Here is a 57,671-nt window from a genome sequence, read left to right as displayed (position 1 = left end):
GGCTACACCCCCGACATGATCATCGGCGACATGGATTCGGTCACCGACGACGTGCTGCGCTGCGGCGCCGAGGTGATCGTGCACGCGTACCCGGACGGGCGTGCGCCCGGCCTGCCCCGGGTCAACGGCCTCGGTGTGCCGGCGATCACCTTCCCGGCCGCGGCGACCAGCGAGGACCTGGCCATGCTGCTCGCCGACGAGAAGGGCGCCTCGCTGCTGGTCGCGGTCGGCACCCACGCCACTCTCGTCGAGTTCCTCGACAAGGGCCGTGGCGGGATGGCCTCGACGTTCCTGACCCGGCTGAAGGTCGGCGGCAAGCTGGTCGACGCCAAGGGGGTGAGCCGGCTCTACCGGCAGAGCATCTCCGGCTCGTCGCTGTTGCTGCTGGTGCTGTCGGCGATCGCGGCGATGGCGTCCGCGGTGGCCGTGTCGACCGTCGGGAAGGCGTACCTGGGCGTGGTCGCCGAGTGGTGGGACAATTTCGTGTTCCAGCTGTACCGGCTTTTCTAGTTCCCGACCGATCAAGAGGCTGCAAGCGTGATCAACTTCCGCTACCACGTGGTGTCCCTCACCGCGGTCTTCCTGGCTCTGGCGATCGGCCTGGTGGTCGGCACAGCCGCCCTCAACGGCCCGGTCGCCGACTCGCTCGAGGGGCAGGTCACCGGGCTCCGCAAGGACAACCAGCATTGGCGTCAGACGGTCAGCAACATGGAGAAGCAACTCGCGCTGGAAGAGGAGTTCGCCGAGGAGACCTCCCAGCTCCTCCTGCCCGACACCCTCACCGCGCGTCGGGTCGTGGTGCTCAGCCTGCCCAACGGGCGCGACCACACCGAGAGCGTGCTCAAGAAGCTCCAGCTCGCCGGAGCCACCATCACCGGCCAGGTCGACCTCCAGGACAAGTTCATCAACCCGGACAACAACTCCAACCTGCTGGAGTTGGCCGTCACCGCCGCCCGCCCGACCGCGCAGACCACCGGCCTGCCGGGCAACGGGCACGGCGTGGAGACCTCCAGCGCGCTGCTGGCCAGCGTCCTGCTGGACCGGCCCCAGGGCATCGCGCCGGTCAGTGACGCCGACCGGCGGGCGGTGCTCGCCGCCTACAACAACGCCGGCTACCTGACCACCGACAGCAACAAGGTCACCGCCTCGGCGGAGGCGGTCGTCGTGGTCAGTGGTCAGCCGTACGTCGACAAGGACTCCGACAAGCGGGACGAGTCGGTCGTCAACGTCGCCGAGCAGTTCGACCGCACCGGGGCGATCGTGGTGGCCGGCAACGGTTCCGTCGGCGGCAACCTGGTCGGTGTGGTGCGGGGCGACCCGGTGCTCGCCCAGACCATCTCCACGGTCGACAACGCCAACACGGTGCAGGGCCAGGTGGTCACGGCCCTCGCCCTGGTGCAGCAACTCACCGAGAAGAAGGCCGGGCAGTACGGCGTCGGCGACAACGCCGCGTCGCTGCTGCCTAGACTGCCCCAGTGAGCGAACGACGTACCCCCGTGTCCGGATCCGACCAGGTGGCGCGTGACCGAGCCAGCGAGGTGACGGCGTGAGCGCCCTGGGCCGGCTGTTGATCGCCGGCGCGGGCGCCGCGGCGGCCCGCTACGCGCTGCGTGAGGCGCGCACCTCGCCGGCCGGGCCCGCGTTGGAGCGCACCAACTTCCGTGGCCGCACGGTGAGCCTGGCCGCCGGGCCGGCGCTCGCCGCCGGCGCGGCCGCCGCCGGCGCGTTCGGTGCCACCGGCGGCGCCGCCGGTGGGGCCGCCCTGGTCGCCGGTCTCGGCGCGGGCGGCGTCGGGCTGTACGACGACGTGGTCGGCGCGCGGCCGGAGCAGAAGGCGGCCAAGGGCTTCGCCGGGCACCTCGCCGCCCTGCGCCAGGGGCGGGTCACCGCCGGTCTGGTCAAGGTCGTCGGGGTGGGCGCCGCCGGGCTGGGCGCCGCCGCGCTGCTCGCCGCCGACCCCCGGGTCGCCGCGCACCCGCGCCGGCAGCGGCACGGTGCGTTCGGCCGGGGTGTCGACGTGCTGCTCGGCGCCGGCGTGATCGCCGGCACGGCCAACCTGCTCAACCTGCTCGACCTGCGGCCGGGCCGCGCCCTCAAGTCCGGGCTGCTGCTCGCGACGCCGCTGACCGGCGGCCCGCAGGGCGGGATCGCCGCGGGCGCGGCCGGCGCCGCCGCCGGCCTGCTCCGCGACGACCTGGCCGAGGACGTGATGCTCGGCGACAGTGGCGCGAACGCGCTCGGGGCGGTGCTCGGCGTCGCGCTCGCCGCCCGTACCGGCCCGCTCGGCCGGGCCGGTCTGCTCGCCGTCCTCGCCGGGCTCACCGCCGCCAGCGAGAAGGTCAGCTTCACCGCGGTGATCCAGCGGACCCCGGGGCTACGCGAACTCGACGCACTGGGCCGACGCGCCGACTGACGTGACCAGACCGGCACCCCTCGCCGGCGCCGGCCGGCTGGCCGGGGCAGCCGCGCTCATCGCCGTCCTCACAGTGGCCAGCCGACTCGCCGGCTTCGGCCGCACCGCCGTGTTCACGTGGGTGGTCGAGCAGAGCGACCTGGGCGGCATGTACGTCATCGCCAACACGGTGCCGAACATCGTCTTCGAGATCGTCGCCGGCGGGGCGTTGGCCAGCCTGGTCGTGCCACTGCTGGCCGGGGCGGTTGCGGCGGAGGACCGGCGGACGGTGGCGGCGACCACCGGCGCCCTGCTCACCTGGACGGTGAGCCTGCTGGTTCCCCTCGCCGTGCTCGTCGCCCTGTTCGCCGACCCGATCATCTCGGTGATCAGCGAGGGACGTTCGGCGTCGGAACTCGCCGCCGGTGCCCGGATGCTGCGCGTGTTCGCCCCGCAGTTGCCGCTCTACGGGATCGGCATCGTGCTCACCGGCGTCCTCCAGGCACACCGACGCTTCGCCTGGCCCGTCATCGCGCCGCTGCTGTCCAGCCTCACAGTGGTCGTCGTCTACGTGGCCTTCGGCGCCGCCCAGGGTCGGGGCGTGTCCGTGGCCCAGGTCGGCCGCAGCGGCGAACTGCTCCTCTCCGGCGGCACCACCCTGGGCGTGGTCGTGTTGTCGCTCTCGCTGCTGATCCCGCTGCGGCGGTTGCGGCTACGGCCCCGGTTCGGCTACTCCTTCACCGCTGACGCGCGGGCCCGTATCGGTGGGCTCGCCACGGCCGGCGCGGTGACGGTGGCGGCACAGCAGGTCGCGCTCCTGGTGGTGCTGAACCGGGTCTCCGGTGGCCCCACCGGGTCCCCACAGGTGTTCAACCTGGCCCAGGCGATCTACCTGTTGCCGTGGGCGGTCCTCGCCGTGCCGCTGGCGGTGGCGTCCTACCCCACCCTGGCCACCGCCAGCGCCGCCGGTGACGAGGACGGTTACCGACGGACCCTCTCCAGCGCGGTGCGTGGTGTGCTGCTCTTCAGCTGCCTGGGCGCCGCGGCGTTGATCGGTACCGCGCAGCCGATCGCTGCGCTCTTCTACCCGGACAATCCGGCGTCCACCGCGGCGGCCATCAGCGGATTCGCGCCAGGTCTGCTCGGCTACGGCTTGTTCGCGATCCTGTCCCGCGCGTTGTACGCGCGCGGCGACACCCGGTCGGCGACCGTGGCGATCACCCTCGGCTGGCTGGTTGTTCCGGCCGCGGCGCTGCCGTTGACGGCGCTGCTCCCCACCGCCGACCGGGTGCTCGCGGTGACGTCCGCGAACTCGGTGGGGATGCTGGTGCTCGGCGCCCTGCTGCTCGTGGCGGTGCTGCGCAGCGCCGGCCGTCCCGCCCTCGCGGGAGCGGCACGGGCCGGAGCGGCCGGTGGCCTCGCCGGTGTGCTCGCCGGGCTCGCCGGGCTGGGCCTCAGCCGTTGGCTCGACCAGTCGGACGGCGGCACCCCGACGACGGCGGCGGCGTTCGGTCAGGGCATGCTGTCCGGGGTTCTGGTTGGGGTTGTGTTCCTCGCCGTGGTCTGGTTCGTCGACCGGCGGGACGTACAGCCACTGCTCGCCGGGGTGCTGCGGCGTCTGGGCCGGCGGGGGCCGTCCGGCGGTGCGCCGACACCGGGCGCGGGCTCTGCGGAGCGGGGCGACGGGAAGGAGACGGCGAGGCGATGACTGAGCCAGCTCAGCCTGCCAACTGGTCGGGCACCGTCGCGTTGGTGCTCGCGTCCAGCACCGGTGGGGTCGGCCAGCACGTCCGTTCGGTGGCCCGGGGCCTCGTCGCGGGCGGCACGACCGTCCTGGTCTGCGGGCCCGCCGCCACTGAGGAGCAGTTCGACTTCACCGGTGTCGGTGCGCGGTTCGAGCCGGTGGAGATCCCGGCCAGCCCGACTCCGGCCGACGCGCGGGCGGTGCTCGCGCTGCGCCGGGCGCTCGCCGCCGCTCACGTCGACGTGGTGCACGCGCACGGCCTGCGGGCCGGGTTGGTGGCCGTGCTGGCCCGTCCGGCCGCCCCGCTGATCGTCACCTGGCACAACGCGGTGCTCGCGGGGGGACTGCGGGGCGGTGTGTCCCGGCTCGTCGAACGGGTGGTGGCCCGGGGCGTCCGGGTGGCGCTCGGCGCCTCCGAGGACCTGGTGCGACGGGCCGCCGCTGTGGGTGCCGCCGACGCCCGGCTCGCCCCGGTGGCCGCGCCGACGCTGCCCGCGCCGCGTCGACGCCCAGCGGCGGTACGCGCCGAGTTCGGCGTCCGTCCGGACCAGCCGTTGATCGTCTCGGTCGGTCGGTTGCACCCGCAGAAGCGCTACGACGTGCTGATCGACGCGGCGGCCCGCTGGCGGACGCGTACCCCGCCGCCGGTCGTGGTGATCGCGGGCAGCGGGCCGGCGTATCTGCCGCTCGCCGCGCGGACCTCGGCCGCCCGCGCCCCGGTGACCCTGCTGGGGCACCGCACCGACGTGGCCGACCTCCTCGCCGGCGCCGACCTGGCGGTGGTGACCAGCGACTGGGAGGCGCGACAGCTCTTCGCCCAGGAGGCGCTGCGCGCCGGCGTGCCGCTGGTGGCCACCGCTGTCGGTGGGCTGCCGGACCTGGTCGGTGACGCCGCCACGCTGGTTCCCGCCGGTGACGTGGACGCGGTCGACGCGGCCGTACGCGCGTTGCTGGACGACCCGGCGGCGCGGGCGGAGTTGGGCCGGCGTGGCGCCGAACGGGCGGCGACGTGGCCGACCGAGGCGGACACCGTCGCCACGCTTGCCGCCCTCTACGCCGAGCTGGCCGGGAATCCCGGCGGTCCGGCGGCCGCCCCGGGCTCCGACGCCCCGAGAACGGGACACCGGTGATGCTGCGCCGAATCGCCCCCGCCCTGTTGACAGTGCTCGTGGTGGCGCTGGGCGTCACCGCGCTCGCCGCCCGCCCGCCCCAGGGCACCCCGCAACGCACCGCCGACTTCGTGGTGCTCGCCGGGATCGCCGGGCTGCGCTGGGAGGACGTGGATCCGCAGAGCACCCCGACGCTGTGGCGGATGGCTCAGGACGGCTCGATTGGCTCACTGTCGGTGCGTTCCGCGCACCGGCCCACCTGCCCGGTGGACGGCTGGCTGACCCTCGGCGCGGGCAGCTTCGCCGCGTGGAACGGCAGCCGGTCGGTCGACGGTTGCCCGTCGGCGGGGGTGACAGTGGAACAACCGGACGGCATCGGCGCGAACCTGCCCGACCAGGAGGGCGTGGTCCAGTACAACCAGCAGCGGCTGCCCTGGGGCGCCCTGCCCGGCTCGTTGTCCGAGTCGGTGCGGTGCTCCGTCGCCGTCGGCCCGGGCGCGGCAGTGGCCGCCGCCCGACCGTTCGGCCGCGTCGACCGGTACGCCTCGGGGCTGCCGGCCGACCCGCGGCCGCTGCTCGGCTCGTGTGTGCTGAGCATCGTCGACCTCGGCACTGTCGAGGGGGCCGACCCGGCCACCCGCGCCGAGGAGGCCCGCGCGGCGGACGCCGAGCTGGCCCGGGTGCTGGCGGCACGACCCCCACGGTCGTTGGTGATGGTCGCGGGGATCTCCGACACCACCCAGCCGGCCCGGCTGCACGTGGCGGTCGCCGACGGGCCGGGCTGGGAACGGGGGTGGCTCACCTCGGCCAGCACCGGCCGGGACGGGTACCTGCAACTTGTCGACCTCGCGCCGACCGCCCTCGCCGCGTTGGGCCGGCCCATGCCGGAGCGGCTCTTCCTCGGCCGCCCGGCGATCAGCACCGGCGGCCGCCCCGCCGACCTGACCGAGGCCATCAACGCGCCGGCGAACGCCGACCGGGAGGCGGCCGCCCAGCGCTCCGTCTCCGGGGCGTTCTTCGCGCTGCTCGCCGGGGCGCAGGTGCTGCTGGCGATCGCGATCCTGCCGCTGCTGCGCCGGGCCCGTCCGCACGCCGGCCCGGCAGGCCCGACGCCCGTCTCCGGGCGGATCGTGGCGGTGATGGAGCTGCTGCTGGTCGCCGTGGCGTTGACAGTGCCGGCGGCGCTGCTGGCCGACGCGGTGCCCTGGTGGCGCGGCGAGCACCCCGGGTGGATCTTCGCCGGGGTGACGGCGCTGCTGGTGGCCGCCGGCACCGCGGCGGTGCGGTTCGCCCCCGGGTACGCGAACACCCTCGGGCCGCTCGGAGCGGTGGCCGGCCTCACCACGCTCGTGGTCGGGCTGGACGTGCTCACCGGGGCCCGCCTCCAGCTCAACAGCGTGGTCGGCTACTCCGCGTTGCAGGGCGGCCGGTACGCCGGGCTGAGCACTGTGGGGTTGGGAGTGTTCCTCGCCGGTGCGCTGGTCACCGGCGGCTGGTTCGCCCAACGGGTGCACCGGGGCTGGCGGCCGGCGGTGATGGTGGCGGTGGGTGGCCTCGCGGTGGTGGTGGTCGGCAGCCCGTACCTGGGCGCCGACCCGGTCGGCGCGATCGCGCTCACCGCCGGGGTGAGCGTCGCCGCCGTGATCAGCGCCGGCGGCTGGTTGACGATCAGCCGGCTGGCCTGGGCCACCATGGCAGCGCTGGCGGTCGGTATCGGGTTCGCTGTGGTGGACCTGCGGCGTCCGCCGGGGGAGCGGGGCAGCCTGGGCCGGTTCCTCTCCGCGCTCGGCGACGGCACCGGCGGGTTCGCGGTGCACCGGTCCAGCACGGAGAACTTCGAGACGTTGGTCAACAGCCCGCTGACGGTGCTGGCGCTGGCCGGCGGGTTGCTGGTGTGGTTCGCCCTGTTGCAGCCGTGGGGTGGGCTGATGCGGCTGTTCGGCATCTACCCGGCGGTCCGGGCCGCGCTGGCCGGCACCGTGGTCGCTGCGGTGCTCGGTGGTGTGCTCGACGGCGCGGCCCTGGACGTGATGGGCGCTGCCGCCGCCCTGGTGGTGCCGATGGCGGCCCTGGCGTCGCTACGGGTGCTCGGGCACGCCGCGGACCGGACCCGCCCGGCAGCGGGCCGCTCCCGCGCCAACGGCGCCGACGACGACTCGGGGTCCGGCGGCGTCGGCCCGGTCGGTGGGGGTGACGGTCCGACCGGCGGCGGTGGGCCACTGGGCGCCGTGCACCCCCGCCCGATCACCGGCCCGTCCCCGAGCGCACCGGCGAAGGTCGCCCAACCGGCGTCGGACACTGCGGGCGAGCGCCACGGGGACGCCGACGAACCGGCCGAGCCGACCGCGAGCGGGTCGACGCCGGACGCCGATCCGACGGTGCCCGTAGCGCCCCGGCAGGTCTCCCGGTCATCGACGGAGGTTGCCGCGTCCTGAGCGCCGGGCCTCGCCCGGATGGCCCGGAGGTGTCGCAGCCGGGGTGCGGCCTGCGGGTACCCGCCCGGGAGGTGTTACCGTCGAATCCCGTGGATCGCGTGATCACTTTGCTGATCAAGCACGGCGGTCTGCATGACCGCGACAGACGACACGGGAGCAGGCCTTGGCCCCATCAGCACGGACGACCAGGCACATTTTCGTCACCGGGGGCGTCGCCTCCTCGCTGGGTAAGGGCCTCACCGCCTCCAGCCTCGGCAACCTGCTGACCGCGCGCGGGCTGCGCGTGGTGATGCAGAAGCTCGACCCCTACCTGAACGTCGACCCGGGGACGATGAACCCGTTCCAGCACGGTGAGGTCTTCGTCACCGAGGACGGCGCCGAGACCGACCTCGACGTCGGGCACTACGAGCGGTTCCTCGACCGGGCGCTGTCCGGCAAGGCGAACGTCACCACCGGGCAGATCTACTCCGACGTGATCGCCAAGGAACGGCGCGGCGAGTACCTGGGCGACACCGTCCAGGTCATCCCGCACATCACCAACGAGATCAAGTCGCGGATCCTGGCGATGGCCGACCCGGACGAGGACGGCCAGGTCCCCGACGTGGTGATCACCGAGGTCGGTGGCACGGTCGGCGACATCGAGTCGCTGCCGTTCCTGGAGGCGATCCGTCAGGTTCGCCACGACCTGGGCCGCGACAACTGCTTCTACCTGCACGTGTCGCTGGTGCCGTACCTGGCGCCCTCGGGTGAGCTGAAGACCAAGCCGACCCAGCACTCGGTGGCGCAGCTGCGCAACATCGGTATCCAGCCGGACGCGATCGTGCTGCGCTGCGACCGGGAGATCCCGGTGAAGCTCAAGGAGAAGCTGTCGCTCTACTGCGACGTGGACGCCGAGGCGGTCGTCGCCGCCCCGGACGCCCCGAGCATCTACGACATCCCGAAGGTGCTGCACCGGGAGGGGCTCGACGCGTACGTGGTGCGCCGGCTCGGCCTCTCCTTCCGGGACGTGGACTGGGCCAGCTGGGACGACCTGCTGGAGCGGGTGCACCGCCCCCGGCACACCGTCACCGTCGCTGTGGTCGGCAAGTACGTCGACCTGCCCGACGCGTACCTGTCGGTGAGTGAGGCGATCCGGGCGGCGGGCTTCGGCCACCGGGCCCGGGTGCAGCTGCGCTGGGTGCCCAGCGACGAGTGCGTCACCCCGGCCGGCGCCGCCGCGGCGTTGGCCGGCGTGGACGGCATCCTCATTCCCGGCGGCTTCGGCGTACGCGGCATCGAGGGCAAGATCGGCACCGCCCGGTACGCCCGCGAGGCCGGCATCCCGCTGCTCGGCCTCTGCCTCGGCCTGCAGTGCATGACCATCGAGGTGGCCCGGCACCTGGCCGACCTGGACGGCGCCAACTCGTTGGAGTTCGACGAGCAGGCGGCCCACCCGGTCATCGCCACGATGGCCGACCAGGAGGACATCGTCGCCGGTCGGGGCGACCTGGGCGGCACCATGCGGCTGGGCGCGTACCCGGCGACGTTGACCGAGGGCTCGATCGTCGCCGAGGCGTACGGCAGCACCGAGATCAGCGAGCGGCACCGGCACCGGTACGAGGTGAACAACGCCTACCGGGACGCGCTGACGAAGGCGGGCCTGCACATCTCCGGCACCTCGCCGGACGGCCGGCTGGTCGAGTTCATCGAACTGGACCGGAGCCTGCACCCGTTCTTCGTGGCCACCCAGGCGCACCCCGAGTTGAAGAGCCGCCCGACCCGTCCGCACCCGCTGTTCGCCTCGTTCGTCAAGGCCGCGGTGGCGTACTCGCAGGCCGACCAGCTGCCGGTCGACCTGGACGCGGCGGCGGAGGCCCCGACGACGCGCAAGGCCGCCCGCAACGGCGCCGCGACGAAGGCGTCGTCGGCCTCGTGAGCGAGCTGGAGCATCGCTACGAGGTGCGTTCCCGGGAGGAGCGGTACCGGGGGCGGATCTTCGACGTGGTCACCGAGGAGGTGACCATGCCGGGCGGTGGGACCGGGCTGCGGGACCTCGTCCGGCACGTCGGTGCGGTGGCCGTGGTGGCGCTCGACGACGCCGGCCAGGTGGTGCTGATCCGGCAGTACCGGCACCCGGTCGGTCGGCACCTGTGGGAGCTGCCCGCCGGTCTGATGGACGTCTCCGGCGAGGAGTTGCCGGCGGCCGCGCTGCGGGAGCTGGCCGAGGAAGCCGACCTCACCGCCGGGCGGGTCGACGTGCTTGTCGACCTGCACAGCTCGCCGGGGTTCACCAACGAGATCGTCCGGGTCTTCCTGGCCCGCGACCTCGGCGACGTGCCAGCCGACGAGCGGCACGAGCGCCACGACGAGGAGGCCGACCTCCAGGTCGTCCGGATCGACCTGGACGAGGCGGTCGCCATGGTCCTGGCCGGTGAGATCACCAACGCGTCCGCGGTGGCCGGGCTGCTGGCCGCGGCCCGCGCCCGGGACACCGGCTTCACGCAGCTGCGCCGGGCGGACGCGCCGCTGCCGCGCTGAGCGTCGCCGCCGGTCCAGCCCGGTGGGGAGTACGCGCCAAAGGGGCCCCGCGGTCAGCCGCGGGGCCCCTTTCACTGGTTGGTCTAGGAGTCGCGCAACGGACGGCCCTGCGCGTCCGTGCCGCCGTTGACCAGGATGAGGATGCCGTCGACGACGCCCCAGAGAGCGCCGACGCCGCAGGTCACCAGGCTCACGACGAGCTGGAGAACGGCGATCTTGGTGTGTCCGGTGTAGAACCGACCGGCACCGAAGGTGCCGAGCAGGATGCCGAGGATGCCCGCGACGATCTTGCTCTTGTCGGAGACGCCCTGGGGATACCCCGGCTGGGGGTACCCGGGCTGGTAAGGAGGAGTGGTCATGGGCGGACACATTAGTGATCCACTCGCCGGCTGTCCGCACCGGCGCCCGGCAGATGGGACGATAATAGTGAAACACTGTCCTGTTGGCTGAGGTGACGGTCGACCGCCGAATCCCGGCGGTGCCCTGACACTTCGTCAGGACACCCGGGCACCGGGTGTCACTGTGCTGGCTCGCGGCGGCACCGGGCGCGCCTAGACTGCCGCCGCAGGACCGGTGTACCGCGATGGCAAAGGGGCCGTCGTGGCACCGAGCAGTCGGGGGAGAGCAGCCCCGAAGAGAGGTGTCTGCATCGTGAAGGTCGGAATCCCACGCGAGGTCAAGAACCACGAGTACCGCGTGGCGATCACGCCAGCGGGTGTCAACGAGTTCACCCGCAGCGGCCACCAGGTCTTCGTCGAGTCCGGCGCCGGGGTTGGCTCCAGCATCACCGACGAGGAATTCGCCGCCGCCGGCGCGAAGATCCTCGCCACCGCCGACGAGGTGTGGGAGACCGCCGAGCTGGTGCTCAAGGTCAAGGAGCCGATCGCCGAGGAGTACCACCGGATGCGCGAGGGGCAGGTGCTCTTCACCTACCTGCACCTGGCCGCCTCCAAGGAGTGCACCGACGCGCTGATCGACCGCCGGGTCACCGGCATCGCGTACGAGACCGTCGAGCTGCCCGACCGGTCGCTGCCGCTGCTCGCCCCGATGTCCGAGGTGGCCGGCCGGCTCGCCCCGCAGGTGGGCGCCTTCTACATGATGCGTACCGGTGGTGGGCGCGGTGTGCTGCCCGGCGGTGTCTCCGGCGTGTACGCGGCCAAGACCGTGGTCATCGGCGCCGGCGTCTCCGGCATGAACGCCGCAGCGATCGCCCTGGGTCTGCAGTCCGAGGTGCTGCTGCTGGACAAGAACGTCGCCCGGCTGCGGCAGGCCGACGCCATCTACCGGGGCCACCTGCAGACCGTCGCCTCCAACGCCTACGAGGTCGAGCGCGCCGTGCTCGACGCCGACCTGGTCATCGGCGCGGTGCTGGTGCCCGGCGCGAAGGCCCCGACGCTGATCTCCAACGAGCTGGTCTCCCGGATGAAGCCGGGCAGCGTGCTGGTCGACATCGCCATCGACCAGGGCGGCTGCTTCGAGGACTCGCGCCCCACCACACACGCCGACCCGGTCTACAAGGTGCACGAGTCGATCTTCTACTGCGTCGCGAACATGCCCGGCGCGGTGCCGAACACCAGCACCTACGCCCTGACCAACGTCACCCTGCCGTACGCCCTGGAGCTGGCCAACCAGGGCTGGCGCGAGGCGCTGCGCAACGACCCGGCGCTGGCGCTGGGCCTCAACACCCACGCCGGTCAGGTCACCTACGGCCCGGTCGCCGAGGCGCACGGCATGGACGTGCTCCCGCTGGCCGACGCCCTGGCCTGAACGGTGGCGGGCTGACCGGCGGCACGGACTCCGCCGGCGTGGGCACACCACCCACGCCGGCGCTGCGCCGTGCCGTTCGCGGTTACCTCGACCACCTGACCGTCGAACGTGGCCTCTCCGCGAACACGCTCGCCTCGTACCGTCGGGATCTGGACCGCTATCTCGCCACCCTGGCCGATGCCGGCGTCACCGACCTCGCGTCGGTCGGCGCCGGCCTCGTCGAGTCGCACCTGGCGCGGCTGCGCGCCGGCGACGACGCGCACCCGCCCCTCGCCGTCTCCTCCGCCGCCCGCGCCGCCAGCGCGGTACGCGGCCTGCACCGCTTCGCGCTGCGCGAGGGCCTGGCCGGCGCCGACCCGAGCCGCGACGTCCGCCCGCCCACGCCGCCCCGCCGGCTGCCCCGGGCGCTACCTGTCGACGACGTGGTCCGGCTGCTGGAGACCGCCGGCCCGATCACCGCGACTGGCGACGACGCGCCCCTCGCGCTGCGCGACAGGGCGCTGCTGGAGTTCCTGTACGGCACCGGGGCGCGCATCTCCGAAGCGGTCGGCGCCGCCGTGGACGACCTCGACACCGACGACGGCACGGTGCTGCTGCGCGGCAAGGGCGGCCGGGTGCGGCTGGTGCCCATCGGCGGGTACGCCGTCGACGCCGTCCGCGCCTACCTGGTCCGGGCCCGCCCCGGGCTGGCCGCCGCCGGCCGGGGCACCCCGGCGGTGTTCCTCAACGCCCGCGGCGGCGCGCTGTCCCGCCAGGGCGCCTGGGGCATCCTGCGCCGCGCCGCCGACCGGGCCGGGCTGCCCGTCGACGGGCCGGCCGCGGTCTCCCCGCACACCCTGCGCCACTCCTACGCCACCCATCTGCTCGACGGCGGCGCCGACGTCCGGGTGGTCCAGGAGCTGCTCGGCCACGCCTCGGTGACCACCACCCAGGTCTACACGTTGGTCACCGTGGAGCGGCTGCGCGAGGTGTACGCCACCGCCCACCCGCGCGCCCAGGGCTGAACCGGTCGCTGTCGACGCCGACACGCCGGGCCGGTGCCGAACCCCCTGCTGGTCGGTGGCGTACAGTCGGCATCGGCGCGGACCTCCTGGAGCGACACGACCGGGGTGCGCAGCGGCGCCGCGAAGGACGTCGGACGGCTCCGACGCCGGGTGGGTCGTCGGGAGGGGGCAACGAGCACATGGCTGGCAACGGTGACCGTGCCGAGACCTGGACGTCGGAGCTCCGCGAGCAGCAGGCGACGCTCGGCGCGGACCTGGGTCCTGCGGACCCGGCTGCCTACACGATGCGCAAGCCCATTCCCGAGCCGATGCCCACCGACCGGCACGGCCCCGCGCGCATCATCGCGATGGCCAACCAGAAGGGTGGCGTCGGCAAGACCACGACCACCATCAACCTGGGCGCCGCCCTCGCCGAGTACGGCCGCAAGGTGCTGCTCGTCGACTTCGACCCCCAGGGCGCCCTCTCGGTGGGCCTGGGCGTCAACCCGCACAACCTCGACCTGTCCATCTACAACCTGCTCATGCAGGACGACATCATCGCCGAGGACGTCGTCATCAAGACCGACGTGGCGGGCCTGCACCTGCTGCCGGCCAACATCGACCTCTCCGCCGCCGAGATCCAGCTCGTCAACGAGGTCGCCCGGGAGATGGCCCTGGCCCGGGTCCTGCGCACGGTCCGCAAGGAGTACGACTACATCCTGATCGACTGCCAGCCGTCACTCGGCCTGCTGGCGATCAACGCGTTGACCGTCGCGCACGGCGTGCTCATCCCGTTGGAGTGCGAGTTCTTCAGCCTGCGCGGTGTGGCACTGCTGCTGGACACGATCGACAAGGTGCGCGAGCGACTCAACTTCGACCTGGAGCTCGAAGGCATCCTCGCCACCATGTACGACAGCCGCACCACGCACTGCCGCCAGGTCCTGCAGCGGGTGGTGGAGGCGTTCGGCGACAAGGTCTACCAGACGGTCATCACCAAGACGGTGAAGTTCCCGGAGTCCACCGTGGCCGGTGCCCCCATCACGACGATGGACCCGGCCTCCTCCGGGGCACGTAACTACCGTCAGCTGGCCCGCGAGGTGATCGCCGCCCAGTCGGAGCGGTAGCCGGAACGCCCGGTGCCCGCCTCGTGGACTACGGTCGTCCGGTGACCGCGCCACCCCTCGACCCGCCCGAGACCGCTGCTGCGGCCGTGGTCGACGGTGTGCAGCCCGCCGGGTTCACGGTTCGGCTGGCCAACTTCACCGGCCCGTTCGACCTGCTGCTGCAACTGATCGGCAAGCACAAACTCGACGTCACCGAGGTGGCCCTGCACACGGTCACCGACGAGTTCATCGCCTACATCAGGGCGATGGGCGACAACTGGGACCTGGACGAGGCCAGCGAGTTCCTGCTGATCGCCGCGACCCTGCTCGATCTGAAGGCGGCCCGGCTGCTGCCCGCCGCTGAGGTGGAGGACGAAGCCGACCTCGCCCTGTTGGAGGCCCGGGACCTGCTCTTTGCCCGGCTGTTGCAGTACAAGGCGTACAAGGAGGCGGCGGCGCACATCGCCGAGCTGGAGGCCGTCGGCGGCCGACGCTATCCGCGGGCCGTCAGCCTGGAGCCCCGCTACGCCGAGGCGCTGCCCGACCTGGTGCTCGGCATCGGCCCCCAGCGGCTGCTGAAGCTGGCCGTGAAGGCGATGACCCCGAAGCCGGTGCCGGAGGTCTCCATCGCCCACGTGCACATGGTCCGGGTCAGTGTCCGCGAGCACGCGGCGATCCTCGCGGCCCGGCTGCGCCGGGCCGGCACTGCCACGTTCTCGCTGCTCTGCGCGGACTGCGAGGTCACCCTGGAGGTGGTGGCCCGGTTCCTCGCGCTGCTGGAGCTGTACCGGGAGGGCCTGGTGTCGTTTGTGCAGGAGCAGGCCCTGGAGGAGCTGACAGTGCGCTGGACCGGCCCGACCGACGGCGACACTGAGCTGCACGTCGACGAGTACGCCGGCACCCCGGCCGAGCCGGAGTCGCCGGAGCTTGAACTGGCTGGGTCTGTGCCTGAGCTGGCGGGGACTGAGCTTGAGCCGGTGGGGTCTGAGCTTGAGCCGGCGGGGGCAGAACCTGCGGGGTCTGGGCCTGAGCTGGCGGGGCCTGAGCCGGCGGGGGCTGTCCCTGTGCCGACGGCTGAGGCCGGCGGGCCGGACGGGACGGGAACGACGGAGGGTGCGCGGGATGAGTGACGAGCAACGTCGGGACTCGCTGGCCGACCAGGCCGCCGCCTGGGTTCCCCCGTGGGACCGCCCCCGCCCGCCCGCCGCCGACACCCCCACCCCGCCGGACGACTCCGCCGCACCACCGGACACCGAAGAGCTGGCCGAGCCGACCACCGATCGGGCCGCGTTGGACGAGGCGTCGCCCGAAGCGCCGGCACGCCGACCGGAACCCGACGCCGCCGCCGATTCCGCCGAGTCGGACGTGGCCGCGTCGGGCTCCGCGCAGGTTGACCCGGATGGGCCGAGCCCGGTCGACGTGGGCCCGGGTGGATCGGGCCCTGTTGAGGCTTCGGGTTGGGCAGGCCCTGTCGGGGGTGGGCCCGATCCCCTTGAGGTGGCCTCGGACGAGGCGGGCCCGGGTGAGCCAGATCCCGTTGAGGCGGCTGCGGACGAGGTGGGCTCGGCGGGACCGGACCTCGGTGCGGTGACGCAGGCCACGGCGGGGGAGTCGGGTGGCGCTGGGGACGTACCCCGGCGGCAGCTGGCAGGGCGGCGGCGGGCGACGGTCGCCCCGGAGCCCGCGCCCGAGCTGTCCGACGCCGAGCTGCGCGGCGCGTTGGAAGCGATCCTGCTGGTCGTCGACGAGCCGGTCAGCGAGCTGGTGCTGGCCCAGGTGCTGGAGCAGCCCGCCGAACGGGTCGGGCCGATGCTCGACCAGATCGCCGCCGGTTACACGGCGGCCGGGCACGGGTTCGAGCTGCGCCGGGCGGCCGGCGGGTGGCGGCTGTACACCCGCCCGGAATACGCTACGTACGTTGAGCGGTTCGTGTTGGACGGGCAGTCCGTGCGGCTGACCCAGGCGGCGCTGGAGACGCTCGCCGTGGTCGCCTACAAGCAGCCGGTGACCCGTTCACGAATCTCAGCCATCCGGGGTGTGAACTGCGACGGGGTCATCCGTACGCTGGTCACCCGCGGCCTCATCGAGGAGTGCGGCACCGAAACGGACAGCGGGGCGTTCCTCTACCGGACCACCACGTTGTTCCTGGAGAAGCTCGGGCTGAACACCGTCGACGAGCTGCCGCCCCTCGCACCCTTCCTGCCCGACGACGTAGAAGAGCTTGCTGATGCGACCCGATAACCGTTCCCCGAAACCCGACGCGCCCGTCTACGAGGGGGCTGAGCGCCTGCAGAAGGTGCTCGCCGCCGCCGGCGTGGGTTCCCGGCGTGCCTGCGAAGACCTGATCTTCCGCCGCCGGGTCACGGTGGACGGGCGGGTCGCCAAGCTCGGCGACAAGGTCGACCCGGCCACCTCCGTGATCCACGTGGACGGGGAGCGCCTCCAGGTCGACATTCGCCTGGTCTACGTGGCGATGAACAAGCCGCGTGGGGTGGTTACCACCATGGCGGACGAAAAGGGACGCAACGAGCTGGCCGACTTCATCGGCGCCCGGCTGGAGCAGCGGGTCTACCACGTCGGGCGGCTCGACGCGGACAGCGAGGGCCTGCTGCTGCTCACCAACGACGGCACCCTCGCGCACAAGCTCATGCACCCCTCGTACCAGGTGCTGAAGACCTACCTCGCCGAGGTGGTCGGGCCGATCCCGCGCAACCTGAGCAAGCGGCTGCTGGCCGGTGTCGAGCTGGAGGACGGGCCAGTCAAGGTCGACTCGTTCAAGGTGGTGGACACTCTCGGCAAATCCGCCCAGGTGGAGCTGAGCCTGCACGAGGGCCGCAAGCACATCGTCCGGCGGCTGATGGATGAGGTCGGTCACCCGGTCACCCGGCTGGTGCGTACCTCGATCGGGCCGATCCGCCTCGGTGACCTGCGGACCGGGCGTATCCGGCGGTTGACCAACGCCGAGGTCGCCGCCCTGTTCAACGTGGTGGGTGACTGACCCCCGAGTTCGGGGTACGGCAGCCGGTAGGCTCCACCGATGGCCGGGACGCGGTCGCCCGGGTGGTGGCGTGGGTCGCCTCCGGCGGCGTCGCGCGCGGGTTCGTTAACGCACCCGGGCATGATTGATGACGATTGACAACCGCTTGCGGCGCCAGATCACCGGGCGATCCGTGAGGTACGGGCTGAGGAGGACACGGTGGAGGAAAACGTACGGACCGGGCGATGTGTGGTCGCTGTGGACGGGCCGTCCGGTTCGGGTAAGTCCACCGTGTCGCGGCGGCTCGCCGCGAGCATCGGTGCGCGCTACCTGGACACCGGGGCGATGTACCGGGCGATCACGTGGGCCGTGCTGCGCTCCGGCGTGGATCTCACCGACACCGCGTCGGTGGCCAAGGTCGCCGGCGAGGTCAACCTGCGCATCGGCACCCACCCGCAGGGGTACGCCGTGACCATCGACGGGGTAGGCGTGGACGCCGACATCCGGGGCGCCGAGGTGACCGGCGCGGTTTCCGCCGTCGCCGCCGTGCCGGCTGTCCGTGAGCTGCTCGTCGCCCGGCAGCGCGAGATGATCGCCAACGCTGGTCGGATGGTGGTCGAGGGTCGCGACATCGGCTCGGTCGTGGCGCCGGACGCCGACCTGAAGGTCTTCCTGACCGCTTCCGAGGCGGCCCGTGCCGCCCGGCGCAGCGCCGAGGACGCCGCCGACGTGGCGGCCACGGCCGCGGATCTGGCCCGGCGGGACCGTCTCGACTCGACCCGCAAGGTCAACCCGCTGGCCCAGGCGCCCGACGCGGTGGTGCTGGACACCACCGAGCTGGGCATCGACGAGGTCGTGGCGCGGATGCGCGACCTGCTCACCGAGCGAGGTGTGGCATGAGTAGCGATGGTGGTGGCTGGGTCGAGCTGCGTGAGCCCGACGTCGCCGTCGAGGAACCGACCGGCCCGCAGCCGGTGGTGGCCGTGGTCGGCCGCCCCAACGTGGGCAAGTCGACGCTGGTCAACCGGATCATCGGCCGCCGGCAGGCGGTCGTCGAGGACGTCCCTGGCGTGACCCGCGACCGGGTCCCGTACGACGCGCAGTGGAACGGCCGGGCGTTCACAGTGGTGGACACCGGCGGTTGGGAACCGGACGCGAAGGACCGGGCCGCGGCCATCGCGGCGCAGGCCGAGACGGCGGTCGTCACCGCCGACGTGGTGCTCTTCGTGGTCGACGCGATGGTGGGCTCCACCGACGTGGACGAGGCCGCGGTGAAGATGCTGCGGCGCAGCGCCAAGCCGGTGATCCTGGTGGCCAACAAGGCCGACAACAACTCCATCGAGATGGAGGCCACCTCGCTGTGGTCACTCGGCCTCGGTGAGCCGTTCCCGGTGTCCGCGCTGCACGGACGCGGCTCCGGCGACCTGCTGGACGCCATCCTCGCCGCGCTGCCGGAGGCACCGGCGATCGTGGAGAACCGCCCGCGCGGACCGCGCCGGGTGGCGCTGGTCGGCCGGCCGAACGTCGGCAAGTCCAGCCTGCTCAACCGGTTCTCCGGCGAGGAGCGGGCGGTCGTCGACTCGGTGGCGGGCACCACTGTGGACCCGGTGGACAGCCTGGTCGAGATCGGTGGTCAGACCTGGCAGCTGGTCGACACGGCCGGGCTGCGCAAGCGGGTCGGCAAGGCCAGCGGCACCGAGTACTACGCGAGCCTGCGTACCGCCGGCGCGATCGAGGCCGCCGAGGTGGCCGTGGTGCTGCTGGACTCCAGCGAACCGATCAGCGAGCAGGACCAGCGGATCCTGTCGATGGTGACCGAGTCGGGTCGGGCGTTGGTCATCGCGTTCAACAAGTGGGACATGGTCGACGCCGACCGCCGGTACTACCTGGACAAGGAGATCGACCGGGAGCTGCGCCGCATCCCCTGGGCGATCCGGCTGAACCTGTCGGCGATGACCGGCCGTGCCGTGGACAAGCTGGCCCCGGCCCTGAACAAGGCGCTGGCCAGCTGGGAAACCCGTGTGCCGACCGCGCACCTCAACCAGTGGCTGACCGCGCTGGTGCAGGCGACCCCGCACCCGGTGCGTGGTGGGCGCGCGCCGCGGATCCTGTTCGCGACGCAGGCCGGTGTGGCACCGCCACGGTTCGTGCTCTTCACCACCGGCCCGCTCGACGCCGGCTACCAGCGCTTCGTCGAGCGCAAGCTCCGCGAGGAATTCGGGTACGAGGGCAGCCCGATCGAGATCTCGGTCCGCCCGCGCAAGAAGCTCGGCCCCGGCGGCCGAGGCAAGGCGCACGGCTGACGCGGTCCAGTTCTGCCGAAATGCCGGATGGGCACCTGTGCCCATCCGGCATTTCCCTATCCGACGCCACCCTCCTAGGACGCTTTACGGGTTGTGCGGTGGCTCCGTGTGGGGTGGTTCGGTTGCGTCGCGACGCCGGTGGGGTCTGTGCGGACGACTCGGAGCTGCTGCGCTAAGCTGTACCGGCTGCCGCGGGGGAAACCCACGCGGGGGCGGGACGTGGCGCAGCTTGGTAGCGCACTTGACTGGGGGTCAAGGGGTCGTCGGTTCGAATCCGGCCGTCCCGACAGCGAGAGGGTTTCCACAGGTCAGAGCCTGTGGGAACCCTCTTTTTTGTGTTCACGGTGGTTCGTCGAGGTCGAGTACGCCGCTTTTCGACCCCTTGACTCGACGGGTGACCGACATGGCTCTACTGGACCTGACCAAGCTCACGACCGACCTGTCCTCGACGTGGGCGGGGTACCTGCGGGACTGGGACCGGACGCTGCGGGCGGGCAACTATCCGGAGACGACCCGGTACAACTACCTGCTCGCCGCGGCGCAGTTGGCTCGCTACCTGGCGGAGCATTCGCCCGACCCCGATGCCGCCGACGCCGCGGAGGACCCCACCGAGGTGACCCGGGGGCATGCGGAGGCGTTTCAGGCGTGGATGATCGAGACCCGGTCCGCGTCGACCGCGTTGAACAAGCTCAAAGGTCTGCAGCAGTTCTTCAAGTGGCTGTTGGTCGAGGAGGACATCGACCGCTCTCCAATGGATCGGGTCCGGCAGCCCAAGACGCCCCAGAAGCTGATCCCGATCATCCGGGACGAGGACACGAAGAAGCTCCTCGACGCCTGTAAGGGCAAGACCTTTCCGCACCTGCGCGACGAGGCGATCATTCGCCTGTACTACAACACCGGAGCGAGGCTGTCGGAGGTCGGCAACCTCCTGCTCGATGACGTCGACCTGAACACGGAGTCGGTGCACTACCACGGCAAGGGTGCCAAGGACCGCCGGGTGCGATTCGGGCCGAAGACAGCACGGGCCATCAGCCGCTACCTGCGCGCGCGGCAGGCACAAGGGTTCGAAACTGCCGGATCTGTGGCTCGCCGACCGTGGCGGCCGGAGGTTGGCGGCCAACGCATCAAGATTCGTCTGAAGCGGTTCGGCCTCGCCGCTGGTGTGGCGAACGTGCACGCCCACCGCTGGCGGCACAACTTCGCCCACGAGCGGAAGCGTGCCGGCGGGAACACGGGCGACCTGATGCTGCTGTTGGGCTGGACCTCCGAGGACATGCCCCGGCACTACGGCGCGAGCGCGGCGGCCGAACGGGCCCAGGAGATCCAGGTGCAACTGGGCATCGGGGATGGGGTGTAGACGCGGGCATCACGGTCGGTTGATCCGAGTACCGACTTGGCCGACCGCGTTGCCCGCGTCGTCGATCGGCGAGCCCGAGTCGAGTCAGGCTGGGTTCGGCATGCAGACTCCGTACGACTTGTCGTACAGAGCTGCATCGGATTAGCCGACCTCCCGCTGATCAGCGGACCGACATTCGTGACACCTATAGGGTCGGTCGACGTTCTGCTTGGTGACGCTGCGTAACGGTGGCCGACCAGCGGCGCGCGGTTCGGCGTTCGGATCTGCCGAAGAGAGTGCGTTATCCCGGCCAATTCGCGCAACAATAGTGGTCAGTTCACGCGGAAAGGTCGGGATCTCCGCCGAGAATTTGCAGGGCCTCTGCCAAGGCCACATCGACGATTGGCGGAAAGGACAAGGGAGTGGGCGATCCGGCGTCGTTTGCTCGAACCGCAATCCTAGGTTTCCTGATGCTGGCCCGTTGCCGTGGGAGAACGAGATATGCCGGCCACGGCATCATAGGTGGACGCAGCAGCATGTCCCAGCAATTGCGCACTATCGCTTGGTTCACAAGGGCGGTCTGCTCAATGGTCAAGTCAGTCGGTGTGGCGGCCAGCGGCTGGATGGGGGTGATTGTGAGCAACCGCGAGGGCGTGATAGGGACGTGCACTTCGTGTAGATCCGGGAGGAGTGCCGGGCTAGAGAAGTCGAGTTCACCGGTTGCGCTGACCGTGACCACGGGAGCGTCACCTGTAACCAGCACCGGATCCGGCGAGGAGGTCAGCAGCCAGTGCATGTTGAGCAGGAGGCGCTTGATCCTGTCTGCCTCCCGAACCATGGTCCGGAGCATCGACGGAGTGTCAGTCCTGCGCATGACCTCCGGGGTGCGCTTCGCAATGTCGTGATGCATGGCAGTGAGATCCCCCCTCGTCTTCACTGCGGGATCCATCTCGATGGCACGTTGAAGCACCATGCTCGCGAAGATCAACGGGCCCATGTGGGAGTTCACGTCTTGCATCGTGCGGCGGACAGCCACCGTGCGGACCATCTGGGTCGCGACGAAAGTGGCAAGCGTGGCCCGGTCTGGGCCCGGAGGTGGAAGGACTCCGTCTCGAAGTGCGTACATGACGTCCCCGACTGGACTCTCGATCGAGCGCGAGAACCATTCCTCTAGGGAATCATCAGGTTGACCGAGTTCGCCGACATCGTAGAAATCTACTTCGACGGTTGCCTTTTTGATAGGCATACGCTCTTCCGTGCCGTTTCGATGCCGCGCCAGCAGAATGTCTTTGTCGAGCTTCTTTCTTCCGCAAAAGCCACGCAGATATAGCTTCGGCACGGTGTGGTGGTCGCGGCTAATCTGCTCAGGCATTCCCCAATTATGGCAGACGTCTTCGAGTCACGGCGGCTTGCCGCCTCTGTGGGTGAACGAGTCCGTGAGCTCTCTCTCATGCCGCTGTCATCGCACGTCGTTCCGGTGCCGAGGTCACTGTCCGTCTACGTCTTAAACGCGGCGCCCTGCCGGGCAAGCCGACGCGATTGTGAGGCTGCCGGGGGTGGAGAGCGGTCTGTCCCGGGTGGGTCCGTATCAGTTGGACAGCAACCCGTTCACATCAGCGGTGAGGAAGCCCCAGCTGAGGGCCAGATCATTGAGGCTGTCGACCACCAGGCGCTGGCGGGCTGCGCGGTCCGGCTCGAACGGACCGACAATGCGTAGGCCTGTCTGCGTCCGGGAAACATCGTGTGGGCCGTCGCCGAGCGGGGTGAGATCGAGGACGTCCGGGAGATTCAGCTGGCGGGCGACGCCCTCGTCCCCGGCGTCGCGCGCGGCCATTCCGGCGTGGATGTAGAAGACGACGAACGGGGGCGCCGCGTACGGCAGCCTCATGAAGTCGGGCTCCAGCGCCTCGGGCAGCGAGACTATGGCCTCCCACATCGCGACCAGAGAGTCAACGAGGTCGACGATCGACAGGCGAGAACGCATCGCTTGCATACTGTCCGGGTTCAACGGACGGTGCAGCTTCGGGAGCAGTCGAAGATTAGTGCCCAGGTCAACGGTGGCCAGGACCGACGACGGAGAACGCCAATTGCCGGTTTGTAGCACCGAGTTCGCGGTCACCACCGGCGGGCCGTCAGGCGGGGTGATCTGTGCCCGGACGTGGGAACTGATGGCCGAGTGATTGCTGTCGGAGCCGCTGGCCAGGTTCCACGCCGGCGCAACGACTTCCTCTGTGTGGCGGTGCACGAGCCTGGACATGTGCGCGGCGAGGCCGGACTCAGTGAGCAGGTCGCGGTGCCTTTGCCGGACCGCGACCGGTAGCGACTGCGGCCTGTACTTCCAGCTTCGCCAAGTGACGTCGAGGACCGCACGCAGGTACAGCTCGGTGAGTTCGCCGGTCGCGAAGTTGTTGTGGTGCATCTCGAAGTCACGGCTGGTGTGCGGCCGCCACAGCAGCCGCCCGCCCGGCGACACCTGGGCCAGCCGGCCGGGTCCCCACCGGCCGCCCTCCAGTTCGACCGTCTGCGCGTCGGCGCGGATCAGCAGAGAGGTGGTGGCCGGGGCCGAGGGAAGGCCGACGTTGCTGATGGTCGTCTCCGTGTCGGCGACGTTGTCCGCCTCGCACAGGTCTTCCCAGATGTCGCCCGGAACAACCGCGCCCCCTCGGTCAGGCAACACGGTCATTACTGGGCCGGGCGCGCCGTCGCGGCCGGCGAGCGGTTGAATCAGGCCGGGGCCAACCGCGGCGACCGGCTGCGTCGGATACCCGAGGGCAGTCTGTCCGCCTCCGGCGGCGTACGCGGTGGTGAAGCTCCGGCGCTGACGTCCGGCGCCTTCGCCCACCTCGGGATGGGCAGGCCTCGGGAACGCGGGAACTGCGGCGGCGACGGCCTTGTTCAACGCGTCGATGATGTCCGCTCGTGGGCCGCCCACGGCGTTCCAGCCGGTCGAGAGCAGCCGCTGAAGACCATCATGAGACAGCCAATGGGTCGCGTCCGCTTCCCGGATCGGGACACCGACCGCCGTGGGCGTCTTCCTGCCGTCGGGTCCAGGGACGACGAACGGCTTGGCCGTTTCGGGTTGCGAGGGAATGTCGATGACCAGCACACCGCGCTCGTCATCGACGGGATAGAAGTCGACGCTGAGATCACGAACGAGAGGTCGAACGCGGTCGCGGACGAGTTTGCGATACCGATCGACATCGACCAGGCGCGCCGGGACGGGCTTCAGCTCATCGATGATCTCGCGACCGTTCTCGACCCGTGTGCCGAATCCGACGAGCAGCAGCCCGCCCCGGCTGTTCGCGAACGCGGCCACGTCCTTGATCAGCTCGCCGGCGCCGGCGGGATCGTCGAGCGGGTAGACGCCGGACTTCACGTCCAGGACTGCGGACTCCGGGCTTCCGACAAACCGGTCCCAGCTGCGGGACGCCACCCATTCTCGCGCGGTCGCCGCTGGGCTGCTGCTCATGTGACCAGTGTGATCGCACCGCGTGAACTTCGACGTTTCGGGGTCAGCGCGAGAGCATGGCCCTGCCCTCGCGTAGCGCATGAGGTCGGCCTGCGGGAAGCTACGTCCCCTCGTGCCGGTCTCTGCTCCAGCCAGGTAGCAGAGCGAAAAGGTGAGCATGCTTCGTGCTTAGGGCCGTTGGATCCCCCGGATGTCGAGTCCTCGGCCGTTGACCCGGAAATTGTGAGTGAGGTCCGTGATCGCTCTTCTACTATCGGCGGGCACGGCACCGGCGATGGGGGCGGGCATGGTTCAAGGCGACGACGCGATGCGACGGGCGTTGACGGCGCAGCAGGCCGACATCTATCGGCGTTTGACGCGTCTGGTCAGCGCTGGAGCGGCAGAGTTCTGGCGGGAAGCGTGCGACCAGATGACGGAGATGCCCGTGCGCCCGACGACAAGCCATATGGTCGGTCATGCCTTGCGGGAGGTCGACAGCGCGATCCGAGCCGTTCTGGAACAACGCGCCATGACGCAGGTCGACCAGGACGAGATCAAGAAAGCCAGCAAGGACAAGAGCAGCGGAAACCTGAAGATCTCGGCGATCTGCGACGACCTTCAGATTCCCGCGAGGCACCCGCTGAGGGCATTCTGGCTCGGCCAGAACCCGGAGATACCGATAGGTCTGCACCGACGCGCTCACCGCAACGGCCTTGACTACCCCCGCCCTGTGGATGCCGACTTCCGGGCCTTCTTCCTTCAGATGGAGGCCTTGTTCGACCTGATTCTCGAGCGCTTCGAGCGGCGCTATCGCGCGGTCTTCGACGACCTCGACCTTCTACTCGCCGAGCAGCACCCGACCGAAGACCACGCTGAGCGGCTCGCGCAGAACTTCCCTGCCAACGAGACGGCACGGCGATACTTTTTCACCCGCGCCCCGGCCGCGTGGCTCAGCATTCTGCGGGCGAAGGACTTCTTCCGCAACCCACCGCAGCCGGTCACCGATGCGGACGGCCAGGTTCTGGCCCTGAACCGATGGCCCGAGTCGGACTACCTGATTCGGATGGCATCCATCGATCCGGCTGCGACGACCGAGGCAGCGCTCGACGTCCCGCCGACGGACAACAGCTACGTGAGCTGGGACCTGGTCAACATCGGGCTGGCCCTGCCGCCCCCCTACGCCATGCAACTCGTGCCGACAATCGTCACGTCCGTGCCCGGCCCATACGGCGTGATCGCACCCGACCAGATCGGTGAACTCGCCCTGCACCTAGCCCGTGACGGCTACGCCGACGCCGCCGACCAACTTGTCCGTGGCGTCCTCAAAGACGTGCCCGGACGCGGGAAGGAACCTGTCCGCGTCTACGACTATGTCAGCGTGGTCCGTGGGGTACTGCCCGAAGTTGCGGCCCTGGTCGGGCTGCCCACTCTGGCGTTCGCCGTCGGACTGCTCGACACCGCGGTCACCACCTACGGCGACGACGGGGATGACCAGTCGCGAATCTGGCGGCCGTCGCTGTTGACCAACGAGAGCGAGCCGTACGGACCCGCTGCCCGCAATGCGCTCGTGGACGCCATTCTCTTGATAGCCAACACGCTGCTGACCTCCGGCACAGCGACCCTCGAACAAGTCCTCGGCCTGCTGGAGCAGCCCCGGGCACTAATCTTCCGCCGCATGGCGCTGCACCTGGTGCGTGAACATGGCCCCGGCGAGCGCGAGGCCGTCCGCCGGTACGTCTTCGGGCGGAGCCTGCTCGCGGACGACGGTGCCGCCTACGAGTTTCAGCTACTGCTCGCCGACGCTCACAGCTGGCTGGACGCGCACGAGGTGCAACAGCTCGCCAGCGACATCCTCGCCGGCCCGGACCTAGAAAGGTGGCGGGCCCGTTATACCCGAGCGGGTGATACTCCGGACGTCGAGGTCAGAGCCCACGAACACGCCGACCTGTGGATTCGTGATCGGCTGGCACCGCTTGCACCCGTCCTTGATGCCGCCGCCCGCGGCCGATATGAGCACCTGATCGCCGAGTATGGCCCAGCGCCCGACCTGGCGGTCGCGCCGCTGCGGATCACCTTCGGATGGAGCAGCGGGGATTCCCCGGTCGACGCGGCCACGCTGGAGCCGTTGTCGTCGACGGAGCTTGTCGGCTTCCTCGCGAGCTGGCAACCGCCGCAGGACTGGCGAGAATTCGATCGGACAGCCATCAACCCGGCCCTGAGCGCGTCCATCGCCGCGGCCGCCGAGCAGCGCTCGCAGGACGCCGCCGTGTTCATCGGCGTCGAGCCGGCTAGCGCCTCTGCGATCCTCGAAGGCTTCGCCGTAGCGGCTAAGGCTCGTCGAGCGCTTGACTGGCCCGCGCTGATCGGCCTTCTCACCTGGGTCGACGCCCAGGCCGTCGCGGAACTTTCCGTAGGCCATCTCGGCCGCGCCGACCGGCAGTGGCGGCTGGCACGCTACAACGTCCTGCATCTACTGTCGCTCGGGCTGGGATACGACGAGGGCGGCATCCCCGCCGAACGTGAGCCCGCGATCATGGCGATCGTTCGCTCCGCCGCCACCGATCCTGATCCCGATTCTCAGACCGAAGGGGAAGACTCGTCGGCCGCGCTCGACGCCGTACGTCCGGCGGCCCTGCACACCGCCCTGCGCCTCGGTGTGTGGAAGCGCCAAACCGACTCGAACGCCACGCCGAACGACGTCCTGGGCCTCGTCGAGCAGCACTGCGGCGCCACCGACGAGTCCGCTGTCGTTCAGGAGACGCTGGGCCGGGCGCTGCCGATGATGTACTACCTCGACGCTGGCTGGACCCGGGAGCACTTGGCAGACATCCTGCCCACCGTGTCCGGGCGGGAGAAGGCGTGGACGGCGGCGTGGCGCGGCTACATCGCCAGCCAGCCGCCACATAACGACCTGTGGGACATGCTCCTGCCCCACTACGACCGAGCCGTCGCCGAGCTTTCCCCACTCGGGGACGAGTGGGCTAACTTCCGGGCCAGCCAGCTCGCCGCCCACCTCGGGCAACGGTATTGGTTCGGGCGCATCGGCCTCGACGACGCCGACCAGCTCCTGCGCCGCTTCTACCGGCAGGCGCCCCCAAGCGCGGCGATGGTCATCGCCGAAAGCATCGGGAGGACGCTTGCCGCGGCCGTACCCCTGGATCCCGACCGCCGCGAACGCCTAATGACACTGTGGGAGTACCGGCTCTCTAGTGTCGACCCGGCCGCTGCTCCCGACGAGCTGGGAAGTTTCGACGCCTGGTACCTCAGCGACGCGTTCGACCAAGCCTGGGCGCTTGACCAGCTGCGCGCCGTGATGTCCAAGGACAAGAACGTCGACCCAAGCACCCGCGTGCTGCGCAAGATGGCTGACAACGCCGCGCAGCACGCCGTGGCATGCCTCGACGTCTTCGAGCAGTGGCTCGACAACGACCCGGACTACTGGGATTACGCCAGAAGCCTCGACGACATGACGGCCATTCTCCGGACCGCCGCCGGTGTCGGCCAACCGGAGCGCGTCCGGGTGGAGCATATCGTCAGCCGGTTCGCGGCCCGGGGCACCGTCCAGCTGCGGTCCGCGCTGTAACCCGACTTGGCTTAGTTCAAGCGGCGATGTGCTCCGACGCCACGCTATCGGCCGCTGAGGCATTGGTCGCGAAGAGCTCGTGAAGCATGCGGAGCCGCACGGGTATCCGAGCCGCATCCTCGGGGCGACCAAACCCATAGGGACACCCTCCCTGACCGGCGCTCACCGGCAGGCAGGTCAGTGAGCGGATGCGTTACGGGGCTGGATGGCTACGCGGAACTTTTCACTTTGAATCCTTCACGTTATCCCGGCCTTAACGACCCCGGACTCTGTCCGATGGCAGGTGTTGATGCTCTCTGTGCCAGTCTCGGCTGGTGGATGTGGCTCGCTACCCGCCGTCGATCACAGCGGTCCAGGGCGCCTACCGTAGCCGCGTTGGCTGCATCCGTTTGCATGGTCAGGCGCACTGATTTAGCCGACGAGAGGGCACTCGATCATGCTGACTTGCGATGGTATCGAGCTGAGTCTGAATCTCTTTGGCAGTCGGCCCCGCCAGCGCCACTTCGCTGGGATGACTCCGATCCCCACAACCTGATCGTTGAAGGATGGGTGACTAAATGTGATCCTACTCATTTGTCCGCCCGTATATCTAAGGACTACTCTCCGTGATGTGGTGGACGTGACTCTTTGAGGGATGTCCACATCGGTTGGTGACTGCTTACGCTTTCGCCATGACAATCGAGCAGCGCTTCCACTCGCTGGAGGATTTCCTTGCCTCCGCGATGAACCATGTCGACGGTGTCCTGGATGACGGCTGGGGCTTCGAGTTCCCGGTAAAGGGACGTGAGATTGAGGCGACCGTCTTGTTCGCCGACATCACCAGCTTTTCGACCCGCACCATGGACATGAGCCCGGCGGCGACGTTGGTGTACGTCCAGAACTTCTTCGCGTGGATCACCGCTGAGGCTCTCCGCGGGCGTCCAGGCATCGTCGACAAGTACATCGGTGACGAGGTCATGGTGGTGTTCTCGGATGAGTTCGGGTCGAAGGATCCCTTAGAAGACGCGGTCCAGGCAGCGGCGGCGATGAGCCGCCATGACGTGCATGGCTACGGCCCTCACATCGGCATCGCGTCAGGTCGAGTCATCGTGGGCTACGCGGGCACCTCGCTGCGGTACAACGTGTCGGTCTTCGGCGCTCCGGTCGCGCTGGCAGCTCGATGTGCAGGAGTAAAGCCCGCGGACACCGAGAAGGTGATTTCGTCGACGATTGTCATGCCGGCGGCCGACTGGGGCGACCGCGAGCTCGACGAGGTACTGCCCCCAAAGATGGTGGAACAGCCCGATGGTTCCCTAAAACCTGACTGGCAGCGCTTCGAATTAGTGGATCAGCGTGAAGTGCCGATGAAGGGTCTCGGCGAGGTCGCTATTCGCGAAATCTACAATACTGGCATGTGGTTTCCGACCCACTCGATCGAGAACCGCGCCCTCGACTCTCTGCACGCGCTCTACGCCAACAACCGGTACTGGCCGCGCTGGGAAGAGCCTAAGACGAGCGGAGGCCCGTTCTCTCACCTGACACTGGTCGAGCCAGAGGAACTACCGGAATAACCCAGCTGCGGCGGTCGGGTCTGCTGCACCGATAGGTGACATCTGAGATGGCTTGCCCTGGTGGCGGGCTGGAAGGATGTTGCTGTGCCCAAGCCCTACCCCCGTGAGTTCCGCGATGACGTCGTGCGGGTCGCTCGTGATCGTGACCCAGGCGTGACGGTCGAGCAGATCGCGAAGGACTTCGGAGTTCATCCGATGACGTTGTTCAAGTGGTTGCGCCAGGCCGACATCGACGCTGGGACCAAGCCTGGCGTCAGTGGCAGTGACTTGGCCGAGCTGCGGGAGGCCCGTAAGCGGATCAAGTTGCTGGAGCAGGAGAACGAGGTCCTGCGCCGGGCCGCGGCGTACTTGTCGCAGGCGAATCTGCCGGGAAAAGGCTCTACCCGCTCGTGAGCGAGCTGGCCGCCGACGGGGTCCCCGTGGCGGTGACGTGCCGGGTATTGGACATCGCTCGTCAGCCTTACTACCGGTGGCTTGCCCGCCGTGTCACCGACGCCGAACTGTCGCAGGCGTATCGGGCGGACGCGTTGTTCGACGCCCATCGCGATGACCCGGAGTTCGGATATCGGTTCCTGGCCGACGAGGCCCGCGCTGCCGGCCAGCCGATGGTCGAGCGCACCGCCTGGAAAATCTGCTCCGGCATGAGCTGGTTCAGCGCGTTCAGCAAGAAGAAGCGTCGGGGCAAGGGCGGCAAGGTCGGTCCGCCCGTGCACGACGATCTGGTGCGCCGCGACTTCACCGCGGACGGCCCGAATCGGTTGTGGCTGGCCGACATCACCGAACACCGCACCGGTGAGGGCAAACTGTATCTGTGCGCGATCAAGGACGTGTGGTCCAACCGGATCGTCGGCTACTCCATCGACTCACGCATGAAATCGAGGCTGGCCGTCAACGCCCTACACAACGCCGTAGCCCGCCGTGGTGACGTGCCCGGCTGCGTGCTGCACACCGACCACGGGTCGCAGTTTCGAAGCCGTAAATTCGTCCGCGCCCTCAACCAGCACCACCTGATCGGGTCGATGGGCAGAGTCGGCGCCGCCGGCGACAACGCCGCCATGGAATCGTTCTTCGGCCTGCTACAGAACAACGTCCTCGACCGCAGAACCTGGACCACCCGCCAACAGCTCAGGACCGCGATCGTGACCTGGATCGAACGGACCTACCACCGCCGTCGACGCCAACGAACCCTGTCCCGGTTGACCCCTATCGAGTACGAGACCATCATGACCCCACCGGCCAGTCAGGCCGCGTGACTGGAACTGTCACCTATCGGTGCAGCAGACCAGTTGTCGCTGCTGGATGCATGGGTGTGGACGAGGAATAGGTGGTCGTCGTCGACAAAGGGCGGGTTCGGTCGCTCGTGGGTGGTGGCGTGAGTGCGGCTCGTTCGTAGGCGAGTAGTTCGCCGGTCGTGGGGTTGAGGATCAGCAGGAAGCGGATGCCGTCCAAAGTGGCGCTGACGCCGACGCCGGTTCGGCCCGCCCTGTCGGTCACCGAGCCGTGGTACGCAACGCCCGGGGTGTCGCGCAGGACGGTGATAACCGCGGTGCGGGCGGCTTGGTTGGGAGTACGCCAGCCGAGCAGGCTGACGAGGCCGCGAATGACGGCGGTGGGTCCGAGGAACCGGGGCTGGGTGGCGTCGATGTGCGCGCTGAGCGCTACCGGGTCGGTGGCGATCGGTCCGATGGGTCCGTCCAGCTCGCCGGGCTTGTAGGTGCTGTCGTCGGTGGGCTGCTGACCCCTGGGGTAGCGGCTGCGGATGACGCGTCCGGAGGCATCGTCGGCAGGCCAGCGCTGCTCTTCGAACAGCACGATCCGCGTGGTGGCGTTGTTGCCCGCGACCGTGGTGTCCGAGGCCCATTGCAGCAGGTGGACGTAGGCGAACCGGCCCGGGATGGCATCGCAGCCGGACGGCCCAACCGTCACCGCTTCCAGAGCCTGCCGCGCCGAGGTCGACTCCGGCAGATGCGTCGGCGACGGGTCGAGTTTCTGCTGTGCGCGTGCCTTGAGCTGTGCCGCGGTGAGGGCGGCTGGTGACGGACACGGCGACACGGCCCGCCGGGACGCGGCGGTGCTGGAAGGCGAGGGTGGGGATTGGGCTGGCCCGGTGCCGCCAGTCCAGTTTGGGATGGCTGTGGCGGTGGCGAGGAGGCCGAGCGCGCAGGCGGCGGCAGTGACCTTTACGGCTCGGCGGCCCACAGGTTGGGGCGTCTCGGTCGCGGGTCGCACATGGGGCAGGTTGTTCACGGTCAGCTTTCTCGAGGGGAGAGGTGGCTAAGGGCTAGCGGTAGGTGGCGGTGGCGAGGTCACCGACGGCGGCGTCCACGGCGGCGGTGATGTCGCGTACCGGCTGGTAGTGCTGTGCGGCGATGGCCTTCAAGCGAGTGGTCAGGGTGGTGATGTCGTCGTCGAGGTAGAGGTGGCTGGTGAGGGCGAGGTCGGCGACGAGCCCGGCGAGGGCGGCGGTGTGGTTGTCGGGTTGTTCACGGCCGGCGGCGAGGTAGCGCAGGCGGGAACGGGCGATGACCGACCATCTGGTGTCGGTGGGCAGGTAGGTGTCGGTGCGCATGAGGCCGCCGAGGCGCCGTCGGGTGTGCTGGCGCAGGATCCCGCCGGCGACGAGTCCGGCGCGGGTGCGGTCGTACAGGTCGTCGGAGAACATCCGCAGCCACCCCCGCAGCGGTGGGTGGGCGTGGCGGATGGTCGCGGTCGCGGCGTCGGCGATCAGGTCCCCGACCGGCCGGTCGGCGTGCGGGTGTATCCGTGGGTGGCTGGGCGGGCGGGTGTCGTCGTTCGGGTCCACGGTCACCCGCCCGGCCAGGTACAGGTCGATCAGGACCGCGCCCGCGAGGCCCAGAGCGAGGGCCTGCCGATGCACGTGGAGGTGTCCGGTGTCGTCGTCATGGCCGAGGAGGAACAGCTCATCGCGCAGCAGCAGGCGCGGGATCGACGCGGTCATCGCTGGGCTCCTACCGCAGCCCAGCGGTGAGCCGCCGCAGCCGCTCGTGCGTCCCGCCGTAGGCGGGTCCGGGGGTCGGGAGCAGGGTTTTGTCGATGGCGGCGAGGACCGTGTAGTTGGGGTCGCACACGTTGCCGATCGGCGCCCGCCCCGCCTGCGACACAAGCTGGTACGCGTCCAGGGCTTCCAGGCCGGTCAGGGCGCTGACCCAGCCGACAAGGTCATGCTGAGCGATGCGGTAGGCATCCTCCAACGGACGGGCGCACCCGATCGTCAGGATGTCCCGGTCGGTCTCCAACCGCGGCCACCGTGTGCTCACGCCTTTGATGACCTCGATGGCGAGGGTGGTGGTCGTGGCGATCTCCACGCCGACACCGCAGGCCTCGCCCTCGCCCTGGCGGGCGTGCCCGTCGCCGAGCGCGAGCATCGCCCCATGGACGTTCACCCCCAGGTAGAGGGTGGTGCCTGCGCGCAGGTGCGGGGTGTCGAGGTTCCCGCCGTGGGTGTCGGGCACGAGTGTGGAGCGGGCCTCGAACGCGCCGGGGGCGACACCGATCGTGCCGATCATCGGGTCCAGTGGCAGGTCCACGCTGTGGTCGCTGCGCGTTGCCTGATACCGGATGGTCCCGGCCCGCCGGTCGATGCCGTACACCCACACCCGCTCCTGAAGCGGCGGCTGCAGCGTGGCGGTGTGGGAGGTGGAGGTCAGCGCCCCAAAGTGCGGGAACGTCGACGAGACACCCCAGTCCCGCGCCGGGGTGATGGCCGCGAGGTGGACGGCGAGGGTGTCGCCGGGCTCGGCGTCCTCGACGAAGAACGGCCCGGACACCGGGTTGAGGTACGGCATGCGGCACACCTGCGACGGCAGGTCCGCCGGCCCCCTCACGAGACCACCGAAGCAGTCCTCCGTCGCAACGGTGAACACGTCCCCGCCGCGCACGTGCGCCACCGGCATCCGACCGCCGAACGTGTACGCCAGCTCGTCCCGAGCCGGCCGGTAGGTGAACGGGTCCATGCCGGTCACACCCGCTCCACGTGACGCGCCTGCGGCTGCGCCGGCGCCAACCCCGACAGGGCAGGTCGGCCGCCGGACAGGTACAAGCCAGCCAGAACGACCATCCCGAGGGCGAGCCAGGCCAGGCCGAGACGCTGCGCGGCGATGTTGGCGTTGACCACCACCCACACCAAGATGGCGAAGCCGATAGCGGGCATGACCAGGTGCGCCCACCACCTCCCGCTGCGCTCCCGGATGAGGTGATGCACCACGACCGAGACGTGCAGGACCAGGAACGCGACCATCGCCCCGAAATTGATCAACGACGACAGCAGCGTGATCCCATCCGCACGGGTCGCCATGTACAGGCCCAGCGCCAGGGACACCCCGCCGGTGAGCAGCGTCGCGTTGATCGGCACGTTGCGCCGGATCGACACCTTCGCCAGGAACGCCGGCAACTGCCGGTCCCGGGCCATCGCGTACAGCAGCCGAGACGTCGCGACCTGCGCGACCATCGAGTTCGGCAACCCCCACGCAATCGCCGTCGCCACCGCGCACACCGTCGCCAACCAACCCCCACCGGCCACGGCCGCGGCGTCGTAGAAGGCAGTGCCGGTTGGATCACCCTCGGCGAGAAGCACGCCGGGGTCGGGGACGAGCATCGCAGCCAGCCACGTCTGCGCAATGAACAGCACCCCCGCCAGAACCAGGACGGCCGCCATCGCGCGGCCGATCTGACGGGAGCCGCCCTTGGTCTCCTCCGCCAGCATGGAGATGCCGTCGAAGCCGAGGAAGGACAGCACCGCGAGCGACACCGCCCCCGCCACCACCGACCAGGTGAACGTGTCGGAGTTGTAGAAGGCGTCCCAGCTGAACCGGCCCCTGCCCGAGGCGAGTGCCCAGCCGGCGACGGTCAGGAACACCGTCAAGACGATCAGCTCGCCGACGAGCATCACCCGGGTGACGGCCGCCGTCATGCGGATGCCCACCGAGTTGACGATCGTGTTCACTGCGACGAACCCGAGCAGCCACAGCCACACCGGGACCGCCGGGACCGTGGCGTGCATCGCCACCGACGCCACCAGATACAGCAGCCCCGGCACGAGGACGTAGTCGAGGAGGATCACCCAGCCGGCCAGGAACCCAACCGGCGGGCTAATGCCGCGCCCTGCGTAGTTGTAGACGCTGCCTGACATCGGGAACGCCTTCACCATCTGCGCGTACGAGAACGCCGTGAACACCAACGCCATCGCGCCGATCACGTACGCCAGAGCGACCATTCCACCGGAGCCGGCGTACACACTGCCGAAGATCGCCATCGGCGCGATCGGCACCATGTACACCAGCCCGTAGGCCAACAGGTCTCGGAACCTCAGTTGGCGGCTCAACTCCTGCCGATATCCGTAACGCGACAGGTCATTCTGGAGACTCATTAGACTCCTCAGGTATTTGAGTCCTGGTTCGCAACTGGTCTGTCAGCCATGACAACTACTCCTTGGCCCGAAAACCGCTGCTGATGATTTGCCTGGCATGCCGGGGTATTTCAACGACGAGAATTGCGTACCGAGCCAGATGAGTCGATAGCGATGATGCGGACATGCGGTGTTGTCCGCATGCGACTGTCCGCGTAGCGTTCGAGCACGTACGGTCAGGCCCGTCTGACTGCGGCAGCGGCGGGCGAACGGCATCCAGGAGTACCGGTGGCCCAGGTTCCGCGACGGCTGACCCCGCATCGATCAGTGCTTCATGGGTATGGCGCCGCTCTGCGAAAGTGGCGCGAGTGCCGCGGGCTGTCCCAGCGCGCTCTAGGCAGGCTGGTGCACGTCAGCGGGGACCTCATCGGCAAGGTGGAAAAGGCCGAACGTTGGCCGTCCGCCCGCCTCATCGAGTCGTGCGAGGCCGCACTGCAGACGGGTGGCGAGCTGGTCGCTTTCCTGTCGGACCTTGAACGTGAGCGTCGACTGACCGGCGTCGGCTACCGCCTCGCCGGCGGTGCGGACGGCCAGCTCGGGGTCGTCATGAATCATTCCGAGGAGACTGACCTGCTCCGCTCGTGGCACGAGCAGCTCGCCAGTCTCGCCACAGCCGGAAACCGCACCGGATATGCGGGGATGGCGTCCACCGCCCATGCGCAGATCAGTGCCGCAGCCACCATCGGGCGACGGAGCAGCTCAGCCGACCGTCGAAACGTGCTCATCGCCCAGGCCATGTGGGCCGAGTTCCTCAGTTGGATCGACGAGCAGAGCGACGCCGCCGAGGCGGACGCATGGCTGCGACGCGCCCAGCAGCACGCCGTCGAAGCCAACGCGCCGGCGCTGGCAAGCTACGTCCTGATGAGGCAGAGCCAACGCGCTCTCGAGAGATTCGACCCGCGTCAAGCCGCTGCCTTGGCGCAGCAGGCTCTGGACGAGGTCCGGTTACCGGGCCGCATTCGCGCTCTGCTGCTGGTTCGTCAGGCTCAGGCCTTCGCGATGGGCGGCGACCAAAACTCCTGCGTTGCCAGCATTGACGAGGCGCACAGAGTCGCCGGCAGCGCCGACTGGGACTCGGAACTGCCGATCGATGTTGGCGTCCACTGCAACCCGGTGTACGTGACTGCCCACGAAGCGCAGTGCCGTCTACTCCTCGGCCAACCGGCGGCGGCAGCCGATCTCTACGAGCAGCTTCTTCAGGACTGGCCAAGTCAGTGGCGTGTCGACGAGGCCCTCTGGCGATCGGCCCTGTCCACCGCCTACGTCAACAGTGGCAACGTCGAACGCGCCGCGACCGAGGCCACCAACGCCCTGACCTTGGCCGCTGGTACCTCCTCCGGGCGGGCCCTGCGCTGGTTGAACCCCACGGCGGTTGCCCTTCGACAGCAGCCGGGCGTTCCTGAGGCGGTGGCCTTCGTGCTCGCCTATCGGCAGGCGACTCTCGAAGCGTGTAACCATTAGCCCGTGGACCTGATCACCACGGCAACGAGCACCGACGAGTCCGAGCGGGCGGCGTCCGTCGCGGTCCTCCCAGTCGGGAGTTTCGAACAGCACGGCGCCCACCTGCCGTTGCTGACGGACACCATCGTGGCATGCGCGATTGCGAAGGCGGTCGCTGAGCGCTACGACCTCTTTCTGCTACCGCCCGTGACGATCTCCTGCTCCCACGAGCACGCGGCGTGGCGTGGAACGGTCAGTATCAGCGCCACCACCCTCGCCGCCGTAGTCGTCGACATCGCCACCTCCCTGCGTGAATCGGGCATCGATCAGCTCGCCGTGATCAACGGACACGGCGGGAACTATGCGCTTGCCAACGTCGTTCAGGAAGCCAACGTCGCCGGACCGCGGATGACTCTGTTCCCCGCTCGGGCCGACTGGGACGACGCTCGACTGGCCGCCGGCCTGCACAGCACCGCCCACCAGGACATGCACGCTGGCGAGATTGAGGTTTCACTCCTCCTGCACGTCGCGCCGGAGGTCGTGCGTGATGGCTTCCAGCATGCCGACCACGTCGCGGACGACCGACGTCACCTCCTCACCCGGGGCATGGGTGGCTACACCACCAGCGGCGTCATCGGTCTGCCGTCTCACGCCACCGCCGCCAAGGGCAAAGCCGTACTCGAGGACCTTGTCCGCTCCTTCGCCGATCACTACGGCCTCCTGCCGGGGCCCAAGGCATGACCAGGAATTGACGCTGGCGGTCCGGGCGCTGCGTTTCCGGATCACTGACCGGACGACGGCTGGCATCGTCATTCCGATCGAGGCCGTCATGCGGACAAGTGCTGTTGTCCGCATCCGGGTCACATCAATGGTGACGTCGATGGCTGTCTAATGGTCGACGGGAGGCGCTGACGACAGATCCATCGTCGTTCGAGCGGGCAGATGGTGCCTCGCATCAGCGCTGTAGGGCGCGGACCGATATCGAGGTTCGGCGTCGAGCGAAAGGTCGTCATGCCCGAAAAGGTCGTCACACACAAGGCGCTCTGCTACATCGTGCGGAATAGGCAGCTGCTCGTCTTCCGGCACACGAATTTCAGCTACGAAGAGGTGGGCATCCAGGTGCCGGGTGGCACCATCCGCCCCGGTGAGGCTCCGGAGGATGCCGCGCTGCGCGAAGCCCGCGAGGAGACCGGGCTCACGGACCTCACGGTCGTCCGCAAGCTGGGTGAGTCCGAGTACGACATCAGTCCGCTGCGGTTCGAGATCCAGCACCGACACATCTTCCTCCTGGAGCTCTTCGAGCCCACGCCCATGCGCTGGTCGAGCCAGGAAGACCACGACGGCACCCAGCTGCCGACCCGGTTCGAGTGCTTCTGGGTGCCGTTGACGGCGGGGCACATCCTGCAATCCGGCCAGGGCGCGCTCCTGGGCCGGATCTTCGACTGACGGATCTGCCTCGGCGCTCGGAGTGCCTGCCGACTCCGAGCAGGGCGCCGTGGTCCCTGCCTCGATTCAAAGAGCGTCAGCTTCGAGCCGGCGCAGCACGCCTCGAATGTGAACCCGTTTGGACTCCGCAGCGCTGGGGCGCTCGGACCTTCACAAAGGAGTTGGCATGACGGTGATCGAAACACGACCCTCTGTGCCCGTTCAGATGGCGAGGGCAGACGTCGCCGCGGCGGTAGCCGCCGCTGAGCGGATGCTGGCCGCGCTCGGCGTCGACACACAGGTTGAGCACCTTCGGCGCACCGCGGAACGGATGGTGCTGTCGTACGGCGAGGTCCTGACGCCGGCGCCGTTCGAGGCGACGGACTTCGTCAACGACGCGAAGCATCAGGGCTTCGTGATCGTGCGGGACGTGGCGTTCGCCGCGATCTGCGCCCATCACCTGCTGCCGTTCGTCGGCTCGGCGACCGTGGGATATCTCCCGGGTGCGCGGTTGTTGGGGCTGTCGAAGCTGACGCGGCTGGTCGAGCACGCCACGCGAGGGTTGCAGGTCCAGGAGAACGTCACGCAACAGATCGCCGACGGACTGCAACAGGTTGTCCCGGATAACGGCGGCATGGGGGTGATCGTCGAGGCGGAGCACCTGTGCATGACGCTGCGGGGAGCGAAGGCACGCGGCGCCTCGACGGTGACCTCGGCGTGGCGCGGCGCGCTGGAACGCGATGTCTCGGTGCGGTCGGAGTTCCTCAGCCTGGCGGGGCGGGGGTGGCGGCCGTGACCGCTGCCGTGTTGCCGCTGGTCACTCCGGTGCCCGCGCACGTCGTCGTCATCGTCTCCGGTGGCATGGATAGCACCGTGTTGGCGTACGCCCTGCAGCAGGGCGGGTCGACGGTGACGCTGCTGTCCTGCGACTACGGGCAGCGGCACCGCCGTGAGTTGGACTATGCAGCACGGACCGCCGAGGCCTTGCACGTGCCTCACGTGGTGGTCGACCTGACCGGCATAGTCGGTGTGCTGACGGGCTCGGCTCTCACCGACGCCCAGGTTGATGTGCCGGACGGGCACTACACCGATGCTTCGATGCGCGCCACGGTCGTACCGAACCGCAACGCGATCATGCTCGATGTGGCCGTGGCCCGCGCGGTCTCCGCTGGTGCGGACGCGGTGGCGTTCGGTGCCCACGCCGGTGACCACCCGATCTACCCGGACTGCCGACCAGCCTTCCTTGCCGCGTACGAGTCGGCTGTCCGGCTGGCGAATGAGGGCTTCCTGCCCGCTGGCTTTCGGGTCGTCGCGCCGTTCATTGACTGCTCGAAGGCCGACATCGCCCGGCTCGGGGACACCATCGGCGTGCGGTTCGCCGACACCTGGTCCTGCTACAAGGGCGGCGAGCGGCATTGCGGGACCTGCGGCACGTGCGTCGAGCGGCGCGAGGCGTTCGCGATGGCGGGCGTGACGGACCCGACCGAGTACGCCACCGCCTCGGGGGTGATCTAGGTGTTCCGCATCGGCAAGCAATTCCGGTTCGAGGCCGCGCACTCGCTGCCCGAGCTGCCCGAAGGCCACCAGTGCGCGCGCGTCCATGGCCACAGCTACACCGTCGAGGTGCACCTCGTCTCTGACGGCGAGCTGACCCGACCCGGGTTCGTCGTGGACTTCGCCGAACTCGGCCCGTTCAGCGCGCATGTCCGCGACCACTTCGACCACCGCGACCTCAACACCGTGCTGGACGCACCACCGACGAGCGAGCACCTCGCCGCCTACTTCTACCAGTGGTGCCGCCACCATCTGCGGCTACCGGAACCGGTGCGGGTGGAGAAGGTCCGGGTGTCCGAAACGGCGTCCACCTTCGCCGAGTACGGGCCGGACCTGCAATGACAGCCCCGTCCATGCCCGCGGTACCGCCATGTCCAGCCCGCTCGCCTGCGGTGCCGGTGCGGCCGTTGCTGGTCGCGGAGACATTCGGCCCGACCCTGCAGGGCGAAGGACCGAGCACCGGCCAGCAGGCATTGTTCCTACGGCTGTCGCGGTGCAACCTCTCCTGCCCACGCTGCGACACCCCATACACCTGGGATACCTCCCGATTTGATCTCCGCGCGCACACGACCCACCGCCCGGCCGAGGAGGTCATCCGGTGGGTGGTGACACAGCAGACACGGCTGCTGGTCATCACCGGCGGTGAGCCGCTGTTGCAGCAGGATCGGCTGCTGCCCGTGGTCAAGGCGGTCACCGAGGCGGGGCGACGGGTAGAGATCGAAACCAACGGCACGGTCATTCCCCTGCCGGCACTGGTCGCATCGATGGGCGCGTTCAACGTGTCTCCGAAGCTGTCCGGCTTCGCCGGGCCGAGGGACGGTCGGCGGCGTATCAACCCGGCCGCGCTGTCGGCACTGGCCGGCTCGGGGCGGGCCGTGTTCAAGTTCGTGGCCACCGACGCAGCGGAGTTGGACGAAATCGCCCGGCTTCAGGAGCAGTTCGGGCTGGACCCGGTCTGGGTGATGCCCGAAGGCGCCACCAGCGATGCGGTCCTGACCGGAATGCGGGACCTCGCGGACGCGGTCCTAGCCAGAGGCTGGCACCTGAGCAGCCGCCTGCACGTGTTGCTGTGGGAGGACACCCGTGGCCGCTGAATCATCGGGCTCACGCAGTTCGGGTGGGCTTGGACGGGGCCGTCGTTCCCGCCGTGACGGGCCGCGCGTGTGGGGGAGCGGCCCTGCGATCGTCGGCAGCGGGATCGTTCCTGCCGTCCAAGCGAAGCCCACGATAGCCCAACAAGCCCCACCTGTGCAGTCCCCGGCGCACTCCCTCATGTCGTACCTGGTGGACCTGGCGCATCTGGTGGCGGCGTCTCGGCTGTGCATGCGCCGTGCCGGCGCACCGGGTGCTGACGGCGTTACCTGGGCCGGCTACCGCAACGGGCTGCGGGCGCGTCTCGGTGAGCTGTCCGACCGGCTGCGGACGGGGACGTGGGAGCCGGGCCCGTTGCGGCACGTGGAGATCACCTCCTACACGGGCAAGGTGTTCCCGGCAGTGATTCCGACGGTGGAGGACCGCATCGTGCACCGGGCGATGCGTCGCGCAGTCGAGCCGATCATCGAGCACCACGTCCTGGCGGACTGGGTGTCGGCGTACCGGCCGCGCCGCAACCGGATCACCGCCCTGCGCCAAGCAGAGCATCACCTGGCAGTGGGCCGGCAGTGGGTCGCCGATGTCGACGTGGCCGGTGCCTCAGCAGGCGGCAGCACCGATCAACTCGTGGATCGGCTCGCCGTCCATGTGGCCGACGGCTCGTTCCTGCGGCTGTTCCGCCGCGTCGTCGAGGCGTTGCCGACGCCGCTCGTCCCGGGCAGCGGCCTGTGGCCGGTGTTGTTTCACCTGCGCCTGTCCCAGATTGACGCCATGCTCACCGGCTGGCCGGTCGTGCGGTTCGCGGACAACTACCTGATCTTCGCGGCGGACGAGCCCGGCGCGGTCGCCGCGTTCGACGCCCTCACCGCGGCCCTCGCCAGTGGGCAGATGCAGCCGCATCCGCGCAAGAGTCGCGTCCGACCGCCGCACCAGGCCAACACCGAGGACCTGTTCCTCATCGACGGATGAAAGGAGCCGACCGATGACCATCACGCACACCGGACCGCTCGTACGCCCCCGTACCGTGCGCTGGGTACACGTCCCTGCCGGCACCTGCCTCTACGGCGACGCCCGCAAACCCCGTCCCGTGCCTGACCTCCTCGTCGCGGAGACGCCGCTGACCGCCGCGCAATGCGGTGTCGGCGACACCGACCTGCCGATCACCGGCATCAGCTACGACGACGCCGTCCACCTCGCCGCCGAAGCAGGCGGGCGCCTGCCCACATCGGTGGAGTGGGAATGGATCGCCGCCGGACCGAGTCGCCGCCTCTACCCGTGGGGCGACGAACCATGGACCCCTGACCGCGCCCTGCTCACGGCGGCCGGACAGTCCCCACGTGCCGCACAGCCGGTCGGCCGGTACCCGGCGGGTGCCACGCCGCACGGCGTGCTGGACCTGGCCGGCAACGTCTGGGAATGGACCAGCAGCACCGCCATGGGCCTGGGGAAGATCATCCGGGGCGGCTCGTACGCCTCCCCGCCGCTGTACGCGCACACCACCTTCCTCAACGCTGCCCCCGTCGAACGCCGCAGCCCCGGCATCTCCGTCAGGCCGGTGCGCACCCCATGAACCTCCGACGCGTACAACTGGCCCACACCGCCCACGCCGACCGGGCAGAGCTGGTCATCGTCGGCTGCTCGGCGGAGAAAACGCCCACGGCCACGCCGCTGCCTGCTCTCGACCTCTACGACGGCGGCTGTGTGCCGCACCTGCGTGCCCGGCTCGGTCACCTGCCGCACCAGCGCAGCCGGGTCCGGTTCCTGTCTGCCGAGTACGGCCTTGTCACCGCCGACACCCGCCTGCGCACCTACGACCGGCCCCTCGACCCGGCCCGCGCCATCGCGCTGCGCCCGCGCGTCAAGGCACAGCTGCAGCCCGACCTCCCCACCGGCCACATCCCCGGCACCATCCTCGTCATAGCCGAGCCGCTCTATCTGGTGCTCCTGGCGGACCTCCTCGCGGACCCCCACCGGCCGCGTATCCATTGGATCCCTGACCACGCGGCCGGCTGGCCCGAGGCAGCCAAGATCCTCGACGCGTGGGGGTGGTGAGCGTGCCCGCCACCCTCAACGAGGTGCTTGCCGCTACCGCCAACGACCACCGCCACATCACCACGACGTTCACCCGCCGCACCGGCCTGGGCTGGCACGCCCCGACTTCGCCGCAGCTCGGCGCCGACGCCCGGCTCAGCGTCGTCATTCCCGCCTGCGATACCGCCCATAGTCTGCCGGCGGTCCTCGACGCGCTCGCGAGGCAGTACACCGCGGCCACCATTGAGGTGATCGCGGTCGACGACGCGTCCACCGACGCCACCGCCGGGCTGCTCGCGGCGCACCCACGCGTCGACCGGGCCGTCCGACTCCACGCCCGATCGGGCGCGGGAGCGGCCCGCAACGTCGGAGTCCACCTCGCCACCGGCGACACGATCGTGTTCCTCGACGCCGACATGGTCCTGCCAGACCACGTCCTGGCCGACATCGCCGCCCGCGCCCGACACGACACCGTCCTCGTCGGCTTCCGCAACAACATCCCCTACCTGCCCGACGCCGACGGCTACCCGGTCGTGCCGCCCGGCGAACCTGACCTCGACGCGGACCACCGAGTGCGCTGGACCCCACCGGCAGGTGTGCCGATGTTCTACACCGGCCAGGTCTACCCGACGCCGCCCATCGGGAGGCCACTACAGGACACCCGCGAATTCATCGACCTCGGCAACGGCCGCACCTACTACGACTGGGACCTGCCCCGCATGGCCGTGACCGCGCTCGTCGCCGCACCTCGCCGGGCGGTGCTGGACGTCGGTGGCTTCCACCCCGCGTTCGGTGCCCCGGGCTGGGGTGCCGAAGACACCTTCCTCGGTGCAGCCCTCATCAGCCACGGCTGCCTCGTCATCCCGCTGCGGCAAGCCCGAGGCTGGCACATCGACCCACCCGATCCCACCGCCGCGTGGAAAGCCAAGCTCAGCGGTGTCGCACCTCGAATCGCCCTCTACCGGCAGCTCTGCGCGCAGCCGGCGCCCACCGGCCGCGCCACGGACCTGGCCGAGCGCGCCGACGATCTGCTGCGGAAGGCAGAGACCCTCCGATGATGCGCACCTTCGCCGCCAATGACGACCTCGTCCACGACCCCGCATCCGGGATGACACACCGCGCGCCCACCCCCATCGGCAACGGCCGGACCACCCTGGCCCAGGCCACAGTGACTGGCTGGCCCGTCGTCGCACCACATGACCTCGGCCGATCCACCCCGGACAGCATCTGCTGGTCGCCGATCGTTCGGTGCAATCTGCACTGCCCGCAATGCCTCGACGACACCACCGTGCGAGAGGCGGACACCGCTGAACGGCACCGAACGGCCCACGTCCTCGCCGACGCCGACATCCTCGGAGTCGACATCTCCGGCGGTGAGCCGCTGCTGCTGCGAGACCTGGCCAAGCTGCTGGACATCGTCCGGGGCGGGGGTCGCAGTGCCATCTCCATCACCACCAACGGCTGGCACCTGGCCCGCCGCGCCGCCGAGCTGGCCGGGCACACCGACGCCATTCGGGTCAGCCTCGACGGCCCCGACGTGGCCCGCCATGACGCCATCCGAGGACCGCTCAGCTTCACCAGAGCCATCGAAGGCATCCAGGCCGCGGTCGCGCTGCGCATCCCCGTACAGATCCAGACCGTGCTCATGCGCCGCACCGCCGGCTACCTGCAAGAGATGGTGGACCTCGCGGGCGGACTCGGGGCCTGCGGGTTCAGCGCCCTGCAGATGCTGCCCATCGGCACCGGCGCCGCCCTGCCCGACGAACTGCTCAGCGACGACGAAGCCCTGACGCTGTTCACCGCGCTGGACGTACCCGAGCGGCTCAACATGCGGCTGCGTACCCGCGACGTCGCCGGCAACTTCACCGTCATCCGCGCCGACGGCCGAGTCTGGCGCAACGACAGCACCGCCCTCAACATCGGCGGCCTGAACCCGCTTCGCAGCGCCACCGACCTCGCCCTCAGCCCCCGGGAAGGCACCCCATGAGCACCCCGCCGGCGAACCAACCACCTGCCCGCCCGCGCACGTTCAGCCACCAACGGATCCTCCGCATCCAGCTTGACGCATACGACCGGGCGATCGAGGTGCTGGCCGACACCGTCCGGCAGCGATACTGGCCCATCACCGCCACGATCGGCATCGCCAACGGCGGCCTCGCCCCAGCACGGGGCATCAGCGAACTCCTGCACGTCCCGAGCTTCCACGTCGATGCCAAGCACAACCCGACCGACGCCACCTACACCGAAGCGACCGGCACTGTCACCTACGACCTCAGCCCCCTCACCACCCGACCGGCTACGCGCAGCCTCGGGGGCACCGTCCTGGTCGTCGATGACATCTGCGGCACGGGTGCGACCTTCGCCACGCTGCTGCCCGAGCTCGGCGTGCACCTCGGCCCGGACGTGGCCCTGCGCACCGTGGCGTTGTGCCGCAACGCTGGGAGCGTCTTCGGCCCGGACCTGTGGATCTGGACTGTCGACGACTGGGTCTGGTTCCCCTGGGAACCATCACTCGCCGCAGAAACAACGGTCGCGGACCTGCCTATGCCGAGCCAGGTGCGGACCGCATGACCATCGCGTTCGTCCTCGCCTCCTGGCGGCCCGATGTCCCGGCCGGGATGGAACGCGCGGTCATCGCGCACGCCGTCGGCCTCCAGCAGATCAACGCTGAAGCCGTCATCGTGACCGCCGACCCGGCGGCGCCACCGACCTACCGCAACGTACCCATCGAGCGGCTGCGCAGCCTCGACGTACAGTTCCCCTGCGATGACGCCACCCTGCGCGCGGCGATCGACGCATCCGCCACCGCCATCGGCGAGGAGCTCGCGCGGCTGTTCCGGCGACGTCAGGTACGCGCCGTCGTCTACGTCGACGCCCTGTGGGGACTCGGCCGGATCATGCCGACCCACCCCGGCATCCGCACGGTCCTCGCCGCACACGTCATCGGCCACGACGTGGACCTTCAAGCAGCACTGGCCCGTCGCCCTGATGCCGTCATCACGCCCTCAGCCACCGTGGTGACCGAAGCGGCAGCCCGCGGCTACGACGGCAGCAGTTGGAGCGTGGTGCCGAACACCCTGCTCACCGTGCCCGAGCCCCGACCTGCCAGTGACCGCGAGCATCTCCGGGCCCGCGCTCCCGTTCGCGTCCTTGCCCGGCTCGGACCGGAGAAGGGCGTCGCTGAACTGCTCGAACCGATCATCGACCTCGACCGGCCCATCGAAGTCGCGCTCGCCGACGCACCATTCGAGCTGGCCGCTGGCAGCCAGGAACAGGTACGCCGCAGGTGCCGCGCCCTGGTCGCAGAGACACCCGGCGTGACCCTGCTGCCCGGCCTCGCCTGGCACGAGGTCCCGCCCTGGCTCGCCGACGCCAGCGTCGTCATCGTGCCGTCCCGGGCCGAAACGTTCGGCCTCGTCGCGCTGGAAGCCATGGCCGTCAGCACTCCGGTCGTTGCCTACGACGTCGGGAACCTGCCCCACCTGATCGGCGACGGTGGCGTCATCGTGTCGCACCGGTCCCGTCCCGACAGCCTGTGGCGCGCCGCCCAGCACCTGCTGGCCGACCCGATAAACTACGCCGCAGCATCACGGGCCGCGTACTACCGCTCGCGGGACTATTGGCCCGCCCTTGTCGCTAACCAACTCTTGAAGGTGGTGAGCTGATGGGCGGCTCTGTCCTGCCATCCGCACCCGAACCCTGTCCGCTCCTGCTCGTCGACGGACACAACCTGCTCTGGGGCGCCACGTTCGGCTTCCCCGCCGAAATCCGCTCCCGTGACAAGACACGTCTACTCACCGGCGTATTCGCGTTCTTCGCCCTGCTGCGCGTCGCCATCCGCGAAGACCTCAACGGTCAACCCGAGGTCCTCGTCGTGTTCGACGGACAGTACGGCGGCAGCGACCGCAAAGAGGTCGACCCCACCTACAAGGCCCAACGGCCCACCGATGCGGCCGCCTTGGCCCCGATCCAGTTCCTGCCCGACGTGAAGCGGGGCCTCGACCAGCACGGCATCGTCTGGACCGAACTCGACCACGCCGAAGCCGACGATGTCATCGCCACACTCGTCCGCATCACACCGCCGCCCCGCGAGATTGTGATCATGTCTCGCGACCGCGACTACTACCAGCTCGTCACCGACCGTGTCCGCGTGCTCAACACCAAGATGCACCCTGGCAAGCGCTACATCGGTCCCGCCGACGTCTTCGCCCGCCACCAGGTCACACCCGCCCAGTGGGCAGACTTTCGCGCGCTCACCGGCGACCCCGCTGACAACATCCCCGGCATCCACGGCATCGGAGCCAAGACCGCCGCCACCCTCCTCGCCGACGGCCTCATCCTCGACGACCTGGTGTCCTCCGGCCGCCTGGACACCGGACGGGGCCGCCTCCTTCGGGAACAGCTCGGCCTGGCCCGCAAATGGCGGGACATGATCCGCCTCAACCACGAGCTGGACGTTCCCGTCATCCCCGCCGGCCAGCGGAGTCAACTCCTGCCCGCACCGGCCGAAATCGTTGAGGGACTGGGCCTGTGGTGACGCCCGACTCCGTCCTGCTCACCCTCATGGCGCACCCGGACGACGCCGAACTCTGGGCAGGCGGCACCATCGCCCGCCAGGTCCGCGACGAAGGCACGGCTGTCATCGCCGTTCCCCACCACGATCCAGTCCGCGACGCCGAGGCCGCAGTCGGCGCGCGCCTGCTCGGGGCTGATCTCTACCTCATGGACCAGCTCTCTGTCTCGACCGTCGCCAACGTGCTCAGGGAAGTCCGCCCCGACGTACTGATCACCCACCCGACGAACGACATCCACCCCGAACACCGCCGATGCGCCGAGGCGGTCCTCAGCGCCCTGCCCGACGTCGTCATCACTACCGGGCACCCAAAGCGGGTCTACCACTGCGACGGCTACAACAACCTCGACCAGCACGGCCGCCCAATGGATCTGCCGATCATCGTCGACGTCGGTGACCAATGGCCCACCAAGCTCGACGCCCTCCGATCCCACACCTCCCAGCCGATCCTCGATCACTTCGGGCCGATGGCCGAGGCGCTCGGGAAGCTGCACGGCCGGCGGATCAACGCCGCGTACGCGGAGGCGTTCCGCGTAGTGCCAATTCTCGGCCGCTTACCAGCGGCCACCGGGCTTTGACTGCTTGGCTCGGAGGCTAGAACGAGCGATCACCAAAGGCGCAGACGCGGCGGAGTCCTCGCCGGCCACCGCTGAGCGGCAGTGAGCAAGCTCGGCTTCCATCGCCCGTGCAGCGTTAGCCGCGGTGACCTGCGGCATCAGCGGCGCGAGCAGGGTCAGCCAAGGCACGCTGGCGAGCTTGTCGGGCTCGGGGCGGCCCTCAGCACTACCGGCCGGTCCTGCCCCGTCACGAGGACCGGTGGGTGTCGTCGTACATCCCTGCATCCGGCTCCTGCGCGGTTATCCGCTCGACGCCCACGACCAGCTTCTTTAGGCAATGGCCGGGCCTCTTGCCAGTGACAAATCGTAGTAACATTAGCGTTCGTCGACCTCTGCCGCCTGCACCTGGATGCAGTAGCTGCGACGCACTCGAAGGGGATGCGCCATGGGGCAGACGCCACGGGCATTGGAGGCGTTCGCGTCGCAGCGCCACTTCTTCGGCGCGGAGCTCCGTCGCCTGCGCGAAGCGGCGCAGTGCTCGCAGGCGAAGCTCGGGGCGATGATCTGCTTTAGCGCGGACCTGGTGCGCCGGGTGGAAACAGCGGACCGGTTCCCATCCCGCAAGTTCACTGAGGCGTGCGACTCGGCACTCTCGGCTGGCGGCGCTCTCACGCGGATGTGGCCGCTGATCGAGGAAGAGCGTCGCAGGACGCGAACGATTCCAGGAACGGCTAGCCCTTCTGCTGGCGGCTCAGCAGACCACACCAGGATTGGCGAACACGCTGAGCTGGTCAGGCGGGTACCTTTTCAGCCCGGCGTCCTCGATCGCGCTGCATTGGAATGGTTGACCGCTGAGGTCGGCGCGCTGACGCAGAGGGTCAACGCTCCGACCCGTACGGGATGGGTGTCGGAAGAGAATCTCCAGGCTGCGGAGACCGCGCTTGCGAAGTTCCGCGAGTTGGACCACACCTTCGGGGCCGGCCGCGTCCATGCCCAGGTGCAGCACTACATCGAGGGCGAGCTCAACCAACTGCTGGCGGCCGTGCCTGCAAGTGAGGCCGTCCGTGTTCATCTGCACAGGCTCGCGGCGGGATTCTTCGAGCTCTGCGGGTACCAGGCGGTCGACACCGGCGCCTACGGTCTGGCCCAACGCCGCTATCTACGTGCCCTCCGGCTGGCCCAGTCCGCCGGTGACCGCGTGTACGGCGGATACCTGCTCGCGGTCAACATCGCTCATCTGTCCCTGCACTGCAACCACCCCGAGCCCGCGCTACGGATGGCGCTCGCGGCCTTGACGGGCAGCGAGACCCACGCCACCCCGGCCGTGCGGGCGGCGCTGCACGCCGTGGCCGCCCGCGCCCAGGCCCGCCTCGGGCGCGAGGCGGCCTGCGCCGCCCACCTCGGCGTCGCGGAACGGCAGCTTGCCCGTAGCCGGGCGGGCGAGGAGCCACCGTGGATCCGGTACTTCACTGCCGCCTACCTGGCCGACGAATTCGCCCACTGCTTCCACGATCTCGGCCAGCCCCAGCAGACGCAACGGCACCTCGGCGCAGCCCTCGCCGGGCTTCGTCCGTCACACGTGCGCCGGCTCGCGATCGACACCGCACTGCTCGCCTCGTCGCTGGCAACGGCCGGCCGGATCGACGAAGCTTGCGCCACAGCACACACTGCGGTCGACCACGCCGCCGCGACCCTGTCTCACCGCTGCGTGCAACGCATCGTCGACGTTCAGGTCGACCTCGATCCCTACCGGGGCGAGCCGGAAGTACAGGAACTCGGCGAGTACGTGCGGCACCGGCTACCGTCCGCTGTGGTGTAGCCGTCAGCCGGACGCCACTGCGGCCATCGCTGAGCGGTAGTGAGCGAGCTCCGCTTCCAGCGCACATGCAGCGTGAGTGGAGGTGGCGACATAGTGCCCAACCCCGTCGAGCAGCATCAGCTCATGCGGCAAGCCCCGATCGTGCAACTCTCTGGCGAGTTCCCGTACGTCGTCGGCGGTCGCTACGTCGTCGGCGGTGCCATGGATCATCAGGACGGGTCGTCGGATGTCCGCGGCACGAACTCGCCCGGCACCACCGCGCAGCCGGTTCGCGTGTGCGCGCTGGAATCGAGGCACCGTTTGCGCCCAACGCTCGGGATCGACGATCGCCGACACGGCGGTCGCCGCGACGAACGGACCGTCCTGGGTCACCGCATGTAACGCGGTATACCCGCCCGCGCTGGCTCCGCGAATGAACACTTCGCCCGGGACCGCCCGGCCCTCAGTCAGCAGGTATTCGGCGACGGTACGGCAGTCCACCACGTCGTCGACGCCCCAACGGCCGTACAGAGCCTGCCGAAACGCCCGCCCGTACCCGGTGCTTCCGGTGTAGTCGACGTCGACGACAGCGAACCCGCGGCTGGTGAAGAACTGCGCCTGCCAGTCCAGCCGCACCAGGCAGGAAGCCGTCGGACCCGGGTGCGCTCGCACGATGACAGGCGCACACCAGTCCGGGGCCGCCCCGGTCGGCGGATATACCAGCGCCACCACCTCCCGGCTGTCCCCAACCGGAATCCGCAGTTCCACCGGCGTCGACACCGCCAACCCGTCCAGCCCCGGATGCTCGGCCCGGGCCAACACCTCCACCCGCGGCTCGTCGCCCAAGTCCACCAGCGCCACCTGCGGCGCCACCCACGGCGATGACCCCACCAAGGCCACCGACGTACCGCCCACCGCCAGGTACGGCTTGATCGACGTATATGGCAGCTCTACTGGCGTGATCGCTCCCGATCGATCAACCACGGCGAGGTGGTGGCGCGGTCCTTCCTGCACCACCATCACAATGCGGCCATCAGCAAGGAAGTCGTACGAGGCGTATCCCAGCTCCCACGGCTCTGCCGCGCACTCCGCGGCCATCGGCGCGACCGGCTCGACCGATTCCCCGTCCCACCGGTAGAGGTTCCACCAACCGCTGCGATCCGACACGAAGTACAGGGCGGCGTCCGGCCCCCACCGTGGCTCCACCACCGACTCTGCCGGCCCGCCTGCGAGCTTCACCGGATCGCCGAGCGAACAGCCGGCAGCGTAGGTCGCCACCCACAGCTCGCTCGCGTCCCACGGCATGTCCCGCTCACTCCACCGCAACCAAGCCAGCAGTCCCGGCCCGGTCCGCGGGGCGCCGAAGAAGCCCGACGTCTCCGCAAGCACCCGCAACACCGGAGCGCCGACGAGCGGAACCGCTACCAGCGCATCGCCGTCTTCTGTCTCCCGTACACCGAGTACCTCGCCGTTACCGATCGTCAGGTCACCGAACGACGAGTCCTCCACCACGAGGCGGACGTCGCCTCCGGCTACCCGGTAGAGGCCGCTCGGGCCGGCGCACCACACCTCGCCGCTGCTTGGGGCGTATGTGCCACCACCGTAGGAGTGCACACCGCTGGTCACGCCGAACCTCGACGGAGTCACGTCGGCCGCGCCGTCGGTTGCCGACCACCGCACAAGAGTCGGGCCGCTCCCGGAGCTCGGACGGGACTCCAGCCAGTACAGCGCATCCCCGACGATGCGTAGCTCGTCGAAGCTGATTGACGCGCGAACGGCGTTGGCTGCAGAGACGGCATCCGAGTCTGCTGCCAACCCCACGGACTCCTCCTCCGACGAACGCCGCCAGCGACCCGTCGCGATGATCCGGGGCGGTGGAACAGCTTGGCCATTGTCACCTACCCCCGGCCGGTGAGCCGGAGGCGGGTCAGTACGTCGGCGATCTCCCAAGTCTCCTCGCTGTCTGGGCCGTAGACGTCGCAAAGATCATCTTTGCTCGCCCGGCCCTCTCGGCCCAAAGTCGCTTGTTCTCCGCCGCCGGCGGGCGGCCTCCCGCTTGGGCTCCGGCTCGGTGCCCAGCGAGTCATGTTGGATACTCTTCCCGCTCATTCCGGCCGCTGTTGAGGTGGCCGGGATCGCCGCATCCGACGGCGCATGCAGCTACGGGAGAGGGGGCGGTCGTGGCATCTCCAGTTCAAGACCACCGTGTGCAGGTCGTGCAGAAGTGGGGCTTCGGGATGGCCCCCGTCAAGCCCGAGATCCAGCAGAAACGACGGCAGTCGGTAGCGGCCGTGCTGAGCTACCTGCAGAACGGCCCGATTAAGTCCAGCCCTTCACTGCTGGAGGCCCTGTCGGAAGTAAAGGGGCTCTACTCGCGCTGTCACAAGCAGGATCAGTGGGACTGGTTCACCGTGTGGCAACAGCTGGGCCGCCCCGGACGTAAGCGCTGCCTACAAGCTGGTGATGCGCTCGGTCGCCTACGGACCGCGATCAGGGATGGCGACGATGCCACCGCTGCGAAGCAGCTCACGCTCCTGATTGACGCGGACGTGCAGGTCCATCTGGCCGGACTCGTCGGGGAACAGCAGCGTGAACCGCGAGGAGCTGGCTACATCTACGTGCTGTCGACTCGCGAGCAGCCTCGGATGCTGAAGATCGGTTACACCGAGCGGACCGTCGAGGAGCGGGTGAAGGAGATCAACCGGGCGACAGGCGTCGTTATCCCGTATGGCGTGCGCGCTTTGTGGGTGGTCGCGGATGCTCCGTCGGTAGAGGTTGAGCTGCACGATCGATTGGCGCCCTACCGGGTGCGCAAGGACCGCGAGTTCTTCGACCTCGACTTCCGCGACGCGTTCGTCCTCATCCAGGGTCACATCGATGGTCTCCGAAGCGAGGACTGACGTGATCGCCCGCGGCGAGCAGCTCATGGAAGGCGACACGCTCCTCCTTAAGGTCAACGGGCCGGCCTGCCAGCTCGGCCAGGAGTTCCGGTAAACGCCACGTCGTCAGGTGTGCGTAGCGGGCGTTGTAGACGCCGACGGCTCCGATGGCGAACTCGTCAGGGAAGTCCAGCAGTACGTAGCCGAGCAGCTGCATGATGGTCGGCGCTTCCAATGATGAGCGTCGCGTCCCGTCGCGTCGCTTGCTGCCGAGGCCCGTTTTGAGTTCGAGCAGCAGACCGGCGGCGATCAGGTCGGCGTCGGCGTTCATCAGCGATGATCCGGCGAAGGTCGGCCCGAGGGCCCACGCGCCACGCCGTGCCGATAGGGACGGCACGAGGCTTCGCTCGGCGAAGGCGCGCAGAGCCTGGAGCTCGTCGAGGGCCGCGGGTGGGGCGAGCTCGAGTAGCTTCTCGGCGGTGATGGACCTTGGGACCAGGGCCATCAACGGGGATCCCGGTGTCGGACCGACCCGGTACAGGTCGGTAAGGAGCGCCAGCGCCCAGCACGCCCGGGCAACGAGTTGATGGTTGGCTTCGCTGCCTGCGGCCGGCCCGGTGAACCGGAAGGCCCCCACGCAGCCGCCGCTTTCGGAGTAATTCAGCATGCGCGCCAGTTCGTGGACCGCGTGCCGTAATGGGGGAGTGCGCGCGCCGAGCAGTGCCAAGCGCAGATCCGGACTGGAATGCACCATGAAGCGCACCATCCAGTCGAAGGCTGAGCCGATGGTGCCAGGGTTCGCCTGACTCCCAGACACGACAAGGGAACCCACGGATTCCCGATACCGTGCCTGCAGGTCCTGCCAGCGGCCGAACCGCTCCTGAATGAACAACCTCACTGGCGAGGCTCTGTTGCTCAATGCCACGGTCAGCGCCGGCCAACCACTGATGATGGTCATGCTTCGACCACCGGGCACCGACGTCGCTGCCCGCCACTGTCCATCATGGCCGGATGCTATCGAACCGCGCGGTATTCGAGCTGCCCGTCATCACCGGACCGTCGATGGGCGATGACCAGCACGGCTGCTGTTGGCGAGATCGGTTACCACCAACAGCAGCCGGCTGGACTGGCGATCAACGAGCGGTGGCCAAGAATTCGTTCTGCGCCCGCCGGAGGCTGCTGAGGTCGTGGGGTACGGGCATGACGCCGTAGCGGTCGAAAGCGTCGACGCTTGCTCCGAGCGAGGGCGGCCACCGTCGCTGCCACTCGACCAGCGGCACGCTCGAAGCAATCACGCGTAGTGGCTCGGCGAGCCGGTCGAACTCCACCTGCTGCCACTCGCGCAGCTCGTTACCACGCCGCGCGGAAGCCACCAGCGAGGCGGCGACCACGGTGGTCGTGGCCGTCTGCGGTTGGACCACGTCGCCGTTCATGATCGAGTGCCGGCCCAGCGGCAGTGCGGCGCGGTGGCCGTACCGTTCGCCGACGACCTGCGAGACGTGTCGGCAGGTTTCGCAGGCCAGCCACGACCACCGGGTTCGGGTGGTCACCGTGTCTCGGACGCACAACAGGCACAGGGCGAGGTCACTGGGGATGTCCTGGCCCTGCCACTGCTGCTCCCACTCCGGTGTACGCGGCTGGCAGCGGCACCGCTGTTCGCGCGGGGCACCGTCGCGGAGGTGCCCGCAGGTCAGGCAGACCGCGAAAGCGGCAAGGTTCGGTTCGTCGAACGGCACGGTGAACTCGCTCTCCGGTGCCCGAGGCACCCGCTCTTGCCGTACCGCAGCTTGCGGTCGGCCTGGTCTTCCCCCGGAGGCACCGTGCGCGGGTGGCGCGGTTGCCGGGTCAGCAAGCCGGGAGGCTTGACGCTGACCACTCTTGACGCCCAGGAAGCATAGAGATCATCGAGGCCGGGAGCAACCCCGGCCAACACGCGGAGGAGACCAGAGCCCATTGCCGGCCCGGCCGCCCGTCACTGATCGCGTCACCGCCACGCTCGGCGACCAAGCGGACCAGCTGGCGGAATTGGGCGGGCTGCAGCCCGGTGAACGGGAGAATCCACGCCGGGCGGGCTGCGGTGATCACCTGCACCCAGGCAGCCTGACCGACCGTCTTCACCAGACAGTCACCGGGGTTAGGGAATTTCCCTTGGACGATCTTCGAGTGGTGCTGGAATCCTGCTCGGATGAGCCAGGACCAAGCGCAGGTATTGTCCCGTGGTACCAACTGTGCCGTCGTGCAGCTTTCGGGTAGGGCATTCCCCGGCATCCACCTGCAGGGCGATACGTTCGCTGCCCTGCTGGTGCAGCTCGCGGACGCGGCGCGCCTACTGCGCCAGGACCCCGGCGACCGCACAGCTCTCGACGAGCTGGACGACGCAGTAGGAGAGGCAGAGCGCTTCCTCGGCTTCTACGAAGCGACGCTCTCGGAGCGAGGTATCCAGCGGCCGTACTGATACGGCGGCCACCGGCGGAAGCTGACCTCGAAGACCACCGTCGGTCGGACCACCGCAGCAGCGACGGACATCTCACCATCCCCGAGATACGAGACGTCCCTTAGCCTTACCGGTCCTTATGCCGAGGCTCGCTAAAGATAGAAGCTCGAACCGTCGCCGTACGGGCACGCCCAAGTTGCTCCCGCTTCCAGAACCTCTCGGCGCGGCCGCACCGATCCTGCATCCACACCGAGCGCCCTTCGCAGAACGTGCCTGCCTGGATTCCATCCGTTACTGTCGTACTCGTCTCAGCTGCCTCGCCGCAAGGAGACACGTGGATCGGGACGCCTTGGTTGCACGGCTGCGCCGCGCCTTTGGTGGGGACACCCCGCGCGATGCCTCCCATGACTCGGCCGCGCTCGAGGCCGCTGCCCGGCTCGAACGAGCGGCCCGTCCGGACGACGTCGAGGCCTGGGCCCTGATCGCGCTGTTGTACTGGCAGCGGTGCCTCGCCACCCCGCACGGATCCGAGCGGGAGTACACGTCCGTGGCTGCCCTCACGCGCTCGTTGAGGCCGGCGCTAGACCCTCTCCCGACACGCCTGCCGATGCCCACCTCGGACCCCGTTGTGCTCGTGGCTTCCTGCGCCGATCACGTTGCCGACCTGCTGAGCCGGCGTGCGTTCAAGGTCATGGAGCAGCCCGGCTTCGCGACCGACGCCGCGGCACAGACGCAGGCCGCCGCTGTGCTCGGCGAGGCGTCCATGCTGACCCGGGCGCTCGGGCCGTCCGCCCTGGCGATCTACGGCAACCTCGGCGCGGTGCTTATGGCCCGGTACCGGGCGACCGGTCAGGTCGCTCACCTCGACCAGGCCGTCGCGGCGTGGCGACGGGCGGTGGCCGCGCCGGGCACGCGCCAAGACGTCGTTGCGGTGACGTCGAACCTGGCCACCGGATACGAGGCGCGCTACGAGGTACGTGGCCGGGCCGTGGACCTGGACCGAGCGGTCGAGGCCCGGCGTCGCGCCGCTGCGATGGCCGGCGGCGACCGGTCTCTTCACCTGATTGCGCTGGCAGAGGACCTGCGGCGGCGTCACGCGCGCACCGGTTCCGCCCGGGACGCCGACGACGCCGTCTGCAGCGCCGAGGCCGCCCTGGCCGCGGCGGTCACGCCGGAGGAACGGCGCGTATGTGCGCAGAAGTTGGCCGCTGTGCTGACCGCGCGGTACGACCTCTCCCACGCGCGGGCCGACCTGGACCGGTCGATCGAGGTGATGGGAGACGCGGTCATGCAGGACGCTGGCTCCGGATCTCCGAAGATCGCTGGCATTCTCGGTTTGGCGCTCTTCCAGCGCTTCAAGGACTTCGAATCGGTGGCCGACCTCGACACCGCGATCGACGTCCTCCGTGGGGCGTCGTTAGCAGGCGACGGCCCTAATCTCGGCTTCCTCCTGGTCGCGCTCGGCGATGCGCTACGCGCGCGCTACCAGCTCAGCAGCAGACTCGCCGACCTGGACGAGGCGATCACGGTGGGCCGGCGGGCCGTGGCGGATGACGTCGCGGATCCCGAAGCGCTCGGCGAGCCTCGCGCCGACCTCAGCATGAGCTTCCGGCTGCGATTCGAGCGCACGGCCGATCCGGCGGACCTGGACCAGGCGGTTGAGTTCGGCGAGGCCGGGGTCGCCGTGACGCCGCCCGGCCACACCGACCGTGCGCGCCGACTGGCCGCAGCCGGTATCGCCCTCGCGCTTCGCGGCCACACCCGAGGCGAGCTCTCCGACATCGATCGGGGACTCGAGTACATTCGTGCGGTCATCCTGCCCGCACCCTCCACGGAGCGTCCCGGCCAGCTGTCGAATCTCGCGTCCGCTCTGCTGTGGCGATTCTTTCTATTGCGGCAGCGCGAGGATCTGGATGCGGCCGCCGAGGCCATCCGGGCGGCGGTCGAAGCCCTGCCGCTCGACCGCTCCAAGACAGCGGTGGCCCTAACCAACCTGAACGGAATTACCGCGGCGCGGTTCGACGACAGCGGCGCGCCGGCCGTCCTCGACGAAGCGGTCGACCTCATCCGCCGCGTGCTCGGGACGCTTACTCCGACAGATCCGATATGTCCCGAGGTCGCCGAGGGTCTCGCGGACGCGCTGCTGGGGCGTCACCGGCACGGCGGGGGTGACGGCGACGCCGAGGAGCGCCTTGAACTTCTCCGGTACGTGGCGACGGCGACCCCGCCCGGTGACGTTCGTGTCGGCGGCCGATGGCAGGCGCTCGGCGATGCATTGTCGACTAGGTATCACCGAACCGGGGGATCCGCCGACCTCGACGAGACCATCGACGCCATGCGTCACGCCGTGGATTCCACCGGGATGGCCGATCCGGCCCTGCCGTTGCGGTTTGCCTGGCTGGGCACGATGCTGATCCTGCGCTCCGACCGGGCCGGTGTTGATAACGATCTGCGCGAGGCTGAGATTCTGGCTCGCCGGGTCGCGGATCTGCCTGCCGGAACTGGCGAGGATGAGGATGTGGCTTTCCAGGAAACCTTCGTGGCGAACGCCCTGCTGTCCGCCTTCGAGCGTCAGGGATTGCTGGCGGACATCGATGCGGCGGTGGAGCATGCGCGGCGGGCGGTCGAGCTTCTGCCGGTCGGGGAGGAGAGCCCGGAGCGCCTGGGAACGCTCGGCGTCGCGCTCTGCACGAGATGGGAGCGGACGGGCGTGTCTGCCGACCTCGACGAAGCGGTGGCCATGTGCCGCAAGGCGCTGACCGTCCAGTCACCGGACGACGAGGCGTACGCCGGTCGCCTCGTCAATCTGGGCTCGGCGTTGCGCCTGCGGTGCCGGCGCGACGGCAACGGCGCCGACCTCGACGAGGCCGTCGACCTGCTCCAGCGCGCGACCGCAACCGCCGCACCGGAGCGACAGAGATCCGCTCTGTCGGCTCTGTCGCTGGCGTTGCACGCGCGCTTCGAGCACGCCGGACAGATGGCGGACGTGGACGCGGCCGTCGTAGCCATCCGGGAAGCGGTGGCCAGGACGCCCGCGGACAATCCGGCGCTCGCGGGCTACCTGTCGAACCTCGGGTACGTGGTGCAACGCCGGTATGAGCACATCGGCAGGGGCGCCGACCTAGCTGTACTGCCCAGGGACGTTGGTCAACCTGGTGATGGGTGGTTGGCCTTTGGTGGCGGTGTGGGGTCGGTGGTGGTTGTAGTGGTGGAGCC

The 57,671-nt window shown here is 69.6% G+C and carries 50 protein-coding genes, 1 tRNA gene and 1 riboswitch (1 of these 52 running past the window's edge); of the genes, 41 read left to right on the top strand and 10 right to left on the bottom strand.

The genetic code is table 11. The features are described 5' to 3' along the window. From steA to FB453_RS32955, 8 genes are all read left to right on the top strand, one after another. Positions 1–510: the 3' portion of a putative cytokinetic ring protein SteA gene (gene steA, locus FB453_RS32990; RefSeq protein ID WP_112584268.1), read on the top strand. 669 nt of this gene lie to the left of the window's left edge; the window shows 510 of its 1,179 coding nt (coding positions 670–1,179); its start codon lies beyond the left edge, outside the window; the stop codon is at positions 508–510. Between the two features lie 27 nt (positions 511–537). Further along, complete coding sequence (locus FB453_RS32985; RefSeq protein ID WP_145796568.1) at positions 538–1,479, top strand: copper transporter; 942 nt, start codon at positions 538–540, stop codon at positions 1,477–1,479. A 67-nt stretch (positions 1,480–1,546) separates the two neighbouring features. Continuing rightward, entirely contained in the window at positions 1,547–2,413 is an 867-nt protein-coding gene (locus tag FB453_RS32980) for a hypothetical protein (protein ID WP_145796565.1), read from the top strand. Position 2,414: 1 nt separating this feature from the next. Then, positions 2,415–4,100: a lipid II flippase MurJ gene (gene murJ / locus FB453_RS32975; protein ID WP_145796563.1), complete on the top strand. Its 1,686-nt coding sequence runs from the start codon at positions 2,415–2,417 to the stop codon at positions 4,098–4,100. Continuing rightward, positions 4,097–5,266 carry a glycosyltransferase family 4 protein gene (locus FB453_RS32970; RefSeq protein ID WP_145796561.1) on the top strand — a complete coding sequence of 390 codons (1,170 nt, stop codon included), beginning with the start codon at positions 4,097–4,099 and terminating at the stop codon, positions 5,264–5,266. The genes murJ and FB453_RS32970 overlap by 4 nt, the downstream gene beginning before the upstream one ends. Further along, on the top strand, positions 5,266–7,680 hold the full coding sequence (locus FB453_RS32965; protein WP_145796558.1) for a hypothetical protein: 2,415 nt from the start codon (positions 5,266–5,268) through the stop codon (positions 7,678–7,680). The genes FB453_RS32970 and FB453_RS32965 overlap by 1 nt, the downstream gene beginning before the upstream one ends. 163 nt (positions 7,681–7,843) lie before the next feature. Next, positions 7,844–9,595 (top strand): CTP synthase, encoded by a 1,752-nt coding sequence (gene pyrG, locus FB453_RS32960; RefSeq protein WP_091407255.1) that lies wholly within the window; start codon positions 7,844–7,846, stop codon positions 9,593–9,595. Next, the gene (locus FB453_RS32955) at positions 9,592–10,197 is read left to right on the top strand and encodes an NUDIX domain-containing protein (protein WP_112584273.1); all 606 of its coding nucleotides are present in this window, start codon (positions 9,592–9,594) and stop codon (positions 10,195–10,197) included. Before pyrG ends, FB453_RS32955 begins: the two co-directional genes overlap by 4 nt. Before the next feature lie 83 nt (positions 10,198–10,280). Here the strand turns inward: FB453_RS32955 and FB453_RS32950 are convergent, their stop codons facing one another. Further along, positions 10,281–10,556 carry a TM2 domain-containing protein gene (locus FB453_RS32950; protein WP_181539390.1) on the bottom strand — a complete coding sequence of 92 codons (276 nt, stop codon included), beginning with the start codon at positions 10,554–10,556 and terminating at the stop codon, positions 10,281–10,283. A 292-nt stretch (positions 10,557–10,848) separates the two neighbouring features. On the opposite strand from FB453_RS32950, the gene ald reads away from it, so the two are divergent. The 10 genes from ald to FB453_RS32900 all read left to right on the top strand — a co-directional run bounded on the left by ald (position 10,849) and on the right by FB453_RS32900 (position 20,687). Next, entirely contained in the window at positions 10,849–11,964 is a 1,116-nt protein-coding gene (ald, locus tag FB453_RS32945; RefSeq protein WP_112584275.1) for an alanine dehydrogenase, read from the top strand. Between the two features lie 38 nt (positions 11,965–12,002). After that, positions 12,003–12,968 (top strand): site-specific tyrosine recombinase XerD, encoded by a 966-nt coding sequence (locus tag FB453_RS32940; protein ID WP_091407245.1) that lies wholly within the window; start codon positions 12,003–12,005, stop codon positions 12,966–12,968. A 179-nt stretch (positions 12,969–13,147) separates the two neighbouring features. Further along, a complete protein-coding gene (locus tag FB453_RS32935) occupies positions 13,148–14,071 on the top strand; it encodes a ParA family protein (RefSeq protein ID WP_030487987.1) in 924 nt (307 codons plus the stop codon). 41 nt (positions 14,072–14,112) lie between these two features. Next, positions 14,113–15,180, top strand: a complete 1,068-nt coding sequence (locus tag FB453_RS32930; RefSeq protein ID WP_486480578.1) for a segregation and condensation protein A — start codon at positions 14,113–14,115, stop codon at positions 15,178–15,180. After that, positions 15,173–16,291: an SMC-Scp complex subunit ScpB gene (gene scpB, locus FB453_RS32925; protein ID WP_145796554.1), complete on the top strand. Its 1,119-nt coding sequence runs from the start codon at positions 15,173–15,175 to the stop codon at positions 16,289–16,291. The genes FB453_RS32930 and scpB overlap by 8 nt, the downstream gene beginning before the upstream one ends. Then, positions 16,278–17,048 carry a pseudouridine synthase gene (locus tag FB453_RS32920; protein WP_112584277.1) on the top strand — a complete coding sequence of 257 codons (771 nt, stop codon included), beginning with the start codon at positions 16,278–16,280 and terminating at the stop codon, positions 17,046–17,048. Before scpB ends, FB453_RS32920 begins: the two co-directional genes overlap by 14 nt. A gap of 198 nt (positions 17,049–17,246) precedes the next feature. Further along, positions 17,247–17,927 carry a (d)CMP kinase gene (gene cmk, locus FB453_RS32915; RefSeq protein WP_145796552.1) on the top strand — a complete coding sequence of 227 codons (681 nt, stop codon included), beginning with the start codon at positions 17,247–17,249 and terminating at the stop codon, positions 17,925–17,927. Continuing rightward, complete coding sequence (der, locus tag FB453_RS32910; protein WP_145796550.1) at positions 17,924–19,330, top strand: ribosome biogenesis GTPase Der; 1,407 nt, start codon at positions 17,924–17,926, stop codon at positions 19,328–19,330. The genes cmk and der overlap by 4 nt, the downstream gene beginning before the upstream one ends. Positions 19,331–19,543: 213 nt before the next feature. Next, a tRNA-Pro gene (locus tag FB453_RS32905) sits at positions 19,544–19,617 on the top strand. Between the two features lie 116 nt (positions 19,618–19,733). After that, complete coding sequence (locus FB453_RS32900) at positions 19,734–20,687, top strand: tyrosine-type recombinase/integrase (RefSeq protein WP_145796548.1); 954 nt, start codon at positions 19,734–19,736, stop codon at positions 20,685–20,687. 316 nt (positions 20,688–21,003) lie between these two features. Here FB453_RS32900 and FB453_RS32895 read toward each other — a convergent pair whose 3' ends face one another. Together FB453_RS32895 and FB453_RS32890 are read right to left on the bottom strand one after the other, a co-directional pair. Continuing rightward, positions 21,004–22,038 carry a DUF4238 domain-containing protein gene (locus FB453_RS32895; protein WP_145796545.1) on the bottom strand — a complete coding sequence of 345 codons (1,035 nt, stop codon included), beginning with the start codon at positions 22,036–22,038 and terminating at the stop codon, positions 21,004–21,006. 216 nt (positions 22,039–22,254) lie between these two features. After that, positions 22,255–24,135, bottom strand: a complete 1,881-nt coding sequence (locus FB453_RS32890; protein WP_145796543.1) for an ATP-binding protein — start codon at positions 24,133–24,135, stop codon at positions 22,255–22,257. A 286-nt stretch (positions 24,136–24,421) separates the two neighbouring features. Here FB453_RS32890 and FB453_RS32885 point away from each other — a divergent pair, with 286 nt between their 5' ends. The 3 genes from FB453_RS32885 (at position 24,422) to FB453_RS32875 (ending at position 30,500) form a co-directional block, all read left to right on the top strand. Next, a complete protein-coding gene (locus FB453_RS32885; protein ID WP_145796540.1) occupies positions 24,422–27,697 on the top strand; it encodes a hypothetical protein in 3,276 nt (1,091 codons plus the stop codon). Positions 27,698–28,368: 671 nt separating this feature from the next. Further along, positions 28,369–29,247 (top strand): adenylate/guanylate cyclase domain-containing protein, encoded by an 879-nt coding sequence (locus FB453_RS32880; protein ID WP_145796538.1) that lies wholly within the window; start codon positions 28,369–28,371, stop codon positions 29,245–29,247. A gap of 84 nt (positions 29,248–29,331) precedes the next feature. Continuing rightward, a protein-coding gene (locus FB453_RS32875) for an IS3 family transposase (protein WP_145796535.1) occupies positions 29,332–30,500 on the top strand; the annotation gives its coding sequence in 2 pieces (ribosomal slippage) (positions 29,332–29,616 and positions 29,619–30,500; 1,167 coding nt in all). Positions 30,501–30,513: 13 nt separating this feature from the next. Here FB453_RS32875 and FB453_RS32870 read toward each other — a convergent pair. The 4 genes from FB453_RS32870 to FB453_RS32855 form a co-directional block, all read right to left on the bottom strand. Beyond that, on the bottom strand, positions 30,514–31,173 hold the full coding sequence (locus FB453_RS32870) for a hypothetical protein (RefSeq protein ID WP_145796533.1): 660 nt from the start codon (positions 31,171–31,173) through the stop codon (positions 30,514–30,516). Between the two features lie 355 nt (positions 31,174–31,528). Beyond that, positions 31,529–32,206: a GOLPH3/VPS74 family protein gene (locus FB453_RS32865; RefSeq protein ID WP_145796531.1), complete on the bottom strand. Its 678-nt coding sequence runs from the start codon at positions 32,204–32,206 to the stop codon at positions 31,529–31,531. Between the two features lie 10 nt (positions 32,207–32,216). Next, a complete protein-coding gene (locus FB453_RS32860; RefSeq protein ID WP_486480579.1) occupies positions 32,217–33,221 on the bottom strand; it encodes an acetamidase/formamidase family protein in 1,005 nt (334 codons plus the stop codon). 5 nt (positions 33,222–33,226) lie between these two features. Next, positions 33,227–34,633, bottom strand: coding sequence for an APC family permease (locus FB453_RS32855; RefSeq protein ID WP_145796526.1), 1,407 nt, complete (start codon positions 34,631–34,633; stop codon positions 33,227–33,229). A gap of 267 nt (positions 34,634–34,900) precedes the next feature. Here FB453_RS32855 and FB453_RS32850 point away from each other — a divergent pair, with 267 nt between their 5' ends. The 17 genes from FB453_RS32850 (at position 34,901) to FB453_RS32770 (ending at position 49,163) form a co-directional block, all read left to right on the top strand. Further along, entirely contained in the window at positions 34,901–36,133 is a 1,233-nt protein-coding gene (locus tag FB453_RS32850) for a helix-turn-helix domain-containing protein (protein ID WP_145796524.1), read from the top strand. Between the two features lie 3 nt (positions 36,134–36,136). Next, positions 36,137–36,853: a creatininase family protein gene (locus FB453_RS32845; RefSeq protein ID WP_145796522.1), complete on the top strand. Its 717-nt coding sequence runs from the start codon at positions 36,137–36,139 to the stop codon at positions 36,851–36,853. Positions 36,854–37,123: 270 nt separating this feature from the next. Next, positions 37,124–37,558: an NUDIX domain-containing protein gene (locus FB453_RS32840; protein WP_145796520.1), complete on the top strand. Its 435-nt coding sequence runs from the start codon at positions 37,124–37,126 to the stop codon at positions 37,556–37,558. Positions 37,559–37,724: 166 nt separating this feature from the next. Further along, positions 37,725–38,333, top strand: coding sequence for a GTP cyclohydrolase I FolE (gene folE, locus FB453_RS32835; RefSeq protein ID WP_145796517.1), 609 nt, complete (start codon positions 37,725–37,727; stop codon positions 38,331–38,333). Further along, positions 38,330–39,052 carry a 7-cyano-7-deazaguanine synthase QueC gene (gene queC, locus FB453_RS32830; RefSeq protein ID WP_486480577.1) on the top strand — a complete coding sequence of 241 codons (723 nt, stop codon included), beginning with the start codon at positions 38,330–38,332 and terminating at the stop codon, positions 39,050–39,052. Before folE ends, queC begins: the two co-directional genes overlap by 4 nt. Continuing rightward, positions 39,053–39,433: a 6-carboxytetrahydropterin synthase gene (locus tag FB453_RS32825; RefSeq protein ID WP_145796512.1), complete on the top strand. Its 381-nt coding sequence runs from the start codon at positions 39,053–39,055 to the stop codon at positions 39,431–39,433. After that, positions 39,430–40,185 (top strand): 7-carboxy-7-deazaguanine synthase QueE, encoded by a 756-nt coding sequence (locus FB453_RS32820; RefSeq protein ID WP_145796510.1) that lies wholly within the window; start codon positions 39,430–39,432, stop codon positions 40,183–40,185. Before FB453_RS32825 ends, FB453_RS32820 begins: the two co-directional genes overlap by 4 nt. A 178-nt stretch (positions 40,186–40,363) precedes the next feature. After that, complete coding sequence (locus FB453_RS32815; protein WP_145796507.1) at positions 40,364–41,152, top strand: reverse transcriptase family protein; 789 nt, start codon at positions 40,364–40,366, stop codon at positions 41,150–41,152. 13 nt (positions 41,153–41,165) lie between these two features. Beyond that, positions 41,166–41,753 (top strand): SUMF1/EgtB/PvdO family nonheme iron enzyme, encoded by a 588-nt coding sequence (locus FB453_RS32810; protein ID WP_145796504.1) that lies wholly within the window; start codon positions 41,166–41,168, stop codon positions 41,751–41,753. Then, positions 41,750–42,235: a DUF6884 domain-containing protein gene (locus tag FB453_RS32805; RefSeq protein ID WP_145796502.1), complete on the top strand. Its 486-nt coding sequence runs from the start codon at positions 41,750–41,752 to the stop codon at positions 42,233–42,235. Before FB453_RS32810 ends, FB453_RS32805 begins: the two co-directional genes overlap by 4 nt. Further along, entirely contained in the window at positions 42,223–43,272 is a 1,050-nt protein-coding gene (locus FB453_RS32800; RefSeq protein WP_145796499.1) for a glycosyltransferase family 2 protein, read from the top strand. Before FB453_RS32805 ends, FB453_RS32800 begins: the two co-directional genes overlap by 13 nt. Beyond that, positions 43,272–44,201 (top strand): radical SAM protein, encoded by a 930-nt coding sequence (locus FB453_RS32795; protein ID WP_486480576.1) that lies wholly within the window; start codon positions 43,272–43,274, stop codon positions 44,199–44,201. Before FB453_RS32800 ends, FB453_RS32795 begins: the two co-directional genes overlap by 1 nt. Further along, positions 44,198–44,785 (top strand): phosphoribosyltransferase family protein, encoded by a 588-nt coding sequence (locus tag FB453_RS32790; RefSeq protein ID WP_145796494.1) that lies wholly within the window; start codon positions 44,198–44,200, stop codon positions 44,783–44,785. Before FB453_RS32795 ends, FB453_RS32790 begins: the two co-directional genes overlap by 4 nt. Further along, positions 44,782–45,879, top strand: coding sequence for a glycosyltransferase family 4 protein (locus tag FB453_RS32785; protein ID WP_145796492.1), 1,098 nt, complete (start codon positions 44,782–44,784; stop codon positions 45,877–45,879). Before FB453_RS32790 ends, FB453_RS32785 begins: the two co-directional genes overlap by 4 nt. Continuing rightward, positions 45,879–46,751: a 5'-3' exonuclease H3TH domain-containing protein gene (locus FB453_RS32780; protein ID WP_145796490.1), complete on the top strand. Its 873-nt coding sequence runs from the start codon at positions 45,879–45,881 to the stop codon at positions 46,749–46,751. Before FB453_RS32785 ends, FB453_RS32780 begins: the two co-directional genes overlap by 1 nt. Beyond that, entirely contained in the window at positions 46,748–47,365 is a 618-nt protein-coding gene (locus FB453_RS32775; RefSeq protein WP_486480575.1) for a PIG-L deacetylase family protein, read from the top strand. Before FB453_RS32780 ends, FB453_RS32775 begins: the two co-directional genes overlap by 4 nt. A gap of 424 nt (positions 47,366–47,789) precedes the next feature. Next, a complete protein-coding gene (locus FB453_RS32770) occupies positions 47,790–49,163 on the top strand; it encodes a helix-turn-helix domain-containing protein (RefSeq protein WP_145796487.1) in 1,374 nt (457 codons plus the stop codon). Between the two features lie 3 nt (positions 49,164–49,166). Here FB453_RS32770 and FB453_RS32765 read toward each other — a convergent pair whose 3' ends face one another. Next, complete coding sequence (locus FB453_RS32765; protein WP_486480574.1) at positions 49,167–50,768, bottom strand: S9 family peptidase; 1,602 nt, start codon at positions 50,766–50,768, stop codon at positions 49,167–49,169. 581 nt (positions 50,769–51,349) lie between these two features. Here FB453_RS32765 and FB453_RS32760 point away from each other — a divergent pair. Further along, positions 51,350–52,042: a GIY-YIG nuclease family protein gene (locus FB453_RS32760; protein ID WP_145796485.1), complete on the top strand. Its 693-nt coding sequence runs from the start codon at positions 51,350–51,352 to the stop codon at positions 52,040–52,042. On the opposite strand, the gene FB453_RS32755 is transcribed toward FB453_RS32760, so the two are convergent. Further along, positions 52,002–52,979, bottom strand: a complete 978-nt coding sequence (locus tag FB453_RS32755) for a hypothetical protein (protein WP_145796482.1) — start codon at positions 52,977–52,979, stop codon at positions 52,002–52,004. The two genes, FB453_RS32760 and FB453_RS32755, sit on opposite strands and share 41 nt — an antisense overlap. Before the next feature lie 175 nt (positions 52,980–53,154). Further along, positions 53,155–53,757, bottom strand: coding sequence for a hypothetical protein (locus tag FB453_RS32750; protein ID WP_486480573.1), 603 nt, complete (start codon positions 53,755–53,757; stop codon positions 53,155–53,157). 27 nt (positions 53,758–53,784) lie between these two features. Then, a riboswitch (SAM riboswitch) is annotated at positions 53,785–53,905 on the bottom strand. A 301-nt stretch (positions 53,906–54,206) separates the two neighbouring features. Between FB453_RS32750 and FB453_RS32740 the strand changes: the two genes are divergently transcribed. Both FB453_RS32740 and FB453_RS32735 read left to right on the top strand, forming a co-directional pair. Further along, positions 54,207–54,476 (top strand): DUF6959 family protein, encoded by a 270-nt coding sequence (locus FB453_RS32740; protein ID WP_145796477.1) that lies wholly within the window; start codon positions 54,207–54,209, stop codon positions 54,474–54,476. Positions 54,477–54,789: 313 nt separating this feature from the next. Continuing rightward, a partial coding sequence (locus FB453_RS32735) for a tetratricopeptide repeat protein (RefSeq protein WP_145796475.1) occupies positions 54,790–57,671 on the top strand: 2,882 nt, incomplete at its 3' end.

This window comes from Micromonospora sp. CNZ322, from assembly GCF_007827755.1.
This window is presented reverse-complemented; position numbering and strand designations above follow the sequence as displayed.

Excerpts from the sequence above, each read along its gene's own strand:
- FB453_RS32770 (WP_145796487.1), top strand. The coding sequence starts at position 47,790 with ATGGGGCAGACGCCACGGGCATTGGAGGCGTTCGCGTCGCAGCGCCAC.
- FB453_RS32890 (WP_145796543.1), bottom strand. The coding sequence starts at position 24,135 with ATGAGCAGCAGCCCAGCGGCGACCGCGCGAGAATGGGTGGCGTCCCGC.
- FB453_RS32805 (WP_145796502.1), top strand. The coding sequence starts at position 41,750 with ATGAACCTCCGACGCGTACAACTGGCCCACACCGCCCACGCCGACCGG.
- FB453_RS32895 (WP_145796545.1), bottom strand. The coding sequence starts at position 22,038 with ATGCCTGAGCAGATTAGCCGCGACCACCACACCGTGCCGAAGCTATAT.
- FB453_RS32920 (WP_112584277.1), top strand. The coding sequence starts at position 16,278 with ATGCGACCCGATAACCGTTCCCCGAAACCCGACGCGCCCGTCTACGAG.
- FB453_RS32885 (WP_145796540.1), top strand. The coding sequence starts at position 24,422 with ATGGTTCAAGGCGACGACGCGATGCGACGGGCGTTGACGGCGCAGCAG.
- FB453_RS32820 (WP_145796510.1), top strand. The coding sequence starts at position 39,430 with ATGACAGCCCCGTCCATGCCCGCGGTACCGCCATGTCCAGCCCGCTCG.
- FB453_RS32755 (WP_145796482.1), bottom strand. The coding sequence starts at position 52,979 with ATGACCATCATCAGTGGTTGGCCGGCGCTGACCGTGGCATTGAGCAAC.
- der (WP_145796550.1), top strand. The coding sequence starts at position 17,924 with ATGAGTAGCGATGGTGGTGGCTGGGTCGAGCTGCGTGAGCCCGACGTC.
- FB453_RS32855 (WP_145796526.1), bottom strand. The coding sequence starts at position 34,633 with ATGAGTCTCCAGAATGACCTGTCGCGTTACGGATATCGGCAGGAGTTG.
- scpB (WP_145796554.1), top strand. The coding sequence starts at position 15,173 with ATGAGTGACGAGCAACGTCGGGACTCGCTGGCCGACCAGGCCGCCGCC.
- FB453_RS32900 (WP_145796548.1), top strand. The coding sequence starts at position 19,734 with ATGGCTCTACTGGACCTGACCAAGCTCACGACCGACCTGTCCTCGACG.
- folE (WP_145796517.1), top strand. The coding sequence starts at position 37,725 with ATGACGGTGATCGAAACACGACCCTCTGTGCCCGTTCAGATGGCGAGG.
- FB453_RS32795 (WP_486480576.1), top strand. The coding sequence starts at position 43,272 with ATGCGCACCTTCGCCGCCAATGACGACCTCGTCCACGACCCCGCATCC.
- FB453_RS32970 (WP_145796561.1), top strand. The coding sequence starts at position 4,097 with ATGACTGAGCCAGCTCAGCCTGCCAACTGGTCGGGCACCGTCGCGTTG.
- FB453_RS32780 (WP_145796490.1), top strand. The coding sequence starts at position 45,879 with ATGGGCGGCTCTGTCCTGCCATCCGCACCCGAACCCTGTCCGCTCCTG.
- FB453_RS32950 (WP_181539390.1), bottom strand. The coding sequence starts at position 10,556 with ATGACCACTCCTCCTTACCAGCCCGGGTACCCCCAGCCGGGGTATCCC.
- FB453_RS32865 (WP_145796531.1), bottom strand. The coding sequence starts at position 32,206 with ATGACCGCGTCGATCCCGCGCCTGCTGCTGCGCGATGAGCTGTTCCTC.
- FB453_RS32785 (WP_145796492.1), top strand. The coding sequence starts at position 44,782 with ATGACCATCGCGTTCGTCCTCGCCTCCTGGCGGCCCGATGTCCCGGCC.
- FB453_RS32790 (WP_145796494.1), top strand. The coding sequence starts at position 44,198 with ATGAGCACCCCGCCGGCGAACCAACCACCTGCCCGCCCGCGCACGTTC.
- FB453_RS32860 (WP_486480579.1), bottom strand. The coding sequence starts at position 33,221 with ATGGACCCGTTCACCTACCGGCCGGCTCGGGACGAGCTGGCGTACACG.
- FB453_RS32965 (WP_145796558.1), top strand. The coding sequence starts at position 5,266 with ATGCTGCGCCGAATCGCCCCCGCCCTGTTGACAGTGCTCGTGGTGGCG.
- FB453_RS32935 (WP_030487987.1), top strand. The coding sequence starts at position 13,148 with ATGGCTGGCAACGGTGACCGTGCCGAGACCTGGACGTCGGAGCTCCGC.
- FB453_RS32810 (WP_145796504.1), top strand. The coding sequence starts at position 41,166 with ATGACCATCACGCACACCGGACCGCTCGTACGCCCCCGTACCGTGCGC.
- FB453_RS32880 (WP_145796538.1), top strand. The coding sequence starts at position 28,369 with ATGACAATCGAGCAGCGCTTCCACTCGCTGGAGGATTTCCTTGCCTCC.
- FB453_RS32815 (WP_145796507.1), top strand. The coding sequence starts at position 40,364 with ATGTCGTACCTGGTGGACCTGGCGCATCTGGTGGCGGCGTCTCGGCTG.
- FB453_RS32740 (WP_145796477.1), top strand. The coding sequence starts at position 54,207 with ATGAGCCAGGACCAAGCGCAGGTATTGTCCCGTGGTACCAACTGTGCC.
- FB453_RS32840 (WP_145796520.1), top strand. The coding sequence starts at position 37,124 with ATGCCCGAAAAGGTCGTCACACACAAGGCGCTCTGCTACATCGTGCGG.